Below are 56,911 nucleotides of genomic sequence, written 5' to 3'. Positions count from 1 at the left end.
GGGCCGAGGTCTTCATCGTCGGCATCACCGAACGCGTCGAACGCGCCGAGGCCCTGGTGGCCGAACGCGGCGCGGCGCTGATCCCGCCGTTCGACCACCCCGACGTGATCGCCGGCCAGGGCACCATCGGCCTGGAGATCCTCGCCGACCTGCCGGACGTCGAGGCGGTCGTCGTGCCGATGTCCGGCGGCGGACTGATCTCCGGCGTCGCCACGGCGATCAAGTCGCTGCGCCCGGACGTCCGCGTGCTCGGCGCGGAGCCCGAACTGGCCGCGGACATCGCGGAATCGCTCAGAACGGGCGAACTGGTGCGCTGGGATCCACTGACACGCGCTCGGACGGTCGCTGACGCTCTCCGGGACGAGCCCTCGGCTCTCACCTGGGCGCACATCAGCTCGTACGTGGACGACGTGATCACCGTGTCGGAGGACGAGATCCTCGCGGCGGTGACCGGCCTGGCCCGGCGGGCGCGGCTGATCGCCGAGCCGAGCGGGGCCGTCGCGGTGGCGGCGCAGGCCAAGCTCGGTGGGGCGGGGGTCGCGGTGGTTTCCGGCGGCAATGTGGACCCGGCGCTGCTGGCGCGCTTGCTGGCGGTCTGAGCGCTGCTGGCCCGCTTGGCTGGTGGCTCGCTTGCTGCCGGCCCGACCGCTACTGGCGCGCTCGCTGGCGGCCCGAACGCTACTGGCCCGCTTGATGACAGCCCGACCACTGCTGGCCTGCTTGCGGGCGGCCCGAACGCTACTGGCGCGCTCGCTGACAGCCCGACCACTGCTCGCCTGCTTGCTGGCGGCCTGAGCGTGCCTGGCGAGCTTGCTGCCGGCCCGACCACTGCTGGCGCGCTCGCTGCCGGCCCGACCGCTACTGGCGCGCTCGCTGTCAGCCCGACCACTGCTGGCCCGCTTGCTGGTGGCCTGAGCGCTACTGGTGCGACTTCTCGCCACCTGACCGGATGTGCGTCGGCGGGCCCTCCACGCCGCAGTGCAGGCACTCGCCGGGGTGCGGTGCGTCGTGCTGCTCAGGCGCCGCGTCGAGCACGCGGTTGTCCACGCCGATCGCGAGCACACCGCCGATGATCGCCGCGACCGCGCACAGCACGAGAGCCATCTCCCACCCGGCGGTCATGACTGCCGGGTTCGTGTAGTCGTCGCCCGTCAGGCCCACGGCCGCGGGTAGCACGGCCATCGCGAGCAGGCTGCCGGTGCGCGCCACGGCGTTGTTCACCCCGGACGCGACACCCGCGTGGTGATCAGGAGCGGAGGCGAGCACCGTGGCGGTCACCGGAGCCACCACGATCGCCAGGCCGATGCCGAACACCAGCACGCCGGGCAGCACGCCGAAGACATACGACGCGCCCGGTGTGGTGTTGCGCAGCAACAACATTCCGACGCCCACGAGGATCGGCCCCACGATCAGCTGGAGGCGCGGGCCGTGCCGCTGAGCGATCTTCCCGGACGTCGACGACGCCAGCAGCATGATGATCGTGATCGGCACGCTGGCCAGGCCCGACGCCGTCGGCGAGTAGCCGAGCGAGATCTGGAGTTGCAGCACGAGCAGCACCATCACGCCGCCCAGCGCCGCGTAGACGAGGAACGTCAGAACGTTGGAAAGTAGGAATGTTCGATTGTTGAACAATTCTACAGGGACGAGCGGGTCGCTGGACCGTTTCTGCAGCAGGCCGAATGCGATCATGGCGAGCAATCCGAGGATTGTCACAATGTAGGATTGTTCAACGATCCCACCAGTCAACAAAGCCAGCCCCAGGGCCCCGACCAGCGCGGACAGGTAGTTGGGGTGGCCGGCCGACTCGTCGCGGGACTCCGGCACGAACTTCAGCGCCAGGTACACGCAGAGCGCGGCCACCGGCAGGTTCACCAGGAACGCGAGCCGCCAAGACCAGGCCTGCACCAGCAACCCGCCGACGAGCGGCCCGACCGCCGTGGCCACACCGGACAGTCCGGACCACGCGCCGATGGCGCGCGAACGGTCCTCCCGGTTGAACGACGACTGCAGGATCGCCAGCGCGCCGGGCGTCAGCAACGCCGCACCCACACCCTGCAGCACACGTGCCGCCACCAGGACCGGCGCGCTCCACGCGGCGCCGCACAGCAACGACGCCACGCCGAACCAGATCACGCCGATCACGTAGACCCGCCGCCGGCCGAACCTGTCGCCGAGCGAACCGGCGATCAGGATCAGCGAGGCCAGCGCGAGCAGGTACCCGTTGAGGATCCACTGCAGGTCCGTCACCGACGCGGAGAACTCCGCGCCGATCCGGGGCAACGCCACGTTGACGATCGTCCCGTCGAGCATGGCCATGCCCGAGCCGAGGATCGTCGTCGTCAGCACCCAGCGGGCGCGTGGCGTGCCCCAGGCGATCAAGAGGGCCGGTTCAGCGTGGCGACGAACTTGTAGCGGTCACCTCGATAGACCGACCGGACCCACTCGATCGGATTGCCCTCCGTGTCGAACGAGTGCCGCGACAGCAGCAGCATCGGCAGGCCGATGTCGGCGCCGAGCAGCTCCGCCTCCTCCGGCGAGGCGAGCGCCGTCTCGATCGTCTCCTCGGCGTGTCCCATCTCGACACCGAACCGCTCGGACAGCACCTGGTACAGCGAGGCACCGGGCGCCAGGTACCGGCGCAGCCCGCGGAAGCGGCCCAGCGCGAGGTGCGTCGTCTCGATGGCCATCGGCTCGTTGTCGGCGAGCCGCAGCCGGTGCAGGCGCAGGACCTTGGCACCGGGACGCACGCCCAGGTACCGGGCGAGCTCGGCCTCCGCCGGCATCTCCGAAGCCTCGATCAGCTTCGACGACGGCACGCGGCCCTGGGCTCTCATGTCCTCTGTGTACGAAGACAGCTGCAACCTCTGGGCGACCTTCGGTTCCGCCGCGAAGGTGCCCTTGCCCTGCACTCGGAGCAGCCGGCCTTCGACCGTCAGCTCGGCGAGCGCCTGGCGGACGGTCGTCCTGGAGACGTCGAACTCCGCAGCCAGCGACCGTTCCGTGGGGATCGGCGAACCGGGCGGCAACGCCCTCAACAGGTCGAGCAGGTGCCGCTTGAGACCCCAGTACTTGGGTTCGCGTTGCGCCCGTGTCCTGGCGTCCACGCCTGATGCAGGCGTCGTCTCCAGCATGGCCTCCTCCTCGCACTCCATGTCACGCATCACAAGGATGCCTTGTCCGTGTCGATTCGTGCGTCCGAACCCCCTACATCCGCCTCGAAATTCGTCCGATGACTTCGCAACGTCTTGGCAACGCGCTTGACAGACGCGGTGACGCAGCACACGCTGTTCCGCATTGGTCTACACCACTTGGACGTTCCGGCCGAGTGCCGGGCTTGGTGAAAGGGCGCGAACTGTGAAGGGCTGGAGAGGACTCGCTGTCGGTGCCGCCGCGCTGGCAGTGGCCGTGTCAGGTTGTGGCACGAGCACGAGCGGTGGCGGCACGGAGACCAAAGAGATCACCGTGTGGCTCATGGACGGCTCAGCGGCGCCGACCCTGACCGACGCCTTGAACAAGGAGTTCGAGTCAGCGAACGGCATCAAGGTCAAGTACGAGGTCCAGAAGTGGACCGGCATTCAGGAGAAGCTGACCACGGCGCTGGCGAGCAGCACGCCGCCGGACGTCATCGAGCTCGGCAACACCCAGACGGCGAGCTTCGCCGACCAGGGCACGCTGGCCGACCTGACCGCTGACGCCGGTCAGTTCAACAGCGGTGAGTGGCTGGGTGGTCTCAAGGACTCGCTGACGCTCAACGGCAAGCAGTACGGCGTTCCGTTCTACGCCGCGAACCGCACCGTCATCTACCGCACCGACCTGCTCCAGGCGGCCGGCGTCACGACGCCGCCTGCCTCGCGGGCCGAGTGGATCGACGCGATCAACAAGCTCAAGGCCGCCAACGCGTCCAACCCGGACTTCCAGGCCCTGTACCTGCCGGGTCAGTCCTGGTACTTCCTGCTCTCGCTGATCTGGGACGAGGGCGGCGACATCGCCAAGCAGGACGCCGGCAAGTGGACCGGCGCGCTCGACACCCCGCAGGCGAAGGCGGGCTTCGAGGCCTACAAGGCGATCTACGAGGCGTCGGCCACCAAGAAGGTCCCGGCTGACATCGACGAGGCGAAGCCCCAGCAGATGGAGGTCTTCGGCACGGGCAACGTGGGCATGATGGTCGGCCTCCCGTGGGAGCTCGGCGGCGCCGTGAAGGCGAAGCCGGACCTGGCGGACAAGACCTCGGCGTTCCCGATCCCGTCCAAGAAGGCCGGCTCGTCCGCTCCCGTGTTCCTGGGCGGCTCGAACCTCGCCATCCCGGCGTCCAGCAAGAACACCGATGCGGCCAAGAAGTACCTGGCGCTGCTGTCGTCCAAGAAGTACCAGGACATGCTCGCCGAGGGCGGCGCGGTTCCCGGCACCTCGAAGGACACCGCCAAGCTGGCCACCAACGCGGTCGGCAAGGCTCTCGCGGCCTCCTCCCCCAACGGCAAGGTCACCCCGGTGACGCCGAAGTGGGCGGCCGTCGAGGCGGGCCAGAACCCGCTGAAGGACGCTCTCACCGCGTACCTGACCGGCGCCAAGACGCTGGACCAGGCAACGAAGGACGCGAGCGACGCCATCACCAAGGCCATGGCCTAGCCAAGCTGAGATGACGGCCGTCAAAACGACCGAAACGGCAGCGCCGGTGGGGAACATCCCCCCGGCGCTGCCGCCTGCCGTGACGGGTGGGGCGCGCAAGCGCCGCCGCCGGGGCGGCGCCTTCGACCGGGCGCTGCCCTACCTGCTGCTCGCTCCCGCTCTCATCGCGATCCTCTGGCTGATCGGCTGGCCGGTCGTCTCCGTCTTCGTGACGAGCTTCCAACAGCTGAACCTTGGCGAGCTCGTTCGCGGTGAGGTCGTGTGGACGGGCTTCGAGAACTACGTGACGGTGCTGAAGGACGAGCGCTTCTGGGAAGTCTCGCTGCGCACCGTCGTGTTCACCGTCTCCGTCGTCGTCGCCTCGGTGGGCATGGGCCTCGGGATCGCGTTGCTGATGCGCGTGCTCACGCCGTGGGTGCGAATCGCTCTGCAGATCGCGATGCTCTGCGCCTGGGCCATGCCGATCCTCGCGTCGACCACGGTCTACCAGTGGATGTTCGACCAGAACTACGGCATCTTGAACAAGACGCTGGTGCAGCTGGGCTTCGACTCGTTCGCCGGCTACTCGTGGTTCTCCTCCGGCACGTCGACGCTGTCCGTGGTCGGCCTGCTGATCATCTGGCAGGCGATCCCCTTCCTCGCCTTCTCGCTCTACGCGGGACTCGTCGGCATCCCCCGGGACCTCTACGAGGCAGCGGGCATCGACGGCGCGACGGGCTGGCAGACGTTCCGCGCGGTGACGTGGCCGGAGATCCGGTCGCTGCTGATGATGGTGACGTTCCTGTCGACGTTGTGGGACTTCAAGGTCTTCGCCCAGATCTGGGTGTTCCGCGGGGGCGGTCCCAACGGTGAGAGCACGACGCTGCCGGTGCTGCAGTACCTGGAAGGCATCGCGAAGAGCCACTTCGGCGTCGCGGCCGCGATCTCCGTGCTGATGATGGTCATCCTCGGCCTGATCACGTTCCAGTACCTGCGCAAGCTGCTGCAGACCGAGGAGGGCAAGCTCTGATGCTCAAGAAGTCCGCGGCGAACATCGCGGGTCTCGCGCTCGCGCTGTTCTTCCTCTTCCCGACGTACTGGATGATCACGACGGCGCTGAAGCCCAGGGGTTCGACGATCACGTCGGACTACGACCTGATCCCGTTCTCGGTGACGTTCACGAACTTCGTGACGGCATGGACGAAGCCGGGCTTCCTGTCCTCGCTCGGCAACAGCCTCATCGTGACGCTGACCGCGGTCGTCGCCGCGATCGTCATCGGCATCACCGCCGCGGTCGCCATGTCGCGCTTCGCGTTCCGCGGCCGCAAGAGCTTCGTGCTGCTGATGCTGGTCGCGCAGATGGCGCCGTTCGAGGCGTTGCTGATCCCGATGTTCCTGATGATGCGGGATCTTCAGCTCTACGAACACCTTTCGTCGCTGATCCTCGTGTACTTCGCGGTGACGCTGCCGTTCTGCGCGTGGACGTTGCGCGGGTTCGTCAACGGCATCCCGGTGGAGCTCGAGGAAGCCGCGATGGTCGACGGCTGCGGCCGTTGGAAGGCGTTCCAGAAAGTGACCCTGCCCCTGCTGGGACCGGGCCTCGTGGCCACCTCGGTGTTCGCGTTCATCACCGCGTGGAACGAGTTCCTGTTCGCCAAGGTGCTGATCCGCAGCCAGGACAAGGAAACTCTGCCGGTGTGGCTGTCCGGGTTCGAGACCGCGTTCGGCACGGACTGGGGTGGCGCGATGGCCGCGTCCGTCCTGTTCACCGTGCCCGCGCTGGTGTTCTTCCTGATCGTGCAACGCAAGATGGTCGCCGGCGTCACCGCCGGTGCAGTGAAGGGATGACGCGTGGATCAGTTGGCCGCTGCCGTTCTGCTTCCCGGCTTCACCGGAACGACCGCCCCCGACTGGTTGCTGCGGCGGGTCGCTGACGGTCTCGGCGGCGTTGTGCTCTTCGGGCGCAACGTCGTCGACGACGCCCAGGTGACCAGGTTGTGCACCGAACTGCGTTCGGTGCGCCCGGACGTGGTGATCGGCATCGACGAGGAGGGCGGCGACGTCACGCGTCTCGACGCGGGCCGCGGCTCCGAGGTACCGGGCAACCACGCCCTGGGCGCGGCGAACGACCTGGACCTCACGCGCTCGGTGGCCGCGTCCATCGGCGCGCGGCTGGCGAAGTGCGGGATCTCGCTGAACCTGGCGCCGTCCGCCGACCTGGTGCTGACGCTGGACGACCCGATCATCGGCGTCCGGGCGTTCGGCTCGGACCCGATGCTCGCCGCCCGGCACGTCGCCGCGTGGGTGGAGGGCCTGCAGACCGTGGGCGTTGCCGCCTGCGCCAAGCACTTCCCCGGCCACGGAGCGTCCACTGAGGACTCCCACGAGCAGCTCCCGGTGCTTCCCCGCACCGAGGAACAACTGCGCGCCGTGGAGCTCGTCCCGTTCCGGGCGGCCGTGAACGCGGGCGTCCGCTCGATCATGACCGGCCACCTCGTGATCCCCGAGTGGGGTCCGGCGCCGGTGACGCTGAACAAGCACGCCATCGACCTGCTGCGCACCGAGCTGGGCTTCACCGGCGCGGTGATCACCGACGGACTGGACATGAAGGCCGTGGGCGGCGACCTGGCCGTCGGCGCCGTCCGGGCCCTGGCCGCCGGGGTGGACTCGTTGTGCCTGGGCGGCATGGCCCTGGACGACGACGACCTGCAGTGGTTGATCGACTCGATCGTCGCGGCTGTGAAGTCCGGCGACCTGTCCGAGGAACGCCTGACCCAGGCAGCCGCCCGCTCCCTGGCGCTGGGCCTCCCGCCGTCCACCGTCGACGCCCACGACGCCGAGATCGGTCTCACAGCCGCTCGACGCGCTGTCTCCGCACGTGGCCGGGTTAGTGTCGGTACGGACCCGGTGGTCGTCGACCTGGTGGTGGACTCCTCGATCGCGGTCGGCGATGTCCCGTGGGGCCTGGGCCCGTACCTCAAGGAGGTACTTCCCGGCACCGAGGTGATCGCGGCACGCGACATCTCGGCCGGCGAAGTTGCGAAAGTCGCTGGTGACCGCACGATTGTGGTCGTCACGCGCGACGCCCACCGCCACTCCGCCGCTCGACAACTGGTAACAAACTTAACTAATCTGCAGCTGGACGTGGTGCACGTCGAAACCGGCGTGCCTGGTCCGGACCTGGGCAGCGTCGCCCGCGTCGACACCCACGGCGGTTCTCGGGTGAGCCTCCGAGCCGCGGCCGAGCTGATCCTGAAAGGCACGACATGACCACGCCCCAGCCAGGCCGGCACATGGCAGCGGAGATCGCCGCGCAGCCGTCGATCTTCTCCGACCTCTACGCCTCGCGGTCCGCGATCGCCGAGGTGGCCGCCGTGATCCGCGAACGCGCCCCGCGCTTCGTGCTCTTCGCGGCTCGCGGTTCCAGCGACCACGCCGCGATCTACGCGAAGTACCTGACCGAGATCCTGCTCCAGCTCCCCGCGGGCCTGGTCTCCGCGTCCACGACGACGCTGTACGGCGCGGAGCCCGACCTGCGCGACGTCCTGCTGGTCACGGTCTCCCAGTCCGGCGGCTCGCCCGACCTCCTGGAGGTCACCGCCTCCTACCGCAGGCGCGGCGCCCTGACCGTGGCCGTGACCAACACGGCGGACTCCCCGCTGAACGCGGCCGCCGAACTCTCGGTGGACGTCTCGGCGGGCGTCGAGCACGCGGTGGCCGCCACCAAGACCTACTCGGCCACGCTGCTGGCCCTCTACCTGCTGATCGACGCGGTTCGCGGCGGCAACGGCGAGGCGGCGGCGTCGCTGGGCGAGCTCGCCCAGGTGACCCTCGACCAGGCGGCGCCGACCGTCGACGAGGCCGTGCGCCGCTACCGGTTCGTGGACCGCGTCCTCACCACGGGCCGCGGTTACTCCTACGCCACGGCACTGGAGGCGTCCCTCAAGCTCGCGGAGACGTCGTACCTGGCGGCCCGCGCCTACAGCGGCGCCGACCTGCTGCACGGTCCGGTGGCCGCGGTGGACGGCGAGACCGCGGTCCTGGCCATCACGTCGCTGGGCAAGGGCGGCGACTCGCTGCGCGACGCCCTGGACGTGGTGCACCAGCGCGGTGCCGACGTCGTGGCCGTCGGCTCGGCCTCGGAGAAGATGGGGGCGACGCTCGCCATCGCCATCCCCGAGACCGCCGAGGAAGTGGCGCCGGTGCTGGAGATCCTCCCCGTGCAGCGCCTGGCCCACGGCCTGGCACTGGCACGCGGCGGCGACCCGGACAGCCCGCGCGGCCTGAACAAGGTCACGCGCACCCGGTAGTTCCGGCAAGGACGAGAGCCCGCCTGGTCCCCCCAGGCGGGCTCTTTCTTCGCCCGGTGAAAGGCCCGCTCGGCTGTCGCCGAGCGGGCCTTTGCTCACTGTCCTGCGGTGGCGTACCCGGCCACGACCGGTGCCACGGGCACCTCGGCGTCGAACACGACCCGCCCGTCGACCCAGACCTTCCTGGGCCGCAGGTCGTCGTCCCACCACACCAGGTCCGCGACGGCCCCCGGCGCGAGCCGGCCGAGACCGGACTCACCGATGACCTCGGCGGGCACGATCGTCGCCGACGCCAGCGCGTCGGCCACCGGAACACCCACGGACACGATGTTCCGCACCGCTCGGTCGAGCGTGAGCGCGGAACCCGCGATCGTGCCCTCCGGCGACCGGGGCACCCCTTCCTCGGTGAGCAGTACGTCCGCCCCTCCGAGGTGGTAGCGCCCAGGCGGCATCCCTGCGGCGGCAACGGCATCCGTCACCAGTGCGACTCGCGCCCCGGCGGCGTTGAACACAAGGCGGCACACGTCCGGGCCCACGTGGGCCAGGTCCGCGATGAGCCCGAGCGTGAAACGCTCGTCCACCAGCGCCACCCCGGGAACCCCAGGTTCGCGATGCCCCAGCGGACGCTGGGCGTTGAACAGATGCGTCACCATGCGGGCACCCGCGTCGGCGGCGGCGCGGGTCTGCTCACCCGTGGCGTCGGAGTGGCCCACCGCGACGAGCACGCCGGCCTCGACGAGACGGCGTACCGCCTCCAGGCCACCGGGCTGTTCGGGAGCCATCGTCACCATCCGCAGGGCGCGGCGGATCAGCTCGTCGTCGAGCAGGGCCGAGATCTGGTCAGGACCAGGCTCGACCATGAACGACGGGTCGTGCACCCCTGCCCTTTTGGGCGACAGGAAGGGGCCTTCGAGGTGCACGCCGAGGGGGCGGGCACCAACTCCGTCCGGCAGAGCGGCGGAGGCGGCCAGAACCGCCCGCGCCTGCCTCAGGACCACGTCGACCGGTGCGGTGATCAACGTGGGCAAGAACCGGGTCACACCGGTGGACGGCAGAGCTTCGGCCACGGCACGCATTCCGGCGGCGTCCACCTCGGCGAAGTCGACGCCGACGGCGCCGTTCACCTGCACGTCGACCAGGCCCGGTGTCAGCAGGCCGTCGGACAGGACCTCCGCGCCGGGTGGTGCTTCACCGGTGGTCACCTCGACGATGCGGCCGTCCCTGATCCGCACCGAGGCAGGACCGACGATCGTGCGACCGAGCAATGCGCGCGGTGCTGCGACAACGGCGTCCAAGATCCCTCCTTGAATGGTCCAGACCATTATGGCCACAACAGAGGTCCGCGTCACGCTTCGTTAAGAGATAACCATCTTACATAGCACCTGGTGAATCAGGCCCGAAAAGACCGGGATGCCACGAAGATGACCATCCGTGGCGCATACTGGCCCCCAGACATCCGAGGTCTACGACGAGTTGAGGGTGCCGTGGCAGTCACTGACGATGCGATCCTGCGCGTCAAGGAGATGATCGTTTCGGGCGAGCTCAAGCCCGGCGACCGCCTCCCGCGTGAGGCTGACCTGGCAGAACGTCTCGGCCTGTCGCGCAACTCGCTGCGCGAGGCCGTGAAGGCACTGTCACTCGTCCGGGTGTTGGACGTCCGCCAGGGCGACGGCACGTACGTCTCGTCACTTCGCGCGGACGACCTGCTCGGCGCGCTTTCCTTCGTGCTCGACCTGCACCGCGGCGAAGATTCGGTGCTGGAAGTTCTCCAGGTACGCCGGATTCTCGAGCCCGCTGCGGCCGCGATGGCCGCCCAGCGCGTCGACCCGGAGGAGATCATCAAGCTCCGCGCCCTCTGCGACGCGGCCGAAGGCGCGAAGTCCGTGGAGGAACTGGTCGAGCACGACCTCGACTTCCACCGCGCCATCGCCCAGTGCTCGGGCAACGCCTACCTGGCCCAGCTCCTCGACACGCTGGCCGGCCCGACCGTCCGCGTCCGCATCTGGCGCGGCATCACCCAGTCGAACGCCGTGGACCGCACGGTCGCCGAGCACCGCGCCATCGTCGACGCGCTGGCCGCACACCAGCCGGAACTCGCGCGCAGCTGGTCCACGGTGCACGTGGCCGGCGTCGAGCAGTGGCTGTCAGACCTGGCCTAGGTCTCCACGCTTGACCGCGTCCAGGAACGCATCCCAGCCGGGAACCGCGATGGTCGATGGCTTGTTCTTGGAGTCACGCACGAACGCTGTGGAGCTGCCGAGCGACACCTCGACGCAGTCGCCGTTGCCCCCGCTGTTGCTGCGACTGCTCTTGCGCCACACGACGGACACTTCGATCCCTACCTCTCGGCAGCCAGCCTCCCGATCAACGCGGCGGATTTTTCGGGGATCAACGCCAGCTTCGAGAGGTGCTTGAAAGTAAGGGTAGCCGACTTCACCCGAGCCGGATCCTCGATGTGGATCGACCCTTCGGTGTGCTCGACGTACAGCACGCGGGGGTCGCTGGGGTAAGGAAAGTCCAGCAGGGTGAACGAACCGTTGTACCCCTCGTGCAGACCCACGGAGTCCGGGATGACCTGCACTGTGACGGTGGGCAGCCCGGCCACCTCGTTGATGTACGACAGCTGTTCCCGGTCTGCGTGGCGAAGCGCGGATTCCATGATGATCGCGTGGTACCGGACCGGCTTGTCACTCTCAAGGCGCTGCCGTCGGCGTGTTCGAATCGCGATCTGGTCCTCGACCCACTTCTTCGACCGCGGCGACCGCACGCTGGCGAACAGCGCACGCATATACCTCTTCGTCTGCAGCAGGCCAGGGACGTAGCTCGCCTGGAAAGTCAGGATCACCGCGGCGTCGTGCTCAAGGCTGATGTAGCCCTGATCCTCCAGCCGGTACTGGTGCCACCAGGCCTTCTCTTCGGCAAGCTGCCACATCTCGACGTATGGCTCTTGATCGTCGGCGATGACGCCGTAGACGTCGAGCATCGTCTCGAACGCGCTGTAGTCCGGCACCTGGCCGTTCTCGATGCGACTGACCTTCGCGATGTTGTAGCGCAGCCGCTCGGCGATGTCCTTTTGGCTGAGACGTGCCCTCTCGCGCAGCAACTGAAGAGCCCTGCCTAGCCGTCTCTGCCGGAACGTGGGTTCGGACACGAATGAAACGGTATCGGCGTGATCTGGAATCTGAGATTCTCACTACGCCTAGACCTGCCGGAGCTGTTCCAAGACCACCCGAACGGCTGGCTGACCGTCCGCCCGGTTCCGCACCACGGCCGAGACCGTCCGGAAGATCTGCTGTTTCAACGGCCGCAACGCCACCCCGGGCCGCCGGGCCACGGACGGCACCAGTGCGACCCCCAGCCCGGCCTCGACCAGCCCGCACATCACCCCGAAGTCGTCGCAGTAGGCCTGCGCCCGGGGCACGAACCCGGCGGCACCGCACGCCCGCTGCGTCAGCTCGTGGCACGACGCGTCGGTGCGCGGCATGATCCACGGCCGGTCGGCCAGCACGGACAGGTCCACCAAATCCTGCTGTACCAAGGGATCGCTCAACGGCAGCGCCACGTTGACCGGTTCCACGAACAACTCGAACGACTCGCAGGACTCGGGCAGCGAGCGCGGCATGATGTTGTACGAGTGGATCACCGCGATGTCGATGTCCCCGCGCCGCAACGCGGGCAGTGACGCCTCGGGTTCCATCTCGTGCACGAACAGGTCCACATCGGACCCGTGCGCCGACCGCAGCACCTGGATCACGCGCGGCAGCAAGGCTGCGACCGACACGAACGCGCCGACGCGCACGGCGCCGGACACGGACGTGCGCAGCGACGCCAGGTCCGCCTCCGCCGCGGCCAGTTGGTCGAGAACCAGCTGGGTGTGTGCCGCCAGCACGTGCCCGGCGCGGGTGAGCACCAGCCGGCGCCCCTCCCGTTCGACCAGGGCCACGCCGGCCTCCCGTTCCAGCGCGGCCAGCTGCTGGGACACGGCCGGAGAGGTCACGTGCAGGGCCTCCGCGGCGGCGGTGACCGTGCCGTGGACCGACAGGGCGTGGAGCAATCGGAGCCTTCGCACATCCAACACAAAGCTCAGCTTAACGTTCCGGGCAGAACTTCTAACTGGAACTTTGCGAAGACTGGAGTCACGCTGGAGTCATGTTCGGACGAGTGCTGGTAGCGATGGTCACCCCGTTCACCCCCGACGGTGACCTGGACCTCAAGGGTGCGCAGGAGCTGGCGGCGCACCTCGTCGACAAGGGTGGCGCGGACGGGCTGGTCGTCAACGGCACGACCGGCGAGGCGCCCACCACCACGGACACCGAGAAGACGCAGATCATCAGGGCCGTCAAGGAGGCCGTCGGCGACCGCACACAGATCCTCGCGGGCGTCGGCACCAACTCCACGCGCCACACCATCGAGCTCGCCCGAAGCGCCGAGGAGAACGGCGCCGACGGCCTGCTCGTCGTCACGCCCTACTACAGCAAGCCCACGCAGGAAGGCGTCGAGAACCACTTCAGGCAGGTGGCGAACGCGTCCGGCCTCCCGGCGCTGCTCTACGACATCCCCGGCCGCACCGGCACCGCGATCGAGACCGAGACGCTGCTCCGGCTCGCCGAACACCCGCGGATCGTCGGCGTGAAGGACTGCAAGGTCGACCTGCTCGCGACCGCGCGCGTGATCGCCGAGACCGGCCTCGACTTCTACTCCGGCAACGACGAGCTGATCCTGCCGCTGTACTCGATCGGCGGCGTCGGCACGGTCAGCACCGTCGGCCACGTCGTCGGCAACGAGATCAGGGCGATGCTCGACGCCTACGACGAGGGCGACAACAAGGAAGCCCTGCGCCGCCACCAGGCGTTGCTGCCGGTGATCACTGCGATCATGACCCGCGAACCCGGTGCCGTCGCCGTCAAGGCCGCGCTCACCCTGCTCGGCCTGCCGGCGGGCCCGGTCCGCGAACCGCTCGCCGGAGCGACTCCCGAGCTGATCAACGAGCTGAAGGCGCTGTTCTAGAGCCCGTAGACCCGGCGAGCAGTGCTCGAGAAGATCGCGGCCTGCTCGTCGGGCGACAGCTCGGCGACCAGCTCCCGAGCCGCACCAAGCCATTCCTCGTAGGTGGCCGCCAGCAGGCACACGGGCCAGTCCGAGCCGAACATCAGCCGCTCAGGCCCGAACGCGTCCAGCACGACCTCGAAGTACGGCCGGAGCGTTGCCACGTCCCACGACTTCCAGTCGGCCTCGGTGACCAGGCCGGACAGCTTGCACGTCACGTTCTCGTGCGCCGCCAGCGACCGGATCAGCTCGGCCCACTCCCCCGGATCGGCACCGATCGCGGGCTTGGAACAGTGTTCCACCACGAACTCGACCTGCGGCAACGCCGCCACGGTCCGGCGCGCGGCCGGCATCTGGCGCGGCACCGTCAGCAGTTCGTAGACCAGCCCGGCAGCACCGACGGCCGCCAGTCCGTGCCAGACGTCCTTGCGGCACAACCACTCCGGGTCAGGCTCGCTCTGTACCTGGTGCCGGATCCCGCGCAGCCACGAACCATCGGGACTGTCCACCAACGCGGCCAACGAGTCGCCGACGGCAGCCGAGGTCAGGTCCGTCCAGCCCACCACCGCGCCGACGACGTCCGAAGACGCGGCGATGGCCAGAAACTCCGGCGTCTCCTCCGGCACGCACACCGTCTGCACCAGCACGGATGTGGAGACCGCGGGTGCGGCGGCGACGAAATCCGGCTCCAGGAACGACCGCCGGAGCACGCCCATCGGGGGATCGGTGATCCAGCCCTGGTCCCGGACGGACAGATCCCACAGGTGGTGGTGAGCGTCGACGATCACGGCGTCGGAACCTCCGTACCCAGCAGTCCCAACGACTTCAGCTCCTCCCACAGGCCGGCCGGGATCGAAGCCGAGAAGTAGGCGGCGTTCGAGGTCATCTGTGAGGCGTTGCGCGAGCCGATCACGACCGACACCACGGCGGGATGCCCGAGCGCGAACTGGATCGCTACCTCGGGCAACGTCACCCCGTGCCGCTCGCAGACCGACGCGATCGCCCGAGCCCGCGCCACCAGAGCGGCAGGAGCCTCTTCGTAGTCGTACTTGGCGTCGGCGGCCACGACGGGCTTCGACAGCAGGCCGGAGTTGAACACCCCGCAGGCCACCACCGAAACACCTCGCTCGACGCAGGCGGGCAGGAACGACGGCAGCGCAGGCTGTTCCAGCAACGTGTACCGCCCGGCCAGCATCACCACGTCGATGTCGGTCTCGCGGACGAACCGCTCCGGCATCTCCCACTGGTTCATCCCGACGCCGATCGCGCCCACGACGCCCTGCGACCGCAACTCCTCCAGCGCCGGATAGGCCTCGCCGAAAGCCGCATCCCAGTAGTCGTCCGGATCGTGGATATAAACGATCTCCACCCGGTCGGTTCCGAGACGCTCCAAAGAGGACTCGATGGATCGGCGAACACCATCTGCCGAGTAGTCCCGGATCCGCCGGAACGTCCGCGGCACCGCGAAGCCCTCGTCGTCGAGCCCGGTGCCGTCGAACGGCTCCAGCACCCGCCCGATCTTCGTCGAGATCACGTACTCGTCGCGCGGCTTGCCGGCCAGTGCCTCACCGAGCCGGCGCTCCGACAACCCGAGCCCGTAGTGCGGCGCCGTGTCGAAGTACCGGACGCCGGCAGCCCATGCCGCCTCCACCGCACCGAGGGCATCGGCATCGGGCGTCTCCCGGTACAGGTTCCCGATCGGCGCGGCACCGAAGCCAAGACGAGAAACAGCGACCTTCACGGCAGCTCCCACACGAGTCGCACAGCGGGTTCGGCGCCGGAGTAGTCGTCCTCGACCTCCAGCAGTTCGGCCATCCGAGCCTGCCATGGAACGTTGGCGGGGTGCTCGGCCAGATAGGCGCGCATCGCGCGGAAGTCATCGACCTCGACGAGGTGGAACAGCTCGCGCCCAGAACGCCAGATCCGCCACGACGACACCCCGGCCTCGCGCAGCGCCCCGTCCAGTTCCAAGGGAATCGTCGCGTGGATGCGGTCGTAGTCGGCCTCGCGTCCCTCGCGAAGCCGGGTGTGCAACGCAACGGTCTCCAACGCTCACTCCTGTTTCTGCCCGGTCGCGAACCGGGTCACGATCAGCGCGAGAATGATCACCGCGCCGTACGAGGCCTTGATGTAGAAGCCGGAAACACCCTGCAACCGCAGGATCTGTTCCACAAGCCCCAGCATCAGCACGCCGGACAACGCGCCGAACAGCGTGCCCTTGCCGCCCTGCAGCGAGATTCCGCCGATCACCGCGGCCGCGAAGACCTGGAAGATCATGCCCTCGCCCTGCGTGGCGGCAACGGAGCCGAGCCGTCCGGTCATCAGGATGCCCGCGATCACGGCCAGCACCGAACCGATGATCAGCACGGTCCACACCACGCGGTCGACCCGGATACCGGCGGCCCGCGCCGCCTCCGAGTTGCCGCCGATCGCGTACAGCGAACGGCCGGCGCGCAGGTACTTCAGCACGAAGATGCCCGCCGCGTAACAGACGACGCAGATCCACACCGCCGCCGGCAGCCCGAGCCACGTCGTGGAACCCAGGTACAGGAACGACTCCGGCACGTCGATCAGCGACTTGCCCTCGGTGATCGCGAGCTGCAGACCGCGCAGCAACGTCAGCATGCCCAGCGTCACCATGAACCCGGACAGCCCGACCTTGAGGATCAGGAACCCGTTCAGGCCACCGATCGCGACGCCGATCAGCAGGCACAGCGGCAACGCCAGCCACGCCGCGAACCCTACGTCCAGCCCACCGGCCGTCGACGGAATGATCAACGCGACCGCCAGCGCGGGCGCGAGACCGACCGTCGACTCCAGCGACAGGTCCATCTTGCCGACGATCAGGATCATCGCCTGGCCCAGCACCAGCAACGACAGCTCGCTCTGCTGGGTCAGCACGGCGATCAGGTTGTTCGGCGTGAGGAAGATCGGCGACAGGATCGCCCCGATGATCAGCAGGAGGATGATCACCGGGACCAGCGCGAGGTCCTGGTAGCGCGCCAACCGGAGCTTCTGCTTCTCAGGCGCGGGTGCCGCGACCGGCGTCATGGCCTTGGTCATTCTGAGCTCATTCCTTCAATCGCCGCAATGAGTTCCTGATCGCGCCAGCCGCGTGCGAACTCCCGCACGACCCGGCCGTGGAACAGCACCAGCACACGGTCGCAGACCCGCAGGTCGTCGAGCTCGTCGGAGACGACGATCGCGGCCTTGCCCCGGCGCGCCTGCGCGTCGACGACCCCGAGCAGCGACTCCTTGGACTTCACGTCGACACCCGCGGTCGGGTTGATCAGCACCAGCACGGACGGATCGCCGGCCAGCGCCCGCGCCATCACGACCTTCTGCTGGTTGCCGCCGGACAGGTCCGAGACCGGCTGGTCCGGACCGGCGGCCTTGACGTCGTACGACGCGATCGCCGTGCTGCCGGCCGATCGCTGTGCGGACGGCCACACGAACGCACCGGCGGTGCTCATCGTCGCGTTCTCCGCGATCGACAGGTCCAGCACGAGCCCCTGATGGTGCCGATCCCGTGGTACACAGCCGATTCCCGCCTTCAGAGCGGCCGGAACATCGCCTCCACGCACCACCGAACCGTTCACCGAGATCGTGCCAAGAGACGGCTTGCGCAGCCCGTAGACGGTCTCCGCGAACTCGTGCTTGCCGGACGACGCACTGCCCGCGAGCCCGATGACCTCGCCTTTCCGCGCGGACAGTGAGATGTCCGAGAAGTGGTCCCCGCTCAACGCCGACACGGTCAGCACTTCCTCGGCAGACGACGGCCTGTCGTCGCCGCTGGGCACGTTCAGCCCACCGGCCTCACCGGTCATCGCCTCGATCAGGTCGGGCTTCGACATCTCGGCCACTGGAGCGGTGACGATGTGCCGCGCGTCGCGGTAGACCGTCACCGTCTGGCAGACCTCGTAGACCTCCTGCAGGTGGTGGGAGATGAACAGGAACGTCACTCCCTTGTCCTGCAGCGACCTCATCCGGTCGAACAGCCGCTCGATCGCCGGGCCGTCGAGCTGCGCGGTCGGTTCGTCGAGGATCACGAAGCGCGAGCCGATCGACAACGCCCGCGCGATCTCGACGAGCTGCCGCTGCTCGACGGTCAGCGTGGACACCAACGACTCGGGGTTCACCGCCACGTCGTAGGTCTCCAGCAACGATGAGGCCTCAGCGCGAAGCTTCTTCCAGCTGATCAGGCCGCCGCCGAGGTCCTGCCGGTTGATGAACAGGTTCTCGGCGACCGAAAGCTCCGGCACGACCGTCGACTTCTGGTAGACGCAGGCGACGTGACGGCGCCAGGCCGAACTGTCGGCGACGGGCGGCGCGGGCTCGCCGAAGAAGCTGACCTCGCCCGCGTCCGGCGTCTGCATGCCGGTCAGGATCGAGACCAGCGTCGACTTGCCCGCGCCGTTGCGACCGACGAGCGCGTGCGACTCACCGGCCCGGATCTTGATGCCCACGTCGTCCAACGCGAGCGTGCGCCCGAACCGCTTCGTGACGCCCCGCGCGACAGCTGCGTACTCGTTCATCAGATCTGGTTGCCCCAGAACGCCTTGTCGTCGACGTTCTCCTTGGTGATCAGCGGAGCCGGGAGCTGGTCCTCCAGCCGGCCACCGCCGACATCGACGATGGTGGAGTCGTGGTCGGTCGGGCCGGGCTGGAATTTCTTGCCCTCGACGGCGGCCTTCGCGTAGAAGAGCGCCCACTGCGCGTAGAGGTCGGCCGGCTGCGACACGGTCGCGTCGATCTCGCCCTTGCGGATGGCTTCCAGCTCCGACGGGATGCCGTCGTTGGAGACGATGAAGACGTGCTTGGGGTCGCTCGGCGGGACCAGCAACCCCTTCTGCTTCAACACCTGCAGCGTCGGCGCGAGGAACACGCCACCGGCCTGCATGTAGATGCCGTTGATGTCCGGGTGCTGGTTCAGCCTGGTCTGCAGGGCCGCGGACGCCTTGGCGCCGTCCCAGTCGGTCGGCTCCTCGAACACCGTGATGCCGGGGTAGTTCTGCTTCATGCAGGCGGCGAACGCCTCGGAGCGGTCGCGGCCGTTGACCGACGACAGCGCGCCCTGGAACTCGACGACCTTGCCCTTGCCACCCAGCTTGTCGCCGAGGAACTTGCAGGCCTTCTCGCCGTACGCCTTGTTGTCCGCGCGCACGACCATGTAGGTCTTGCCCTTGTCCGGACGGGTGTCGACGGTGACGACCGGGATGCCGGCCTTGTCGAGCCGGTCCAAAGTGGACGCGATCGCGCCGGTGTCCTGCGGGGCCATCACGATCGCCTTGGCGCCCAGCGACTGCAACGACTGCGCGTTGGCGACCAGGTTCTCGACCTTGTTCTGCGAGTTGGTCGGGTTCAGCAGGTTGATCCCGAGTTCCTTGGCCTTGTCCGGGAAGTACTTGATGTAGGAGTTCCAGAAGTCGGAGTCGGCCCGCGGGTGGTCGGCGCCGATCGGGCCGACGCCACCGGCACCGGTGCCGGCGGCACCACCGCCGCACGCGGACAGTGTCAGTGCACCGGCGAGCGCGAGGCACACCGCGGCGGTGAGGTTGCGACGCTTCATCGTTGAATTGCCTTTCATGACTGCTTGGGACGCAAGCGCAGGCCGTACATGCCACCGTCGACCGCGAGGATCGTGCCGGCGGTGGAACCCGAAAGCGGGCTCGCCAGGTAGGCGATGGCTCCCGCGACCTCATCGGCGGAGACGAGCCGGCCGTGCGGCTGGCGTGCCTCCAGCGCCGCTCGTTCGGCGGCCGGGTCCGGCGCCGAGTCGAGCAGACGGCCCACCCACGGGGTGTCCGCCGTGCCGGGGGCGACCGCGTTGACGCGAATGCCTTCGCGCACGTGGTCGGCTGCCATCGCGAGCGTCAGCGAGTACACCGCGCCCTTGCTGGCCGAGTAGAGAGCACGCTGCGGGAGCCCGGCCCAGGCAGCGATGGAGCAGGTGTTGACGATCGCCGCGGACGGCGAGTTCCGCAGGTGCGGCAGCGCGGCCCGCGAGACGCGGACCATGCCCAGCACGTTCACGTCGAGCACCTTGGCCCACTGGGCGTCGTCGTTGGCCGTGACGTCGCCCTGCGCACCGATGCCGGCATTGTTCACCACGACGTCGAGCCGTCCGAACCGCTCGACGACCTCGTTGATGGCGGCCTTGACGCTCTCGTCGTCCGACACGTCCGCGCGAATGCCGACGAGCGGGTCCGCGACCTCCGGGATGAGGTCAAGCGCGACGACCGTGGCTCCCCTGCTGCTCAGCAGCTCGGCCGTGGCGAGGCCGATGCCGGACGCGCCGCCCGTGACGACGGCGACGAGTCCTTCGAAGTCAGTCATTCTCGGCCTCCAGTGCCGTCCACACAGGACCGTCGGGGTAGACGTAGTCGGCCAGCGTCTCGTCCTTGAGCTGCGCGGAGAACCCCGGCGCGGAGGGTGCCAGGTAGCGGCCGTTCTCCACGACGGCCGGGTCCAGGAAGTGCTCGTGCAGGTGGTCGACCCACTCGATCACGCGCTCGCCGACCTCACCGGAGATCGCGACGTAGTCGAAGAACGACAGGTGCCTGACCAGCTCGCACAGGCCGACACCACCGGCGTGCGGGCACACCGGGACGTCGAACTTCCTGGCCAGCAACAGGATCGCGATGTTCTCGTTGACGCCCGCGACCCGGCAGGCGTCGAGCTGCAGCACGTCGATCGCGCCGGCCTGCAGCAGCTGCTTGAAGATCACGCGGTTCTGCACGTGCTCGCCGGTGGCGATCCGGATCGGGGACAGCGCGTCCCCGATCGCGCGGTGCGCCAGCACGTCGTCCGGGGAGGTGGGCTCCTCGATCCAGTACGGGTGGTACGGCGCCAGTTCGCGCATCCAGCGCACGGCCGTGTCGACGTCCCAGCGCTGGTTCGCGTCGACCGCCACGCGGGTGTCCTCGCCGACGACCTCGCGGGCGAGCTTCATCCGGCGGACGTCGTCGTCGAGGCTGCCGCCGACCTTGAGCTTGATCATGTCGAACCCGTCGGCGAGGGCCTGGCGGGCAAGACCGGCGAGCTTCTCGTCGGAGTAGCCGAGCCAGCCCGGTGACGTCGTGTAGGCCGGATATCCCTCGCGGGCAATGGTTTCCACGCGCTCGGCCTTGCCCTGCTCGACCTTGCGCAGGATCTGCAGCGCCTCGTCGGGTGTCAGGGCGTCGCTCAGGTACCGGAAGTCGACGAGGCTGACGATCTCCTCGGGCGACATCTGGGCGAGGAACCGCCAGACGGGCAGCCCGGCGCGGCGCGCGGCGAGGTCCCAGGCCGCGTTGACGACGGCGCCGATCGCCATGTGCGCGACGCCCTTCTCGGGGCCGAGCCAGCGGATCTGCGAGTCGCCGATCAGCTCGAAGTACAGCTCGGCCAGCGCTTTCGCGTTCTCCGGCACGTCCTTGCCGACGATGTGCGGTGCGAGCGCCTTGATGCCGGCGGCCTGCACGTCGTTGCCACGGCCGATGGTGAACGCGAGCCCGTGCCCCTCGGGTCCCTCGTCGGTCCGCAGCACCACGTACGCGGCGCTGTAGTCCGGGTCCGGGTTCATCGCGTCGGAGCCGTCGAGCTCGCGGGACGTGGGGAACCTGATGTCCAGCACGTCCAACGCGGTGATCTTGGGCATCACGCCTGCCCGAGGATCTGACGCTGCCTGCCGAGACCCTCGATCTCCAGCTCGACCACGTCACCGGCGCGCAGGTACGGCTTCGGCTCCGGCTGGCCGAGCGCGACACCAGCGGGTGTACCCGTGTTGATGACGTCACCCGGACGAAGGACAAGGAACTGGCTGAGGTAGCGCACGATCTCCGCCACCGGGAAGATCATGTTTTTGGTGGACGAGTTCTGCTTGATCTCGCCGTTCACCCAGAGCCGCATGTCCAGGCTCTGCGGGTCGGCGATCTCGTCGGCGGGCACGAGGAAGGGGCCGAGCGGGTTGAACGTCTCGCAGTTCTTGCCCTTGTCCCACGTCCCGCCGCGCTCGATCTGGAACTCGCGCTCGGAGACGTCGTGCGAGAGCACGTACGCGCCGACGCACGCCAGAGCGTCCTCTTCGGACTCCAGGTAGCGGGCGGTGCGCCCGATGACGACGCCGAGCTCCACCTCCCAGTCGGTCTTCACGGACCGGCGCGGGACGAGCACCTCGTCGTACGGGCCCACGATCGTGTCGGGCGTCTTGAGGAACATCACCGGCTCGCCGGGGATGGCCGCGCCGGTCTCCTCCGCGTGGTCGCGGTAGTTGAGGCCGATGCAGATGACCTTGCCCGGATGCGCGAGCGGCGACCCGACGCGCACGCCCTCCGTGCTCAGGGCTTCGAGCTCACCACTTTCGAGAGCGGCGCGCACGCGGTTGACGCCGTCGTTCGCGAGGAACGCCCCGTCGATGTCCGGAGTGATCGGCAGGAGGTCGTATGTGGTCCCGTCGTCGGTCCTGACTGCAGGACGTTCGTCACCGACCGGCCCCAGGCGCAAGAACTGCACGGCCGTTCCTCCTCTGCTCACACCCTACGAAATACATCGGATGTATAGCCCCGCGATACCGCCTGCGTCTAGGGCTGAGCGCGAAGTCGTCCGATGAATAAGAGGAGTTGATCATGAATCTGGTGACCGCAGCACTCCTGACGGGCGCACTGCTCGCGCCGGTCGGCCCAGTCGACACTGTAACCGTTTTCGTCGAGCTGACCTCGACCGCAGCGGTCGAGTCACGCACCGTTGCGCAGGCGCGTTCAGCCCGGGACCGGACCTCGGAGCACGCGTCACGGGTCGTCTCCCGGTCCGGGGGCCGGGAAGTCGCCCGAACGACCAACGCGGTGCCCGGCGTCGTGCTGTCGGCGGACAGGTCGCGCCTGACGGCGCTGGCGCGCATGCCCGAGGTGCGGGCGATCCACCGGATGGTCCCCAAGAAGCTCTCGAACGCGCACGCCGTCCGCCTCACCCGGACGTCCGAGGTGTGGAAGTCGCTCGGCCGGCTCGGCGACGGCGTGCGGATCGGCGTGATCGACACCGGCATCGACTACCGGCACGCCGACTTCGGCGGCGGCACCTTCCCGAACGCCAAGGTCGTCGGCGGGTACGACTTCGCGGGCGACGCCTACACCGGCACGTCCGAGTCCCTGCCGGAGCCGGACGCCGACCCGGTGGACTGCGACGGCCACGGCACGCACGTCGCCGGCACCGCGGCCGGCTTCGGGGTCAACGCCGACGGCACGACCTACCGCGGTTCGTACTCCTCGATCGACCTGGACGCGATGAGGATCGGACCGGGCACGGCTCCGAAAGCGCAGCTCTACGCGTTGAAGGTGTTCGGCTGCAAGGGCGGCACGAACCTCACCGCGCAGGCGCTGGACTGGGCGCTCGACCCCAACGGCGACGGCGACTTCTCCGACAGGCTCAACGTGGTGAACCTGTCGCTGGGCAGCGACTTCGGTGCTCCGGACGACCCGGACGCGCTGTTCGTGCGCAAGCTCGTCGAGCACGGCGTCGTGGTGGTCGCGGCGGCCGGCAACGGCGGCGACTTCTACGACGTGTCCGGTTCGCCGGGCAACACCCCCGAGGCGATCTCCGTCGCGAACAGCCGCGACTCGTTCTCGATGCTGGACGGGCTGGAGGTCGCCGGGCAGCGGTGGGCAGGCCAGTACAGCCAGAACTTCAAGGAGTCCTTCGACCTCACCCTGCCCGTTGTGCGGCTTTCGTCCAATATGGATGGCTGTCAGCCGATCTCGGAGCCACTGGCCGGGAAGATCGTCTGGCTGGAGTGGGACGACAGCGACGCGACCCGCGCCTGCGGTTCGGGTGCCCGCACGGACAACGCCTGGAAGGCCGGGGCGGCCGGGGTGCTGCTGCCGACGACGTTGCCGGTGTTCGCGGCCGGAATCGCCGGAAATGCCCACATCCCCGCGTTCCAGCTGACGGCGGCGGCTTCGTCCGCACTGCGCCCGGCGCTGGAGGCCGGAACGCTGACCGCGCGCCTGACCTCGGCGTTGAAGGTCGCGGTGCCCTCCGTCGAGCCGTCGATCGCGGACACGATCACGCCGTCGTCGTCGCGCTCGCGTTCGTCGATCGCGGTGGCCGCGCCGGGTGACACGATCTTCTCCGCCGCCTCCGGGACAGCCTCGGACGGCGTGTCGCTGGGCGGCACGTCGATGGCGTCGCCGCACGTGGCGGGCATCGCCGCACTGCTGCGCGAGGTCCATCCGGAGTGGACGGTCGCCGAGGTCAAGGCGGCGCTGATGAACACCGCCTCCGGCGTGATCAGGGATTCGTCGGGTGTGCGCGAGGCGCCGATGCGGGTCGGCGCGGGCCGGGTGGACGGGCTCGCCGCCCTGTCGTCGGACGTGCTGGTGCTGGGCGACGCGTCGTTCGGCACGGTCGAGGTGGGCGGTCCGGTGCGGATGAGCCGCACTCTCGAGCTGGTCAACAAGGGCTCCCGGACCGTCCGGCTGCGCACCGGCTACGAGCCGATCACCAGCGTGCCCGGCGTGTCCTTCCACGTCACCGCGCCCTCCGTCGTGCTGCGGCCGGGCGGTTCGGCCTCGGTGGACGTGCAACTGCGGATCTCCAACACCCGCGCACTGCGCAAGACGCCCGACCCCACGGTCTCGCTCGACGAGGGCCGCCAGTTCCTCGCGGAGGCGTCCGGCCTGGTGACGTTCACCGGCGACCGATCGCTGCGGGTGCCGGTCTACGCGGCGCCGAAGCCGGTGTCGCGCCTGACCGTGGCCGGTGACCGCGTCACCGGGCGCGGCCTCGACCAGCCCGGCTACCAGTCGCGGATGACCGTGCTCCAACTCGGCGCGAGTTCTGACCGCCTGCCCGACTGCGGTCCCGGCGTGCAGGACGACTGCGCGGTGAACCGCACCGCGCGTGGCGGCGACCTGCGGTACGTGGGCGCGACGGCCACCGCCGACCTGCTGGCGTTCGGCGTCGCGACCTGGAGCACCTGGGCGAACATCGGCAGCAACACCAAGCCGGAGGTGCGGTTCTCGGTGGGCGGCAAGGACTTCGTGACCACCGCCGAGAAGCCGACGAACCCCGAAGGCGAAGTGACGGCCGACATCTGGCTCGCCCGGACGGTGGTGGCCGGCACCGAGGACGTGGTGGACGAGCAGCCGCTGAACGGCCTCGACGGCTCGTCCGACACGAACCTGTTCGACAGCGACGTCGTGGTCCTGCCGGTCGCGCGGTCGGCTCTGCCGTCCGGCCCGGTGACCTACACCGCCGGAGTGCGGAGCCGTTACACCGCGCCCGCCGACACCGACGACCTGGTCGACGTCGCCCCCGCGGCCACGTTCGACTACAGCCTGATCGTTCCCGCACTGTCCACAGTGGTACGTCCGGGTGATCGAGTTCCTGCTGGATCGTTGGTGTTCTTCCACCACAACGCAAGCGGTAACCGTGCTCTCGTCAGGTGACACCCGGTTGGGTGTGCCTCAGCTGCGCGTCTCTCGGCATACTCGATCGTTATGGATCTGGTCGTGGGACTCGACGCTGGCGGCACGTCCACCAGGGCCCTGGTGCTCGGACTCGACGGCGCCCGCCTGGGTCAGGGCCTCGCGGGCGGCGCGAACCCGAACTCGCACCCACCCGCCGTCGCCGCCGCCCACATCGGCGAGGCGCTGGCGGAGGCGCTGGACGGTCTCGACTCCCGCAAGGTCCGCTGCGGTGTCCTCGGCATGGCGGGCGCCTCCCGCATGACCGACCCCGCGGTCCTGGACCTCTTCCAGGGAGCCTGGGAACGCGCGGGCCTGCACTGCCCGATGCGCGTGGTCACCGACTGCGAGGCCGCCTTCGCCACCGGCACCTCGTCGGCGGACGGCACGGTTCTGGTGGCGGGCACCGGTTCCATCGCGGGCCGAATCTCGGGCCACCGCATGGTCGGCCAGTCCGGCGGCTACGGCTGGCTGATCGGCGACGACGGCTCGGCGTTCTGGCTGGGCCGCGAAGCCGTCCGCGCCACGGTGAAGCTGCTCGACCTGGACGCACCGCTGGAAGGCCTGGCCACCGCGGTCCTGACCGCGGCGGGCGCTCGCAACCGAGGCCAGCTGATCACCGCCGTCAACGCGGCGGCGCCCATCGCGCTCGCCCAGTTCGCGCCGTTGGTGAGTTCCGCCTACCACCACGGCGATCCCGAGGCGCTGACGATCGTGGCGTCCGCCGCCCGCCTGCTCGCCGACACGGCCACGGCGGTCCGCGAACCGTCCGACACCTCCCCGATCGTGCTGGTCGGCAGCCTGATCAAGACCCCGGTCGGCACGCACCTGAAGCAGGAACTGCTCACCCGCTGCAACGCTGCGGTGATCATGGCGACGGAGGGTGCGGCGGGAGCGGCCTGGCTGGCGGCGGTCGACGTGCTGGGGCCGGACGCGCCGAGGCCCAGCGGGTCATGACGCCAGCAGCCGGCCCGAGTGCGGCGTCCGCTCGTGGTACGCGCGCAGCAGACCGGCGTGCACGTCGTCCACGTGTTCGGCGGCGTCGGTGTTCCACACCAGCGTGATCCGCCGGTGCAGCGGGTTGCCGATGATCGGCTTGAGCAGCACGCCCGGCAGGTCGTGACCGGGGAAGAACCCCGCCACGGCACCGGTCGACCGCACCAGGTCGGCCGCGACGACCGGATCGACGCCGAAGTGCGCGCACCTCGGCGTGAACCCGACGGCCTCGCAGGCCAGGTCGAGGTTCAGCCGCCCGCCGTGGTTCTCGTCCGGCACGACCCACTCCTCGCCGGCGAGTTCGGACAGCAGCACCTCGCTGCGGCCGGACAGCCGATGGCCGGCCGGAACACCGATCAGCATGCGTTCCGTGACGACGCCGCGCAGGCCGACCTCTTCCGGGAACCGCAACGGGCTGCGCGGGAACTCCACCACCAGGGCCAGGTCGAGGTCGCCGGTGCGCACGAGTTCCAGCACGACGTCGCCGCCGCGTTCGATGTGCGTGGTCTGCGGCAGGCTCGGCAGCATCTCCCTGACCACCCCGACCAGCAGCGCGGTCGGCGAGCCCGCGACACCACCGAGCCGGATGCCGGAGTCGCCGCGTTCGGCCAGCTTGCGCGAGCTGACGAGCAGGTCGTCGAACCGTTCGACCAGGTCCTGGGCCCGCAGCACGACGTGGCGGCCCAGTTCGGTCAGCTCGACGCCGTCGGTGCGGCGCAGGAACAACGGCCCGCCGAGACTCGCCTCGATCCTGCGCACCTGAGCGGTCAGCCCGGCCTGGGCGATCTTCATCTGGGAGGCGGCCCGGCTGATGCTGCCCGCCCGCGCCACGGTCAGCACCACGTGCAGATGCCTCAGCTCCATTCGCACTGAGGAAGCCTAGGACAGTTGCGCACCAACGAACACGGCCACGCGGGTGGCACCGGATGACGCTCCGTCGCCGTTGCAAGGGCGGTTGCTCTGTCAGGCCGATAACTCGCGAATTATCGGCACCTCACACCTGCCGCTGCGTGCGCGGACTGCACCACGCTGCTGTTGACACCAAACGATCGCAGGGGGTGTGAGCGCCATGAGGAAAGCGTTGCGGCTGCGACGCCTTTCCCGTCCGCACGACGACAGGTACCTCTTCGTGCCGTTGGACCACAGCGTTTCGGACGGTCCAGTGGTGCCGCGGGACCGGTGGCAGGACCTGATCCACGCCGTCGTGCTGGGCGGCGCCGACGCCATCATCGTCCACAAAGGACGCGTGCGTACCATCGAACCCGCTGTGCTGGGCGGATGCGCGCTGATCGTCCATCTGAGCGCGGGCACCGCGCACATGGCGGACGTCAACGCCAAGGTGCTCGTCGGCGAGGTCGACGAGGCGTTGCGGCTCGGTGCCGACGCGGTGAGCGTGCATGTCAACATCGGCTCCGACACGGAGTCCCGCCAGCTCACCGACCTCGGCACAGTCGCGGCCGCGTGCGACTCGTGGAACGTCCCGCTGGTCGCGATGGCCTACGCCCGCGGCCCGCGCATCGGCGATCCCAGGGACCCCGCCCTGCTGGCGCACGTAGTCAACATCGCGGCGGACCTCGGCGCGGACATCGTCAAGACCACCCTCGCGCACCCGGCGCAGGACATGGCGGACGTGGTCGCCAGCTGCCCGATCCCCGTGGTCGTCGCGGGTGGTCCCGCCTCCGCGCACAGCCTCGCCGGACACGCCCGAGTGGCCATGGACGCGGGCTGCGCCGGCCTCGCCGTCGGACGGCGGGTGTTCACCTCGCCGACGCCGATGCACCTGGTCGCGGAGCTGGCGTCGATCGTGCACGCGCCCACCGACGCAAGTCTCATCCACGCCCTGACCGCCACCTTGGAGAACCGGTGAAGTTCGCCTGGATCGACCTCAGAACCGTCCCGGAAGCGCACTGGACCGCCGTGATCGACGCGGCCGTGCACAGCCGGATCGGAGTCGTCACGGACGACCCGTCCCTGCTCGACGACCTGCCGCCCACGGTCACCCGCGTGCTGCTCGTTGACGGCCCGGTCGACAGCCCCCATCTCGTCACCGTGGCGGTGCACGACCAGGACCAGCTCGACCGGCTGTCCTCGGGTTCCGCGTTCGTGACGGTCAGGGACGACCGCACCCTCAAACTCGCCTGTGCCGCAGCGGAACGGCTCGACCACACCGTCGTCGCGTTCACCGACCCGACGAAGATCCCGCTGGAGATCGTGATCGCGGCCGCCGACGGCGCACCCGGCAAGCTGGTCACCGTCGTCGCCGACCTCGTCGAGGCCGCGATCGTCCTGGAGGTCCTGGAACACGGCTCGGACGGCGTGCTGATGGCCCCGCGCGACGCGACCGACGTGTTCAAACTGGCGCGACTGCTGGAAGTGACGTCCCCGCCGCTGACCCTGACCACGCTCACCGTGGAAGCGTTGGCCCACAACGGCCTCGGCGATCGCGTCTGCGTCGACACCGCCTCGCACTTCCGGGAGGACGAGGGCATCCTCGTCGGCTCGTTCTCGTCGGGCTTCATCCTCTGCTGCAGCGAGACGCATCCGTTGCCGTACATGCCGACGCGGCCGTTCCGGGTCAACGCGGGCGCGCTGCACTCGTACGTGCTGGGCCCGGCGAACCGCACCAACTACCTGTCCGAACTGCGTTCCGGCAGCAAGGTCCTCGCCGTCGACGCCGACGGCCGCACCCGCGAGCTCACCGTAGGCAGGGCCAAGCTCGAGTCCCGCCCGATGCTCACCATCACCGCGCGCTCGCCGGAGAACGTCGTGGTCGACCTGATGGTCCAGGACGACTGGCACGTCCGAGTCCTCGCGCCCGGCGGCAAGGTCCGCAACGTGACCGAACTACAGCCCGGCGACGAACTGCTCGGCTACATCGCTTCCGAGCAACGGCACGTTGGCCTCCCCATCGGCGAGTTCTGCAAGGAGTCATGAAGTGCGTGCGTTCATCACCGAACTGTTGCACCGCCACGGCGACGAGGTGCCGATCTTCAGCCATCGCAACACAGTCACGCACGGCCTACTACGCGCCGACGTCACCGCTCACGCTCTTCGTTTCGCCGCCGTCGGAATCGGTGACGGCAGTACGGTAGCCGTCCAGGTACCGCCGAGCTTCAGCCAGCTGGAAGCCGTGCTGGCGTTGTGGAGCATCGGCGCACAGGTGATCTCGATCGACCACCGCCTGCGCCCGGCCGAGACCCACGTCCTGCACGAGCTGACGCGCCCCGAGTTCCTCGTCCACCCCGGTGGCACGCCTGCGCAGGGTTTCCAGGAGCGGTACGGACTCGTGGCCGAACGGGTCGACGGCCTCCCCGCTGCTTCTCCGCACCGACTCGTCCAGTTCAGCTCCGGCTCGACCGGCCGCCCGAAGGTGATCGGCCGCAGCACGTCGTCGCTCATCGACGAGGTGACCCGTTTCTCCGCCTCCGACGGCATGGTGCGACGCGGCGAACGCCTGCTGCTGCTCAACTCCCCCGCACACAGCTTCGGCCTGATCGGCGGCCTACTGCACTCTCTCGCGGCAGGCGTGCACCTCGTGTTCGCCGCAAGCCCGAACGCGGAAGACATTCTTTCCTGTGCACGAACTCATGAGGTCGACTTCGTCACCGGCCTGCCGTTCCACTTCGACCTGCTGGCCTCCTCACCCGACCGCGACGCGCTGCGCACGGTCCGCGGCGCGTTCGCCGGCGGCGAGATGATGCCGCAGGACGTGGCCGACAGGTTCCTTGCCACGTATGGCTTCCCGGTCGGCGAATGCTTCGGCACCACCGAAACCGGCGCACTGACCATCGCGGTTTCCGGCACGGTCCGCCCGTCCGTCGGCAGGCCGATGCAAGGCATCACCGCACGAGTGCGCAACGGCCTGGTGGAAGTCGCCTTGCCGGAAACGCCTTACCTGGCCGAGAACGACCCGGCACGCTTCTCCGGCGGCTGGTTCCGCACCGGCGACCGCGGCGAGTTCACCGCCGACGGCGAACTGCGCCTGCTCGGCCGCGCCGACTCGCTGGTCGTGGTGCGCGGCAACAAGGTCGACCTGACCGAGGTGGAACACGTCCTACGTGGACACCCACAGGTGACCGAGGTCGTCGCGGTGGGACGGACGGAAATCCGGGCCTACGTGGGCACTCGAAGCACCACGCTCACCGCACAGGCGCTGTCGCAGTGGTGCACGGAAAGGCTCGCGGAATTCAAGCTCCCAGCCCGAATCCACGTCATGGAAACCCTGCCCAGAACGTCGAGCGGCAAGATCATCCGAAACATGGAGCCGCTCCATGCGTCCTACCTTCAGGCGCATTTGGCCGGAAACAATGGAGAAGATTGACCTACCGGGCCTAGTTTTCCCGCATGCCCAAAAGATCGTCCAGCGTGGCCGGACGGGAGTTCGGCGGCCTCGTTCGCGCCATCATCGCCAGGACCGGCCTCACCCACCGCAGGCTCGCCGAACTGCTCGGCTGGCAGGAAGCCAAGATCTCGGACATGACGCTCGGCAAGGGCGGCGTGACCGAGTTGGACGTCATTCTGCTGCTCGGGTACTGCCAGGCCACGGTCGAGGAACGCGAGTACCTGCTGGAGCTGTTCCACGAGTCGGGCAACGCCTGGCTCCAGATGCCGAAGGACGGCGTACCGGACCAGGTGCGCACGCTGATCGAACACGAGCAGATCGCCGAGGAGATCATCACCTGGTCGATGATCCTGGTGCCCGGCCTGGTGCAAACGCCGGACTACGGCTACATCGTCACCGAACGTTCGCCCGTGATCGAGGCCGAGGACGTCCCGGCGGTCGCCGCCGCCAGGGCAGCTCGCGCGACCATCCTCGAACCTGGCCGGAAGTTCGTGTTCCTGGTGCACGAACAGGCACTCGAACTTCCGGTCGGCAGCATCGAGGTGTGGCGCGAACAACTGGCCCACCTCCTCCGGATGTCGGTGCGGAAGTACATCAGCATCCGGATCGTTCCCCGGTCAGCAGGCGTGCACGCGGGCACCTGCGGTGACTTCTGCCTGATGAAGTTCCCGAAGTACCCGCCGGTCGTCTACGCGGACAGCGTCAACTACTGCCTGTTCTTCGACGACCCGGAGACCATCAAGATCCACGAGGACATCCTGACGGCTCTCGCGGCCGTCGCTCTGTCTGAGGAAGAATCGAGGGCGGTGATCGACAACATCTTGGAGGGCCTCCAATGACTGCCTGGCGCAAGAGCAGCTACAGCGGCAGCAGCAACAACTGTGTCGAGGTCGGCCACGGCGTCGGCATCCGGGACAGCAAGGCGCCGAGCGCTCACATCCGCGTCTCGCCGGCCGCCTGGTCGGCGTTCTTGCGCTTGGCCCGTTTCCCCAGCACGGCGCAGTAACCCTCGGTAACGTCCCTCTCACGCACGTGCAAGGGGGACCCCATGACCGATCCGAACCAGCTCATCGAGGACTACGAGCAGCGCACCGCCGCCTTGCTCGAACGGGCAGCAGAAGCCAAGTCCCAGATCGCGAACCTGACCGGCGCCGCCACCAGCACAGACGGCGCCGTGACGGTGAGCGTCAGCGCAGGGGGAGCGCTGCTGAACCTGTCGTTCGGCACAAAGGCCGACGACATGCCCAAAGACCGCTTGGCCGCGCTCGTGATGTCCACGGCCAAACGCGCCCAGGCCCAGGCCGTGGGCCAGATCGCCACGATCATGGCGCCGCTCATCGGCGACAACAGCGAGGCCATGCAGTTCGTCCAATCCCAGATCCCACCGATCGAAGTCCCGGACGAGCCCGCGCCTGCGGCACCGCAACAGTTCGTGGTGAACGAGGAACAGCAGGACGCGGCCGCTGCCGAGCCGCCCGCACCTCGCCCGGTGCGCCGCCCTGCCGAGGACGACGACACCGACTACGACCAGCGCAGCCTCTTCAAGAAGGAAGGTGGCTGGTGATGTCGGGCTTCCAAGTCGATCTCGCAGCCCTGGAGGCCCACGAGCGAGAGCTCAAAGCCCTCCTGGCGAGCTTGCCCTCCGCGGCCGACGCGGGCGCTGATTACGTCGGCAACCCACAGGCCTGGGGCATCGTGGGCATGTTCTTCGCCCAGATCATGGAGCGGTGGACAAACGACGCGCGCGAGTACGTCGACACCGTCAAAGCCGCAGGTGACGACGTGGTCGAGAGGTTCGCCGGCATGCGCCAGACCTACGCCGAGCAGGACGAGGCGATAGCGCAGTCGTTCAAGAAGCTCCGCGAGGGCCTTGACGGGGTGCAGCCATGAGCGACCAGCCGCAGAACCCGCTCAACGCCACCGAAGCCTTCGACCCGGCGAGCATGGCACAGCCGTCCAACTTCGACAGCCCCACGCAATCCTGGGACGCGGCCGGAATCTTCAGCAGCTCCGCCAACCTCATCTACGACGGCATCAAGGGCGACTGGGGCGCCATGGCGGGCGACGCGGCGGCGTTCGGCATGGACCTGCTCGGTTTCGTGACGAACCCGATGGGCAGCCTGCTGTCTGCGGGAATCGGCTGGTTGATCGAGCACATCGGGTTTCTCAAGGAGGGTCTCGATTTCCTCGCGGGCGACCCTGATGCGGTGAACGCGATGGCGCTGACGTGGAGCAACATCGCCAAGCGCATGCAGGAGACCGCCGACAAGTACTCAGGCACCCTCGATGCTTTGAGCCAGTCCCAAGGCGCCGCGGTCGACGGCTACCGCAAGGCCGTCCAGGACTTCTCCAACGTCGTCTCGGGCGGCGCGAGCCATGCCACCTCGGCTGCTTCCGCGATGACGGTCGCGGCATCGGCTGTCGGTGTCGTGCGCGGCGCCGTCCGTGACGCCATCGCGAGCTTCGTCTCCAACGCGATCATCAAGTTCGCGGCAGCCAGTGCCCTGACACCGATCACCTTCGGTGCCTCGCAGGCCGCCTTCATCGCGGACACCGTCGTCCAGGGCACGATCACGGCGGGCAAGAACGCCAAGAAGATCAGCAAGGTCGTGAAGCAGCTGGAGAAAGTCGCGGACGACGCCAAGAAGTCCCGGGACATGATCAAGGGGACGACCCGCAACCTCGACGGCACCGTCAAGAAATACAACCAGGACGCCGTCAAGCACTCCCAGCAGGCGCTGCACATGGCAAAGAAAGCGCAGGCGGGCAAGCTCGACGCCGGCGACGCCGACCGGATCCGGGAACTCGGCGAGCAGGGAAGGAAGCTGCAGCACGACCACTCGTCGGTCAAGCGAGAGCTGGGCGAGAACGTCAACCACAACCTCCGCGACAGCCTGGGCCTGGGCGATCGTCGGTTGGACAAGCTGAACGACCTGTTGGACGTACAGGTCGTGCCGAGGTTCGGGAAGAACGACGACCTCGGGCTTCCTGGCAAGGAGTTCCCCGGCTTCTCCGTTCCGCTCGCCCCCAAAGTCCTCGGCAACGCCATGGCTCAGGAGTGGAGCGACCAGACCCATCGCGAAGCTGATGCCCAGGTGAAGCAGAACGAGCGAGACCAGGAGTGGCGCAAGTACTGGCAACAGCAGCGGATGGCAGGAGAGCTGTGATCGAACGGTTCCTCCGACGGACAGCAGCACTCGCGTTGATCGTGTTCGCCGCCGTCCTTGCGCTCGTCGTGGCCGCTCGGCTGGGAGAGTGGGAGAGCGCGCTCGCGAACCGGAGATCGGTCCAGCCGAAAAGCGTCGGTGAAATCGCCGAAGGGGCGGTGGCATTCTGGGGCATCACCATCGTTGGACTGATCTGGCACCGGCGACGGATGCCGATGTGGCGCGTGTGGGCTCGGTGGGCGGCCTTCCCCGGTGTGTTCACAGCGCTCTTCCAGAGCCTGCAGATCTTCGGTGATCACGACCAGCGGATCGCATTGGCCATCGGGGCAGGTCTCGTGGTGGTGTGCTGGGCGCTGGGCGAACTGGCTGTGCTGGTGGCCACTCGGCCCGTAACGCCTGCTCTGATCCGGTCGAAGCTGGAGATCCCGTTCCCCACCAGAGGACTCAAGGCCCGGCTGTGCGTCCGCGAGGACCGGTTGGTGCTGGACAGCCTGGTGTCACGCCGGAAGCGGTCGCGTGACGTGGTCGCGGTGCCGTGGACGGCGATGCGGTCGATCGAACTGGTCGAGGTCGAGCAGGAGATGACCTGCCAAGTGATCATCCACGCTGACGGCGACGTGGGCAGGCCGCGCACGTTCGATGTCACTCCTGGTCCTGCTCTCCACGTCATCGGCACAGCACGAGAACTGCTGATCCCGGTGACCGAAGACATCGGCAGGACAGCGTTGAAGGTCGTTCGAGCACGTTCAGAGGGCATCGAGGTGGTCGAGAGACGGATCTGGTCGAACCGTCGCATGAGGAAGCGCGACCTCCGGCCCGCGAACTGGGAGTACCGAACCGACAGCCGCCCGTACATCCTCCTGCTCGTCGGCGCGTTCCTGCTCATGCCGCTCTACATCCTGACGATGATGACGCTGTCGCTCGTCACGGGCTCACCGGAGTTGCAGAAGGACTGGGGCACGGTCGGCGGGCTGGACGAGCAGGAACAGGTGATCGTCGCCGGCCTCGGGCTCGTCACCGTGGCCTTCCTCTACCTCGCCTACCGGTTCTGCTACAAGGCTTTCCTGGAGTTCATGGAGGGTCAGGACTCGCTCGAAGCCTTCCCTGAGCCTCCGCCCCTGCCGCCCAAGACCGGGACGGTGCCCGGCTCCGGCAAGAAGCGGAAGAAGCGCTGACCTATCTCAGCAACGCCTCGCGAAGCTCTGGCTTCCGCAGGAGCGCGAGCAGATCCGGAGAGTCGCCGAACACGACATCAGCGCCCGGACTGAATGCCTGCCGCAACATGGACTGGCACACGTCCGCGAACGGCTGTTCTCGTACCGTGTGAACGTGTTCCAGCATCTCGCCTGAGCGGTTGCCCTCACACGCCTCGTTCCACGCGCGCAGTGCGAGCCCGACCACTCTGCGAGCCTGCATTCGACCCCTTGGCAGCCCGCGATCGTTGAGTCCGCACACCTCGATGGTCGCCTTGCCCTTCGGGGTCAAGGGGCTGTAGATGCCCAGAGACAGCGTCAGCAGCAGGTGGTCGAACGGGTCTTCGGACGTGGGGTCGACCAGCAGCGGGTTACCGTCCTCGTCGACCGGAAACCGGTCGCGCTTCTGGTGGCTGTTGCAGGTCGAGCAAGCCAGAAGGTGGTTGAGCCAGTCGAAGGCGCGCAACGGGTTACGGGCGATGGGATCGAAGTGATCGATGTCCGTGCCACGGCTCTCGCCGCAGTACATACACGTCTCAAGCCCTGCCGCCATGTCACCTAGCGCTGCTCTGATCGGCTTCCGAACCGTCGAACTGCGCCAGGACTCACGGGCTTTTGCACACCGCTCGTCGGATGGCGCCACGTTGATCGCTTGAGTCAACGTGTTCATGCGGGCCAGCGTGCTCGGCGAGAGATCAGATCGAACAATTCTGATCATGCGTCGTGCAATCGAGCCGCCACCTCATCGGCGCGCGCAGTCAACGAGCTTGTGAGCTTCTCCCTGAGTTCCTTGTACCGCTGGACTTCTTTCTCATCAGCCTTGCCGGCGATGACCTTGACTTCCAGCTCGACGAGCTGCTTGCGCAACTGTTCCGCCCGCGCCGAGTAGGCCGAGTCGAGGCCGAACAGTTCGGTGAGCACCGCGTCGTCGCCGCTGCCGTACACGACCCGCTCGTACAGATCCTGGTCGACCACGTGCGGAGGCAGTTGCTCCTCAGGCCCAGGCAACCGGATCAGTCCGCCAGGATCTGCGGCCTGGCAGATGTACGGACTGTGGGTTGTCACGATGAACTGGATGTTGGGGAAATGCGCCTTGAGCCAGCCACCGATGCGTTGTTGCCAGGAGACGTGCAGGTGGGCGTCGACTTCGTCGATGATCACGACGCCAGGCGCGATGACCGTGTTGCCCTCCACCTCAAGTTTCCCGTAAGCGTCGTGAATCTGCTTGAGCAGATCCACCACCAGGGCGGTCACAGTCCTGTACCCATCGCTGGTCTCACGCAACGGGAACCTGTTGCCGCCGCAGGTAACCCAAAGTCCGTCCGAGGTGACGTCCTCGACCTTGTGATCATCAGGGAGCAGACCATCGCTCAACAGGCGGAGTGCGGATTGCTTCAGGTCATCTGCACCCGATTCACCTTCGAGTGCTTTCAGATGTTGCTGGATCAGCCAGCTGACGCCCTCCGCGAGTGACGCGTCCTCGTTGAACAAGCTCAAGATGTTCGCAACACGGTAATGTGTCTTACGGACTGCACCCGTGAGTCGACGGAACGGGCCATACGCGGCATATAGCCACCCACCCGGCTGAGACTTGTCGAGGCCACTTGGCCTCAGCCCAGCGACCGACTGAGCGCCCCATGAAAGTGTGAGCTCGACCCGCTCCTGTTCAAAGAGGGTTATCTCTGGCTCGACAGGATCAAAATCTGGGTCCGAGTAGACACGTAGGATTGCCTCGGCTCCATCTTTTCCGTGAGTCAACCAATTCTCATAGTCCGGCATGACCGCGAAAACTGCGCGCGGACCGCCTAGCGTCAGAGCTATGGTCTGCAACAGGGTGGACTTGCCTGAACCATTCCGGCCCGCGATAACAGTCCATCCGGCATGAGAACCGTCTGGGCGCGTGAGCGTCAGATCCACCTCGCGCGCACCGTGGAACCCTTTGATGTTCCGCAGCTTCACCTGCGAGACGTACATGTCCACCCCGGTCGCCGAGCTACAAATGGTTCCGCGGGCGACTCTAGTCGGCCGCAGCACCTCCCCGCTGACCTCGACACCCGCACAGGTGGAAGACCTAGGAGGCGGACTCCGGCACCCGCGGATGCCGGAACCCGGGGTGGTCCGCAGGCAGCGCCCGCCGCAGCACCCACCCAGACACCAGGATGCAGACGATCTGCAACGGCCACGACAAGGCGAGCCGAAGAGTGGCCAGCCAGTAAATCTGCGCGTCCAGCCACAGTGGAGTGAACACGGCGACACGCAGCACGTACTGCCCAACCCAGGCCCACGACGCGACCGAGTAGGCGCGCAAAAGGGCAGGATCGCGACGCCACCGGGTCTTCTGCCCGAGGAGCGTCCCCACGACCACGCCGAGCAACGGCCAGCGCACCGCGATCGAGCCCGCCCACGCCAGGGCCGAGGCGACGTTGGACAGCAGCTGGATGAGGAAGAAGTCCTCGACGCGCCCGGTGTAGAGCGCCACCAACGCGGCCGCCACCACGAGCAGCACGGACAGGATCACCGCGCGGGGTTTCTCGCCGCGTACGAAGCGCACGATGCCGATCACCACGCCGCACAGCACGGCGGCGATCGCGCCCGCGCCGATCGAGTGCCCGAACAGCAGCCAGCCCGCGACGAACGCCAACGGCGGCAGGGAGGCGTCGAGGGCGCCGCCTCGGCCTCCCAGCAGTGATGCGAGCGACTCCTGGCGCACGTCGGTCATGGTTCCAGGGTGCCTTAGGCGAACCTAACTCAGGTAACGGACCTATATCGGGGATTGACCCCGGTGAACCAGGTCACTACCGTCTGGCGAAATCGTCTGGAAAGTTAACAGACAGGAGCGGACCTAATGCGTGCCGGAAGCCCACGACTGTTGCGGGAGATCAACGACCGCGCAGCCATCGAGGCTTTGCTGCGCAACGGGCCGCTGACCAGGTCGGAGTTGGAAGGTCTGATCGGCCTTTCCAAGCCGGCGACCGCACAGTTGCTCACGCGGCTGGAAGCCGGCGACTCCGTGGTCCGCAACGGACTGCGGGGCGGTGGCCGTGGGCCGCGTGCCCAGCTGTGGTCGGTCAACGGGGCGCTTGCGCACATCGCCGCTGTCGATCTCACCCCCGAGACGGTCGACATCGCGATCGCGGACATCTCCGGTGCCGTGCTCACCGAGCACAAGGCGCCGATGCCCGTGAAGCACGGCGTGCTGGAGGCGTTCGTGAGCGCGGTCGGCAAGGCCTGCGGACAGGCAGGTCTGAGCGCCGACCAGTTGCTGCACGTCGTGGTGGGCTGTCCGGGAGCGGTGAACCCCGCGAACGGTGAGCTCGCCTACGCACCACACCTGCCCGGCTGGAGCAGTTTCGACATGCCCGGCCGGTTGCGGGAGCAGCTCGCGACTTCGGTGAGCGTCGAGAACGACGTCAACCTCGTCGCGCTGGAGGAGATGGTCGCCGGACGGGCCACCAAGGTGAGCGACTTCGTCGTCATCTGGCCCGCGGATCTCGTCGGTGCCGCCGTCGTCGTCAACGGATCGCTGCTGCGCGGCGCTTCCGGTGGCGCGGGCGAGATCGACGGCCTGATGATCCCGGACCGTGCGGCGGCCGACACCGACACGGACCGCTCCGGCGGCACGTTCGGTGAACTGCTCAGCAGCACGTCGATCTGCAAGCTCGCACGCGCCCACGGGCTCGCCGCGCGCAACGGCCACAGTGCCGTGCGCAAGGCGCTGGCCGCGGGTCCGGCGGGCCGTGAGTTCATGGTCGATCTCGCCAGGCGCATCGCCACGGGCGTGGCTAGCGTCGTCGCGGTGCTCGACCCGGAACTCATCCTCCTGTCCGGCGACATCGCGCAGGCAGGCGGAACCACGCTGAACGACCTCGTTGCCGCGGAACTGCGGCAACTGGTGGTGCCGCGAACACCGATCCAGCTGGCCTTGGTGACCGGGAAACCAGTGCGCAGCGGCGCATTGCACTCGGCGCTGGCCGTGGCACGAGAACAGGTGTTCGGCCTCCCGGCAGCCACCACGGCTCCATTCCGCGGCCCAGTGGTCGCCGGGTCCCCACGTTGATCGAGAAGGAGTGCACATGCGCAAGCACACACGTGCTGCCTTGCTCTGTGTCGCCGCAGCGCTGACCCTCACCGCATGTGCGGCGGGCAAGGGTGGTGGCGCCAATTCCGACGCCGCAGCTGCTCCTGGCAAGGACGACAAGCTCACCCTCACGGTCTGGAGCAACTACTCCGACCGTGAGTACGAAGAAGTCACGAAGGCCCTCAAGACGTTCAACCAGAAGTTCCCGAACATCGAGATCAAGCACGAGGGCTCGCAGGACGACGACAAGATCACCGCGGGTATCCGTTCGGGCAACACGCCGGACGTCGCGCTGTCGTTCACCACGGACAACATCGGCCAGTTCTGCTCCTCCGGGGCGTTCCAGCCGCTGAAGGCCTACATCGACCGCGACAAGGTCGACCTGAACCAGCTCACCCCCGCGGTGCAGAAGTACACCGAGTACAAGGGCAACCGCTGTGCGATGCCCATGCTCACCGACGTCTACGCCATGTACTACAACAAGGACATGCTGTCGGCGGCCGGCATCACGACCCCGCCGAAGACGCTGGACGAGCTGTACGACGCGGCCGTGAAGGCGACCAAGAAGGCGCCGAACGGTGACATCGAGGTCGCGGGCTACCTGCCCACGATGGGCTTCTACGCCAACCGCCCGACCATCCTCGCGCCGACGTTCGGCGCGGAGTGGGAGAAGGACGGCAAGTCCGGTCTCGCCAGTTCCCCCGGCTTCACCGAGATGATGACGTTCCAGAAGAAGCTCGTCGACTTCTACGGCTACGACGCTCTCGAGCGGTTCCGCGCGGGTCTCGGCCAGGAGTACTCGGCCGACCACGCGTTCCACCAGGGCAAGATCGCGATGATGGTCGACGGTGAGTACCGCACCGCCTTCCTCAAGGCGCAGGCGCCGCAGATCAAGTTCGGCACGGCTCCGTTCCCGACCTGGAAGCCCGCCGACTACGGCACCGCGTTCACCACCGGCACGATCATGGGCATTCCCAAGGGCGCCAAGAACCCCGGCGCCGCGTGGGAGCTGATCAAGCACCTGACGTTCGACACCGACACGATCGTCGGCCTGTCCAACGCCATCAAGAACGTCCCGAGCACCAAGGCCGCCATGGAGAGCCCCAAGCTCGAGGTGGACGAGCAGTTCAAGACGTTCATCGACCTGGCCAAGAGCGACAAGCTCAAGGGCAACCCGGTCACCCCGATCGGTGACGCGCACATCAAGGCTGTCACCGACTTCTCGGTCTCCTACCAGTCCGGCAAGGTCCCGGACCTGGCGGCAGGCCTCAAGGAAGTCGACAAGAACATCGACGACCTCATCGCCAAGAGCGGCAAGTAGGGGATTCGCAAGATGACCGCCACGCTCGGCGCCAAGCCCGCCCCCGGCAGGGGGCGGGCAAGGTCCCGCCACCGTCTCGCCGTGCTCGGGTTCATGGCCCCGGCAATCATCGGCTTCGTCCTGTTCTTCGGTTATCCGCTGGTCACCACGGTCGTGCTCTCGTTCACGAAGTACGACCTGATCAACCCGCCGGAGTTCAACGGACTCGACAACTACACGTTCATGTTCAAGGATCCCCTGCTCATCAAGGCGATCACGAACACGCTGTGGTTCGTCGTGGTGCTCACGATCGCGCGGACCGTGTTCGCGCTGGGCGTGGCATCGGTCATCGCTCGCCTGAAGTCGGGCGTCGGATTGATCCGCACGCTCTGCTACCTGCCTTCACTGGCACCGCCGGTGGCCGCGACACTCGTGTTCTTCATGGTGATGCGTCCCAATGGCGGTCCGCTGGACAGCGTGCTCGGCTGGTTCGGTGTCGACGCACCGCTGTTCTTCTCGGACCCGGCATGGGCCAAGCCCGGCATCACCGCGATCATGCTGTGGATCTCCGGCGACCTGATGATCATCATCCTCGCCGCGATCCTCGACGTGCCGCAGGAACAGTACGAGGCCGCCGAACTCGACGGCGCAGGCCCGATCCGGCGCTGGTGGCACGTCACGCTTCCGACGATCTCACCGGTGCTGCTCTTCGGCATCGTGAACTCGGTGATCCTCGCGTTGCAGCTCTTCACACAGGCGGTCGTCGCGGGGTCGGCCGGCTCGGGAGCGGCGGACGCGACGGGATCGACCAAATATCTCGGTTTCCCGGACAACTCCACGCTGACGTTCCCGGTTTACCTGTACACACAAGGCTTCCGCTACTTCGACATGGGCTACGCGGCCGCCATGGCCACGGTCCTGTTCATCATCTCGTTCGCCGTGACCATCGTTCTGGTGCAGCGGATGCGCAAGAACTCCACCGCTGAGGAAGGGGGTCCGGGAGCATGACCGCCACGCTGACCAAACCACCGGTCGACGTCCCCGCGGAACCGGAGCAGCCGCGCCGCAAGCGCGACGTCGCAGGCATCCTGAACTGGGTGGCGACGCATGCGATCGGCCTCGCGCTCGGCCTGATGTTCGCCACACCCGTCGTGTTCGTCTTCCTCACCGCGGTGATGTCGGACGACCAGGCGTTCACCTCGAACCTCTGGCCGCGCGAATGGCACTGGGGCAACTTCGTCGAGGTCTTCGACAAGGCCCCGCTGTTCCAGTACCTGATCAACAGCCTCACGTACTCGCTGCTCGCGACCCTGGGCATGCTGATCTCGTCGATCCCCGCGGCCTACGCGCTCGCGAAGCTCAAGTGGCGCGGCCGGAACGTGGCGTTCCTCCTCGTCATCGGCGCGATGATGCTGCCACCGCAGGTCGTCGCCGTGCCGCTGTACGACACCTGGTCCTCGCTGGGCCTGACGGGCACGCTGGTGCCGTTGATCGCGCCGTACTTCCTGTTCGACGCGTTCAGCATCTTCCTGCTGCGCCAGTTCATGCTCACCATCCCGCAGTCCTATGTGGATGCGGCACGGGTGGACGGGTGCTCGGAGTTCCAGGCGCTGGTCCGGATCATCATCCCGATGGCGAAGCCCGGCATCGCGGCGACCGCGCTGTTCTGCTTCCTCTTCACCTGGAACGACTACTTCGGCCCGTTGCTCTACACCGGTGAGGTCAAGGACCAGTGGACGTTGTCGCTGGCACTGGCGACGTTCAAGGGCATGCACATCGTCCAGTGGAACTCCTCGATGGCCGTCACGTTCCTGACGATGATCCCGGCCGTCGTCCTCTTCGTCTTCGCCCAGAAGTCGTTCGTCAAGGGAATCACGTTCACGGGAGTCAAAGGATGAAACTCACCGTCGTCGGTGGCGGGTCCACCTACACACCTGAGCTGATCGACGGCATCGCCGGCCGTCGCACCAGCCTGGCGGTGGACGAGATCGTCCTCGTCGACCCGGACGAGCACCGCCTCGCACTGATCGGCCCGTTCAGCCAGCGCCTGCTGGAGCACGCGGGTCACTCGGCGACGGTGCGCACCACCACGTCGCTCGAAGAAGGCATCGAGGGCGCGTCCGCGGTTCTGCTGCAGCTGCGTGTGGGCGGGCAGAAGGCGCGTGCCTCGGACGAGACGTTCCCGCTCACCTGCGGGTGCGTCGGCCAGGAGACCACCGGCGCGGGAGGCCTCGCCAAGGCCCTGCGGACCGTGCCGGTGGTCCTGGACATCGCGGACAAGGTGCGCCGGCTCGCCGGTCCCGACACGTGGATCGTGAACTTCACGAACCCGGTCGGCATCGTGACGCGCGCGCTGCTGCAGGAGGGTCACAAGGCGATCGGCCTGTGCAACGTGGCGATCACGTTCCAGCGCTGGACGTCCGCACTGCTCGGCGTGGATCCGTCCACTGTGGAGCTGGAGCACGTCGGCCTGAACCACCTCACGTGGGAACGCGGCGTGTACGTCGACGGCGTCGACCGCCTGCCGGAACTCCTCGCCGACCACGTCGACGGTCTCGCCGAGCACATCGGCATCGACGGCTCGCTGATGCGGCGCCTGAACATGGTGCCGTCGTACTACCTGAACTACTTCTACAACCACGACGCCGTGGTGAAGAAGCAGCTCACCTCACCGCCGCGCGCCGAAATCGTCGCGGCGGTCGAGAAGGAACTGCTCGACATCTACGGCGACCCGTCGGTCGTGACGAAGCCGGAGCAGCTGTCGCAACGCGGCGGCGCGTACTACTCCGAGGCGGCCGTGCAGCTGGTGCACGCGCTGACCGGTGGTGAGGGCGCGGAGAAGCACGTGGTGAACGTGCAGAACAACGGCTCGCTGCCCTTCCTGCCCGACGACGCCGTGATCGAGGTTTCGTCCACTGTGGACGCGAACGGCGGCAGGGCGCTGCCGGTGCGTCCGGTGGAACCGTCCATCTCCGGCCTGATCTCGCACGTCACCGCGTACGAGTACCTGGCGCTGGAAGCCGCAAAGCACGGCGGCCGGGACCGAGTGGCGAACGCACTGCTCGCGCACCCGCTGATCGGCCAGCACGCGATCGCGGATCAGCTGGCCGACGAGCTGATCGCGCAGAACCGCGACCTGCTGCCGTGGGTGAAGGGAAACTGACAACGATGACGGACCGGGTGCTCGCCATCGACGGTGGGAACAGCAAGACCGCTGTGCTGCTGGTCGACGCGGACGGCAAAGTGCTCGCGCAGGTGCGCGGCCCTGGTGCCCCGCCTCAGACCGTGGGCATGAAGCGCGGACTCGACGTGTTCGAGGGACTGGCACGCGAGGCCGCAGCTCAGGCGGGACTGTCCCCCGACGAGCCGATCGCCACGCACACGTCCGCCTACCTCGCGGGTGCGGATCTGCCCCGCGAGGAGGAGGACCTGACGCGGGCGATCACCGAGCGGGGCTGGTCGACAACGACGTTCGTCGGCAACGACACCTTCGCGCTGCTGCGGGCGGGCACCGCTGCCGCCGGCGGCGTGGCGGTCGTCTGCGGCGCGGGCATCAACGCGGTGGGCGTGGCCAGGGACGGCCGGACCCACCGCTTCCCCGCACTGGGCGCCATCTCCGGCGACTGGGGAGGCGGTGGCCAGCTCGGCAACGACGCGCTCTGGCACGCGGTGCGGGCGGAGGACGGCCGGGGCAGGCCGACCCTGCTGCTGGACGCGCTCCTCGCGCACTACGGCGAGAAGTCGATCGCCAAGGTGGTCGAGAAGATCCACTTCGAGGAGATCGGACTGGACCCGCACGCCCTCTGCCCGTTGGTGTTCGAGGTGGCCGAGCAGGGCGATTCCGTTGCACTGGAACAGATCGACCGCCTGATCGAGGAGATCGTGCTGCTCGCCACGGTGTCCATGCGCAAGCTCGAACTGATGAACGAGCCCGTGGACGTGGTGCTGGGCGGCGGAGTCCTGACGCATACCGGCGACACGGTCGTCGGCCCGGTTCGCCGGCAGATCGTGGAAGCCGCCCCACTCGCCCAGGTCCGCCTGGTCGACGTGCCACCCGTGGTGGGTGCGGCTCTTCTCGGCCTCGACCACATCGGGGCCTCGCCGGGCGCAGAGCTGAGGCTGCGCTCGGCCTACAACGACCACGTCCCGGCGGCCACACTGGACGTGGCGGCGAGCGGCTAGGCCAACCAGACCCCGTCTCAGGGGGCGAATCGGCGGCGGTGCCCCCTGAGACGGTCCCAGCCCCACTGCTCGGGGCAGATCGGCGGCGGCGTCCCGAGCAGTGGTCCTCACCCCTTTCCGGGGGGCAAGTCCCGGCGGCGGCGCTCCTCGGAAAGGCCCAACGACCCCCGCGACGACCTCACGCGCCGAGGTCGTCGCGGGGGTTTTCGGCGTTCAGCGCACGAGGAGGCATCACCGTCGTCCCGACCACGCTTTCCCTGGGCGGCACGACCTCCGGGGTGACCACGGGGTTGGAATGCGGAGGTGGCGTGACCACGAGGTGACCGCCGGCTCCGGGCGACGCCGGCCCGCTCAGGGCGACCCAGGCCAGCACCAGGGCTGTGACAAGCGCGACACCGACGGAAAGGAACGGAAGCGGCAAATCAGAACGCACCCGGCAGAAGTTAGCGACAGGTCAGGACGAATCCCCCGGATCACCCTCCAGCTTCCCTCGATCGAGTGGTAAAAGAATCGTCACCCATAGCGACAAAACCTACGATGCCGTAACCGACGGTGGCGTAACCAAGGGTTCGTTGTGCAAGCTGACAGGTCGCCTCGGGTCGGGAGCCCGAAGGCGAATGGCAGGACGGGCGAGGTCGTACGAGCAAGGGGGATGTTGTGCTGCTGCGATGGAACAGTCTCGTGTCCCTGGGGGACAGCTTCACCGAGGGCATGGACGACCCGGGGCCCGGCGACACCTACCTGGGCTGGGCAGACCGGCTGGCGGGCATGATCGCCCAGCGGGCGCCTGAGTTCAGGTACGCCAACCTCGCGGTCAGAGGCAAGATGCTGCAGGAGATCATCGACGACCAGGTACCGCTCGCGATCTCGCTCAAGCCGGACCTGGTGACGTTCTGCGGCGGCGGCAACGACATCATGCTGCCCAACAGCGACCCGGACGCGCTGGCCGAGGTCTACGAGGTGGCCGTGGCCGACCTCAGGTCCGCCGGCTGCGACGTCGTGATCTTCACCGGGTTCGACACGCGCTCCACGCCGCTGCTCAGGAGCATCCGCGGCAAGGTCGCCATCTACAACACGCACCTGTGGTCGATCGCCGAGCGCTACCACTGCCGGATGGTCGACCTGTGGGCCATGCACCCGTTGCACGACCGTCGCGCGTGGAGTGAGGACCGGCTGCACCTCTCGCCGGAGGGGCACCAGCGCGTCGCGCTCAAGGCCGCCGAGGTGCTCGGGCTGATCGACGACCAGTCCTGGAACGAGCCGTGGCCCGCGTTGCAGCAGACCGACTGGGTCACCCAGCGCAAGGCGGACCTCAAGTGGGCGCGCGAGCACGTGGTGCCGTGGATCGGCCGCACGATCAGGGGTGAGTCGATGGGCGACGGCCTGGCGCCCAAGCGGCCCGAACTGCTGCCCATGGCGCGCTGCAGCGACGAAAGCCACGTCGTCAACTGACCAAAGAGGAGGGCCCGACCGGCACTCTCCCCCGAATGCCGGTCAGGCCCTCCAGTTGCAGGCGCCTTACCCCCTCGGTAATCCCCCACTCGGCGGCCTGCTGCTCCAACATCCCATGCTTTGGGACCAGACGACTAAACGTCCGCTAAACCTCGGACGAGAGCGAGTCCAGCAGCGTTCGGACCTCGACCGCACGGGCCGAATTGACCTGCGCGTAAAGGCGCAGCGCCTCCGTCAGTTCCGCCGCCGCGGCAGCCCATTCCGCCCGCCGCAGCAACACGCCGCCGAGCACGTGCCGGCCGAAGCCCTCGAGGTACGTCACCTCGGCGACGGCGGCCTGGTCGACGACCTGGCGGGCCAGCAGCTCGGACTGGTCCAGCGCGCCGGCTTCCAGGTGCAGCTCGGCCAGGTTGGCGAGACCGCGGATCAGCGCGACGGTGTCGCCCGAGCGCCGGTACACCTCGACGGCGTGAGCCTGGTGCTGCAGAGCGATTTCCACGTGTCCGCGGGCCTGTTCCACCTGTGCCACGTTGTTCAGGCCGTGCGCTTCGCCGACGACGTCCCCGGACTGCTGGGCGAGCTGCACGGACTCCCAGAAATGCAGCAGCGCCTCGTCGTGCTGCTCCAGCCGGAACAGGACGTCGGCGAGCTGGGCGAGCGTCAGCACGAGGTACTGGCGCTCGCCCAGTTCCGTCGCGATCCGGTGCGCGCGGCGAGCGTCCGGCAGCAGGACGGACCGTCCCAGCCGGGCGTTCGTCGTGTAGGTCGTGTCCAGCATGAGGACCTGGCCGAGGCGGCTCCCCGTCACCTCGGCCGCGGCCAGGCCGAACCCGACCAGCGCCACCCACTCCCCGGTGAGCGCGCGCACGGTCGCGTAGTGGTGCAGCAGCCGGACCAGCTGCCACACCTGGTCGTGCAGGCCCCGCTCGGCGGACGCGTGCACGACCGCCACGATGTTGGGCCACTCCTGGTCGAACCAGTCGACCGGGTCACCGAACGCCGGTAGGGCCGTGGAACCGTTGTCCGCCAAGGCGAAGTCCAGGCCGTCACGGGCGGGGCGGATGGCCCGGCGCACGTGGTCGCACGCCACGAGGTAGTAGTTCACCAGGCGCCGCAACGAGTCCAGGTCGGCATGGCCGGCTCCCCGCACGTACAGGCGCACCAGTTCGTGCATCGTGAAGCCGTCCGGCCACGGTTCGACCAGCAGGTTCACCCCGACGAGCTGAACCAGCCGGGACCGGGCCGACTCGACCTGGACGCGGGTCAGCGCGGCGACGGCGTGCGGCGACATCCACCGGCCGGGCGCCAGGCCGACGGACTGGAAGACCTCGCCCAGTTCGGAGGGAAGATCACGGGTCGAGAGGTCCAGCGCCCGCGACACCCCCATCCCCGCCTGCGGCAGGTCGAGGCCGCGCATCCGGTGCCCGTCGTCGGCCAGTTCCCCCACCAGCTCGTCGACCGTCCACTCCGGACTGATCACGAGCTTCGCGGCGGCCACCCGCAGCGCGAGCGGCAACCCTCCGCACAGTTCAGCCAGCTTCTGCGAAGCCACCGGGTCTTCCCTCGACAACGGCCTGCCCAGCACGTCGTCCACCAGCGCACGCGCCGAAGGGTCGTCCAACGGGCCGAGCTTGCGCACGCGGGCGCTGTTGGTGACGACGAGTCGTTCCAGCTGCGACCGCGACGTCACCAGCACCACCGAACCCGAACCGGGCGGCAGCAACGGCTGGACCTGGTCGAACGCCGTCGCGTCGTCCAGCACCACCAGCACGCGGCGGCGGTTGAGCAGCGAGCGGTACAACCCGACGCGGTCCTCGACGCCGACCGGCACGCCGTCCGCCGGCACGCCCATCGCCACCAGGAACCGGGTCAGCACCTCGCCCGGCTCGGTGTCCCCCAGCGACGCGAACAGCACGCCGTGCGGGAACAGCTCGGAGTTCTCGTGCCCCCACGTGATCGCGAGAGCGCTCTTGCCGACACCGGGCGCACCGGTCAGCACGGCGACCGACGTCGCCAGCAGGTTCCGCGCCCCCACCACGGTGTCGAGCCACAACCTGTCGTCGTCCCGGCCGAACAACCGCGACGCCGAAGCGGGCAGCAACGCCGGTGCCACGATCCCCGCGCGCGGCGCGACGGGACGCGACTCGACCGGACCGACCACGCTCAACGACGGGTCGTCGCGCAGCACCTGCTCGTGCAACGCGCGCAGCTGCGGGCCGGGGTCGATGCCCAGCTCGTCGACGGCACGGCGCTGGAACCGCTGGTAGGCCTCCAGCGCGTCGGCACGCTGCCCGGCCCGGTACAGCGCGCGCATGCTGTGCGCGACCAGGCGTTCCCGGAACGGGTACTCGGTGCACAACCCGCGCAGCTCGCCCACCAGCTCCAGGTGGCGGCCGAGTTCGAGCTCGGCGTCGATGCGTTCCTCCAACGCGGACAGCCGCAGCTCTTCCAGGTCGAACGTCATCGGGTCGCCCGGCACGTCCGCGAGCACCGGCCCGCGCCACAGACCCAGCGCCTCGCGCAGCAAGCCCGCCCTGATGGCGGCGGGCTTGCCGCGAGAAGACGCCACGAGCTGCTTGGCGCGATGCAGGTCGAGGCGCCAGGGATCCACGGTCAGCTGGTAGCCCGTCGGCGTGGTGCGGATCGTCGCGGACCCCGCGGGATCGGACTCCTCCAACACCTTCCGCAACCGCGAGACGTACCCGTGCACGATCGTCCGCGCGGTGGCCGGAGGCGTGTCCGTCCACAGCGCGTCGACGATCTGGTCGATCGAGACGGGTCGGTTCGCCTCGACGACCAGCATGGCCAGCAACCCGCGCATGCCACGACGGCCCAGCTGGACGAGCCGTCCGTCCGCGAGCACCTGGAGTGGACCGAGCACGCCGAACTCGAGTCCGGTTTTGCTCCGCATGCCCCTCCTCAGGTGCGCTGACCTCGTCACTTCAACAGGTGCGCAAGCCCGAGTCTCAGATACAAGTACGGCCCAAGTTCGCGGGACGCTACTGTTCACGCGTGCCGCGAGACAGGAATTCCGTGGTTGACCGCGGCGCCGGGTGCCTTCTCGGCGGCGCTCTCGGTGATGCGCTCGGTGCGCCCGTGCAGTACCTCGGCCTGGCCGACATCCAGCGCGAGCACGGTCCCGAGGGCGTTCTGGGGCCACCCAAGCCCGCGCTGTTCACCGACGACACCCAGCTGACGTTGTTCACCGCCGACGGCTACCTGCGCGCCTTCGTGCGCGGGAAGCGCACCGGCGAGTGGGAACCGTCCCAGATGGTCTGGCACAGCTATCGACGCTGGCTGATCACCCAGCAGCAACCGGCCCCCGAACGCGGGGCGACCGGCCTGCTCGCCGACGAACGGCTGTACGAGAGCCGCTCGCCGGGCCTCACGTGCCTGCGCGCGCTGGCCGCCGAGACACCGTCCACTCCGGAGAACCCGCACAACGAGTCGTCCGGCTGCAACGGCGTCACCCGCACCGCACCGGCGGGCTTCGCCCCGTCCGCGGCGATCGCGTACGACCTCGGCTGCCGGTTCGCGGCCCTGACGCACGGCGGCACGGGCGGCTGGGTGTCCGGCGGCGCACTGGCGTTGCTCGTCCACCTGCTCGCCGTGAAGGCGAGGCCGTTGCGCGAGGCCATCGACCAGGTAATCGGCCGCGTGCTGCGCGACGACACGTACACGGCGACCGTGCTGACGCGCGCCGTAGTCCTGGCCGACGAGCACGACGGTTCGTCGTCCGTGCGCGTCGACCGGCTCGGCAGCGGCTGGACCGGCCCCGAGGCGCTGGCGATCGCGGTCTACACCGTGCTGACGCACCCGAAGCCGTCGCAGTTCGTGGACGCCATGCGCGCCTCCGCGAACCACTCCGGCGGCAGCGACGCCACGGCGGCGTTGACGGGCAACGTGCTCGGCGCGTTGCACGGCACCGACGCGCTGCCCCGCGACTGGCTGATGGGGCTGGAGATGGTGGACGTGCTGGACGCGATGGGCCGCGACCTGGGCATGTCCGCCGTGAACCTGGACTTCAACGAGGACCGCTACGCGTAAGTCCTGGCCCAAGCAGCCAAGCGCGCGCTTTTGCGAGTTCGCGCTGGTCGTCCGTTCGCCTCTTCGTCTCGATTCGGCGAAGCCCAATCGGGGCGAAGCGGCGGGCGGACGACCAGCTTCCCGGCGAACGAGCCGGAGTCTGCGAAGCAGCGACCAATAAACACAGAAAGAGCCTGCTGCAGTGCGCTCCCGAATTCGCGCTGCAGCAGGCTCTTCCGCACGAGTAGTTGGTCGACAGCAGGCCGGGTCTTGCCCCGAGCGCGAGCTCCGATCCAGCTCTTGATCAACGAAATCATGCCCCGGAGTCAAGGCTCCGTTGGGCGAGCATGTTAACAGATGTGTACGGGAAGTCCAGGACTCGAGTACACGCGACGATCTTCGTCGACGACAAAAACCTCGCAGCCCTCCTGCCCGGCAGCCCACTCGATCCCATCCCTGCCCAGCGCAAACGCTGCTGTGGCAGTGGTATCCGCGATCGCGAGGTCATCGGAGAAAACCGTGACCGAAACTATCCCGGAGACCGGCTGACCGGTACGGCCGTCCAGGATGTGCTGCCCACGTTCGTACAACGCTGACGTGGCAACGGCTCCGTCCCGCACGCCGAGCACGACGCTGAGCTGGTCGGCGAGGTCGGGGTGCCGAACGCCGACGCGCCAAGGCTTTCCGGGTTCGGGCTCGCCGGCCGTCACGACGTCGCCGCCGGCGTTGACGCAGAACGACGTGGCTCCGCCCTGGCGCAGCATGTCCGCCGCCCGTTGCACGGCCCAGCCCTTCACGACCGCGCACGGGTCGAGCCCGCGGCCCGGCGCCCGTGCCGTGAACGCGCCGCCCGTGGACTGCTCGTACCAGTCGCACAGCGAGAGCACCTCGACGAGATCCGGGGTGAGCTCTTCCCTGGTGAGCTCACCCCGGTCGAGCCGGGACACCTCGCTGCCGGGCTTGAACGGCGAGAACTGGGCGTCTGCCTCGCGCAGCCAGGCGAACGCCCGCTCGGCCAGCGCGGCGTCGCCGTCACGCAGGTCCACCGAGATCGGCAGCCCCATGATGTGCTCGACGCGCCGCACCGCCACTACTGCGCCCCGTCGATCGCGGCCTGCAGCGACTGCTTGTAGCCCTCGGAGGTCGCGGTCGCGCCGGACACCGTGTCGATGTCCGCGCTCTGCGCCTTCAGGGCCGACTCGCGCAGCAGCGGCAGCGCCATCCTGGTCGGGTTGCTGTTGGGCGCCCGCAACGCCTTCACGTCGACGATCTTGGTCCCCTGCAACGTCACCTGCACCTGCACGGTGCCCTCGGAGGTGTTCACCGCGGGCCCGGACACGGTGCGGTTCTGGGCCTGCTGCTGGGTCGTCTTCGGCGCGGCGCCGGTGGTCTGCGGTGCAGTCGTCTGTGGTGCCGCCTGCTGCTGCGTCTGTTCCTGGGCCAGCGGCGCGGCGACCTCGCTGAGCTCGCCTTCGTGCGCGGCGCCCGGCGAGTAGATCCAGACCGGAACCAGGCCGGCCACGCTCAGCGCCAGAACGGGAATTGCCCTTTTCACGTCGTCGGACCCCTTCAGTTGGCCAGCGCGAAGCGCTCGGCGTGGATCTGGTTGCTGGGCACTCCCAGTTCGTCGAGGCTGGTGATCACCGCGTCGGTCATGCCGCCGGGGCCGCAGATGAACACGTCGCGGTCCTGCACGTCCGGCACGAGCGCGACGATGTTCTCCGGGCCGAGCAACGGACCGTTGGCGGTGATGGCCTTCGAGGAACCGGTGACCAGCCGCAGCACGGCGCCCTTGGCCCGTGCGAGACCTTCGAGCTCACGCAACAGCACGGCTTCGCGCGGGTCGCTGACCCGGTAGAGCACCACGACGTGGCCCTTGATCTCCTCCAGCAGCGCGCGAACCGGCGTGACGCCGACACCGCCCGCGACGAGCAGCGCGTTGGGCTTGGTCTGGTGCATGGTCGTGAAGGCGCCGTACGGGCCCTCGGCGAACACGCGGGTGCCGACCTTGATGTTGCGGATGTCCGCACTGCCGGTGCCCAGGGCCTTCGCGGTGAGGCGCAGGTACTTGCCGTTCGGCGCCGCGGACAGCGAGAACGGGTTGGCCTGCCACCAGCGGTCCCTGGTCAGGAAGCGCCAGAGGAAGAACTGGCCGGCCTTGGCGCCGAGCCGGTCGAGGTCCTTGCCCTCGATGTAGACCGAGACGACGTTGGGCGCCTCGGGCACCACGGCGGCGACGCGGAACTGGTGCTTCCAGTTGCGGTAGGCCGGGAGCACCACGCGTCCGATCAGGACGGACCCGAGTGCGAACGCCCAGAGGCCCCACCAGTAGCCGGTCGCGAGTGCGGACTTGCGGAACGTGCTGCCCACCGCGACCTGGTGCGAGAAAGCCAGGAAGATCGCGACGTAGGTGTAGAGGTGGATGAAGTGCCAGGTCTCGTAGGCCAGCCGGCGCCGCGCGAAGCGGGCCGAGACGATGCCGACGACCATGATGATCGCCCACGCCACCAGCGCGCGGAGGATGCCCTCCAGCTCGGTCGCCTGCCGGACGATCTCGGCGACCGGACCGTCGGCGCCCGCGTTGCCCAGCGCGATGAAGACCAGGTGGCCGACCAGCGTGAAGAAGATCGTGAAGCCGACCCAGCGGTGCCACGAGGTGAGCTTGTCCATGCCCAGGCGCCGGTCGAGCCACGGCAGCCGCGCCACCAGGAGCAGCTGGAACGCCATGGCGAGCGCGCCGTACAGGCCCGCGAGCCGGCCGAAGTTGACCAGCTTGTTCGAGCCGACGCCCGCCGCGTTGAACAGGTACGTCACGAAGGCCGCGTTGGCGAGGAGGAACACGTAGAGGCCGGCTTTGGCCAGCACCTTGTGCGGCGTCGCCCGGCCGGCCGGGGCCGGTCGCACGGGGGGCTGCAGGGTGGTCGTCACGGCGGGCTCCTCGGTCAGGGCGGTCTCTGGCGGTCGGTCTCGATCCTTTGCGTTCGAGCTGTGGCTCCGCTTTGCCTCCGCTGTCGACTTCCTGTCGATCGAGCGGGAGAGCCATCAGGTGACGCACCATGAGCACGTGGACAAGGGGAACTCGGTTCGATTGCTCGTCGTAGATGACGAGCCGCACATCGCTGACCTGGTCGCGACGGTCGCCCGTTACGAGGGCTGGCAGGCCGCGACCGCGCTCAGCGGCGAAGAGGCCCTCAGAGAGGCCGCCGAGTTCCAACCCGACATCGTCGTGCTCGACCTCATGCTGCCTGACCTGGACGGATTCACCGTTCTTGATCGAATGCGGGCGGCCGGCGCGATGGTGCCGGTGGTCTTCCTGACGGCCCGCGACGGCACCGCGGACCGGGTGGCGGGGCTCACCCGAGGCGGCGACGACTACCTCGTGAAACCTTTTTCGGTCGAAGAACTGATGGCACGGCTTCGGGCCGTGCTGCGCCGCTCGACGGGTCCGTCGTGGAAGCGTTCGGTCCTGAAGGTCTCCGATCTGCTGATGGACGAGGACACCCGCGAGGTCCGTCGCGGCGGCAAGCTCGTGACGCTGACGCCGACCGAGTACGAGCTGCTGCGGTACCTGATGCGGCGCTCGCCGGCCGTGCTGACGAAGGCGCAGATCCTCGACCACGTGTGGGAGTACGACTTCGGCGGCCGTTCGAACGTGGTCGAGCTCGTCATCTCCCACCTGCGCCGCAAGCTCGACGACGGCCGCGAGCCGTTGATCCACACCGTGCGCGGTGTGGGGTACGTGCTCCGCCGAGCAGCGCAATGAAGCCTCTCGGCCAGTGGCGGCTGGGCACCCGGCTCGCGCTGGCCCTCGGCGCGCTGGCGCTGACGGTGTTCGTCATCGTCGGCTGGGTCATGGTCACGTCGATGCAGGACTTCCTGGACCGCCGCCTCGACGACCAGATGGCGATCAGCCAGACGGGCGCGGCGAAGGAGGTCGAGCGCTACGGGAAGGTCAGCAAGCTTCCCCCGGACTGGTTCGCCGTCGTCTACAAGATGCAGGACGGCGAGCTGCGACCCCAGCCGGGCGAACAGCAGCCGGCCGATCGGGAGGAGTTCGACGCCATCGCGAAGAAGGCGTTGAACGGCGACCTGTTCGCGACCGACTACCTGCGTGGCGACGGCAAGTTCCGGCTGCGTGCCTGCGAGATCGTCGACAACGAGATCGTGCTGGTCAGCGCCGCCCCGCTGGACGACAGGGACGGCACGATCTCGCAGTTGATCACGGTCAGCGTGATCGCGTTCCTGGCTGCCCTGGTCGCGCTGGTGGTGGGCGGTCAGGCGCTGATCCGCAGGGGCATGCAGCCGCTGTCGGACATGGCCGACACCGCGCACGACATCTCGTCGCACGACCTGACCGACTCGGGTGACCTCGCCGTGCGGGTGGACAAACGGGGCGGCGGCGTCGAGGTCGAGGAGCTGCGCGAGGCGTTCAACAAGATGCTCGCGCACATCGACACTTCTTTGGTCGCGCGCACGGCCGCAGAGCAACGCCTGCGCCGGTTCATCGCAGACGCCTCGCACGAACTGAGGACGCCTCTCACCTCGTTGCGCGGTTACGCGGACCTCTTCAAGTACGCGGCGGCGAACGAGCCGGGCGAACGCGAGAAGCACCTGGAGAAGCTGCGGTCGGAGGCGTCACGCATGAGCGTGCTGCTCGACGACCTGTTGTTGCTGGCACGCCTGGACTCCGCGGCGACCGAGCCACCGCTGCGTCCGGAGGAGCTGGACCTGTCGGTGATCGCGGAGGCGGCGGCGGACGCGTTCCGCGCGGGCAGGCCGTCGCACGTGCTGGACGTCGACGCCGACACGGTGACGATGACCGCGGACCCGACGCGCTTGCGGCAGGTGCTCGACAACCTGCTGGCCAACGCGGCCGTGCACACACCCGCGGGCACGTCGGTGGCGTTGCAGGTGACGGCCGAGAACGGCTGGGCGGTGATCAGGGTGAGCGACAGCGGGCCCGGCATCCCCGCGGCCGACCAAGCGCGCATCTTCGACCGGTTCTACCGGGTGGACGACTCGCGGACCCGCCAGCGCGGCGGCAGCGGTCTGGGCCTCGCCGTGGTCCAGTCGCTGGTGGAGGCACACGACGGCAGGATCGAGCTGTCCAGCCGGCCGGGGTCGACGGTCTTCACGATCCGCCTCCCCCGGCACTCGGACTAGTCCGCCTGGGACGACGTGGCCCACAGGTCGATGCCCGACTCGACGGCGTGCTTGTCGATCTCGGCGAGCTCGTCGTCGGTCAGCGGCGGCGCCTGCAGGGCCGCGAGGTTCTGCTCCAGCTGCCCCACCGAGGACGCGCCGATCAACGCCGACGTGACGCGCGGGTCGCGGATCGTCCAGGTCAGCGCGAGCTGCGCGAGCGACTGGCCGCGCGACCGGGCGATCTCGTTGAGCGACCGGATGCGGGCGAGGTTCTCGTCGGTGAGCAGGCCCGTCGACAGCGACTTGCCCTGCGAGGCGCGCGATCCCTCGGGAACGCCGTCGAGGTAGCGGTCGGTCAGCATGCCCTGCGCGAGCGGCGAGAACGCGATGCAGCCCGCGCCGACCTCCTCCAGCGTGTCCAGCAGCTCCGGCTCGATCCAGCGGTTGAGCATCGAGTACGACGGCTGGTGGATCAGCAGCGGCACACCGGCGGACCGGAGCAGTTCGGCGGCCTCGCGGGTCTTGGCCGGCGAGTACGACGAGATGCCGGCGTAGAGCGCCTTGCCCTGCTGGACCGCGGAGACAAGCGCGCCCATGGTCTCCTCCAGCGGCGTCTCCGGGTCGAACCGGTGGGAGTAGAAGATGTCGACGTAGTCGAGGCCCATCCGGGTCAGCGACTGGTCGAGCGAGCTGAGCAGGTACTTGCGGCTGCCCCACTCCCCGTACGGCCCGGCCCACATGTCGTAGCCGGCTTTCGTGGAAATGACGAGCTCGTCGCGGTACGGCCTGAGATCATCCTTCAGGATCTGCCCGAACGTGATCTCCGCCGAGCCGTACGGCGGACCGTAGTTGTTGGCGAGGTCGAAGTGCGTGACACCGAGGTCGAACGCCCTCCGCGCGATTCCGCGGCCCAGCTCGTAGGGCCGGTCACCGCCGAAGTTGTGCCAAAGACCGAGCGAGATGGCGGGCAGCTTGAGGCCGCTGCGTCCCGTCCGCCGGTAGGTCATCTGGTCGTAGCGCGCGCTATCCGCGAGATAGGACATGGGTCCCACAATGTCACGTCCTAACGAGACAGAGCAGCACATGATCCGGGCCGCCGAGTCCGGTGAGGTGCTCGACCTCTCACGCCGTGGGAACAACGTGGTGCGCGCCACGGCAATCCGCGATCTGCTCCGTTCGGGCATCGTCGACCCGCGGGGTCTCCGAGTGGTCGGCGCCCGCGTCACCGGCGAACTCAACCTCGACTTCATCAGCACCTCAACGGCGTTGCAGCTGGACGACTGCCTCTTCGAGGAGCCGCTCTCACTCCACGACACCGATCTGCCCGCGCTGTCGCTTGACGGGTCCACGATGCCGGAGCTGAACGCGGAGAACCTGCGCACCCGCTATCTCACGATGGACGACGCCCGCTGCGCCGGAGTGGTCGATCTCGAGAACGCACACGTCGACGGCACTTTCCTGTTCGGGGACACCAGCGTCGGGCTGATGTACGCGAAGGGCCTGCGCGTCGCCCGGAACGTGAAGGCCGCCGGGCTCCACGCCAGAGAGGTCCGGTTCGACGGCTGCGACATCGGCGGCGACCTGCATCTGCAGGGGGCGGTGATCGTCAACGGTTCGGAGACTGCCCT

The 56,911-nt window shown here is 68.4% G+C and carries 55 protein-coding genes (2 of these 55 cut by a window edge); 30 read left to right on the top strand and 25 right to left on the bottom strand.

Annotated elements, in window-relative coordinates:
• Nucleotides 1-599: the 3' portion of a threonine ammonia-lyase gene (locus tag BLR21_RS22025; protein ID WP_090007725.1), read on the top strand. It extends 310 nt beyond the left edge of the window; only the last 599 of its 909 coding nucleotides appear in the window; the start codon falls outside the window, past its left edge; it ends in the stop codon at nt 597-599.
• A gap of 319 nt (nt 600-918) precedes the next feature.
• On the opposite strand, the gene BLR21_RS22020 is transcribed toward BLR21_RS22025, so the two are convergent.
• Together BLR21_RS22020 and BLR21_RS22015 are read right to left on the bottom strand one after the other, a co-directional pair.
• Nucleotides 919-2,379 carry an MFS transporter gene (locus tag BLR21_RS22020; RefSeq protein ID WP_256334853.1) on the bottom strand — a complete coding sequence of 487 codons (1,461 nt, stop codon included), beginning with the start codon at nt 2,377-2,379 and terminating at the stop codon, nt 919-921.
• On the bottom strand, nt 2,376-3,131 hold the full coding sequence (locus tag BLR21_RS22015; protein ID WP_030480591.1) for a GntR family transcriptional regulator: 756 nt from the start codon (nt 3,129-3,131) through the stop codon (nt 2,376-2,378). Before BLR21_RS22015 ends, BLR21_RS22020 begins: the two co-directional genes overlap by 4 nt.
• A 223-nt stretch (nt 3,132-3,354) precedes the next feature.
• On the opposite strand from BLR21_RS22015, the gene BLR21_RS22010 reads away from it, so the two are divergent.
• From BLR21_RS22010 to BLR21_RS21990, 5 genes are read left to right on the top strand one after another with little or no spacing between them, the layout of a single operon-like run.
• Nucleotides 3,355-4,626, top strand: a complete 1,272-nt coding sequence (locus BLR21_RS22010; RefSeq protein ID WP_090007723.1) for an extracellular solute-binding protein — start codon at nt 3,355-3,357, stop codon at nt 4,624-4,626.
• Nucleotides 4,627-4,636: 10 nt separating this feature from the next.
• Nucleotides 4,637-5,635, top strand: a complete 999-nt coding sequence (locus tag BLR21_RS22005) for a carbohydrate ABC transporter permease (protein WP_090007721.1) — start codon at nt 4,637-4,639, stop codon at nt 5,633-5,635.
• Nucleotides 5,635-6,453 (top strand): carbohydrate ABC transporter permease, encoded by an 819-nt coding sequence (locus tag BLR21_RS22000; protein ID WP_090007719.1) that lies wholly within the window; start codon nt 5,635-5,637, stop codon nt 6,451-6,453. The genes BLR21_RS22005 and BLR21_RS22000 overlap by 1 nt, the downstream gene beginning before the upstream one ends.
• A gap of 3 nt (nt 6,454-6,456) precedes the next feature.
• On the top strand, nt 6,457-7,875 hold the full coding sequence (locus tag BLR21_RS21995) for a glycoside hydrolase family 3 protein (protein WP_090007717.1): 1,419 nt from the start codon (nt 6,457-6,459) through the stop codon (nt 7,873-7,875).
• Nucleotides 7,872-8,915: an SIS domain-containing protein gene (locus BLR21_RS21990; protein WP_090007715.1), complete on the top strand. Its 1,044-nt coding sequence runs from the start codon at nt 7,872-7,874 to the stop codon at nt 8,913-8,915. The genes BLR21_RS21995 and BLR21_RS21990 overlap by 4 nt, the downstream gene beginning before the upstream one ends.
• Nucleotides 8,916-9,010: 95 nt before the next feature.
• Here BLR21_RS21990 and nagA read toward each other — a convergent pair whose 3' ends face one another.
• A complete protein-coding gene (gene nagA / locus BLR21_RS21985) occupies nt 9,011-10,210 on the bottom strand; it encodes an N-acetylglucosamine-6-phosphate deacetylase (protein ID WP_090007713.1) in 1,200 nt (399 codons plus the stop codon).
• A gap of 189 nt (nt 10,211-10,399) precedes the next feature.
• Between nagA and BLR21_RS21980 the strand changes: the two genes are divergently transcribed.
• Nucleotides 10,400-11,074 carry a FadR/GntR family transcriptional regulator gene (locus BLR21_RS21980; protein ID WP_030480584.1) on the top strand — a complete coding sequence of 225 codons (675 nt, stop codon included), beginning with the start codon at nt 10,400-10,402 and terminating at the stop codon, nt 11,072-11,074.
• Here the strand turns inward: BLR21_RS21980 and BLR21_RS21975 are convergent.
• From BLR21_RS21975 to BLR21_RS21965, 3 genes are read right to left on the bottom strand one after another with little or no spacing between them, the layout of a single operon-like run.
• Nucleotides 11,060-11,245 carry a DUF397 domain-containing protein gene (locus BLR21_RS21975; RefSeq protein WP_256334852.1) on the bottom strand — a complete coding sequence of 62 codons (186 nt, stop codon included), beginning with the start codon at nt 11,243-11,245 and terminating at the stop codon, nt 11,060-11,062. The two genes, BLR21_RS21980 and BLR21_RS21975, sit on opposite strands and share 15 nt — an antisense overlap.
• An 8-nt stretch (nt 11,246-11,253) precedes the next feature.
• Nucleotides 11,254-12,066 (bottom strand): helix-turn-helix domain-containing protein, encoded by an 813-nt coding sequence (locus tag BLR21_RS21970; protein ID WP_176929735.1) that lies wholly within the window; start codon nt 12,064-12,066, stop codon nt 11,254-11,256.
• Nucleotides 12,067-12,114: 48 nt separating this feature from the next.
• Entirely contained in the window at nt 12,115-12,984 is an 870-nt protein-coding gene (locus tag BLR21_RS21965; RefSeq protein ID WP_218130925.1) for a LysR family transcriptional regulator, read from the bottom strand.
• Between the two features lie 80 nt (nt 12,985-13,064).
• On the opposite strand from BLR21_RS21965, the gene dapA reads away from it, so the two are divergent.
• Nucleotides 13,065-13,922 carry a 4-hydroxy-tetrahydrodipicolinate synthase gene (gene dapA, locus BLR21_RS21960; protein ID WP_090007705.1) on the top strand — a complete coding sequence of 286 codons (858 nt, stop codon included), beginning with the start codon at nt 13,065-13,067 and terminating at the stop codon, nt 13,920-13,922.
• On the opposite strand, the gene BLR21_RS21955 is transcribed toward dapA, so the two are convergent.
• Genes BLR21_RS21955 through BLR21_RS21915 form a run of 9 tightly spaced genes read right to left on the bottom strand, consistent with a single transcriptional unit; the run spans nt 13,919 to nt 22,454 of the window.
• Nucleotides 13,919-14,749, bottom strand: coding sequence for an amidohydrolase family protein (locus tag BLR21_RS21955; RefSeq protein WP_090007703.1), 831 nt, complete (start codon nt 14,747-14,749; stop codon nt 13,919-13,921). The genes dapA and BLR21_RS21955 overlap by 4 nt on opposite strands.
• Nucleotides 14,746-15,702 carry an aldo/keto reductase gene (locus BLR21_RS21950; RefSeq protein ID WP_256334851.1) on the bottom strand — a complete coding sequence of 319 codons (957 nt, stop codon included), beginning with the start codon at nt 15,700-15,702 and terminating at the stop codon, nt 14,746-14,748. The genes BLR21_RS21955 and BLR21_RS21950 overlap by 4 nt, the downstream gene beginning before the upstream one ends.
• Nucleotides 15,699-16,010 carry an L-rhamnose mutarotase gene (locus BLR21_RS21945; protein WP_090007699.1) on the bottom strand — a complete coding sequence of 104 codons (312 nt, stop codon included), beginning with the start codon at nt 16,008-16,010 and terminating at the stop codon, nt 15,699-15,701. Before BLR21_RS21945 ends, BLR21_RS21950 begins: the two co-directional genes overlap by 4 nt.
• 3 nt (nt 16,011-16,013) lie before the next feature.
• Nucleotides 16,014-17,024 carry an ABC transporter permease gene (locus BLR21_RS21940; protein WP_090007697.1) on the bottom strand — a complete coding sequence of 337 codons (1,011 nt, stop codon included), beginning with the start codon at nt 17,022-17,024 and terminating at the stop codon, nt 16,014-16,016.
• Nucleotides 17,021-18,496 (bottom strand): sugar ABC transporter ATP-binding protein, encoded by a 1,476-nt coding sequence (locus BLR21_RS21935; protein ID WP_090007695.1) that lies wholly within the window; start codon nt 18,494-18,496, stop codon nt 17,021-17,023. Before BLR21_RS21935 ends, BLR21_RS21940 begins: the two co-directional genes overlap by 4 nt.
• On the bottom strand, nt 18,496-19,530 hold the full coding sequence (locus BLR21_RS21930) for a sugar ABC transporter substrate-binding protein (RefSeq protein ID WP_090007693.1): 1,035 nt from the start codon (nt 19,528-19,530) through the stop codon (nt 18,496-18,498). The genes BLR21_RS21935 and BLR21_RS21930 overlap by 1 nt, the downstream gene beginning before the upstream one ends.
• 14 nt (nt 19,531-19,544) lie before the next feature.
• Nucleotides 19,545-20,297 carry an SDR family NAD(P)-dependent oxidoreductase gene (locus BLR21_RS21925; protein ID WP_090007691.1) on the bottom strand — a complete coding sequence of 251 codons (753 nt, stop codon included), beginning with the start codon at nt 20,295-20,297 and terminating at the stop codon, nt 19,545-19,547.
• On the bottom strand, nt 20,290-21,600 hold the full coding sequence (locus tag BLR21_RS21920; RefSeq protein WP_090007829.1) for an enolase C-terminal domain-like protein: 1,311 nt from the start codon (nt 21,598-21,600) through the stop codon (nt 20,290-20,292). The genes BLR21_RS21925 and BLR21_RS21920 overlap by 8 nt, the downstream gene beginning before the upstream one ends.
• The gene (locus BLR21_RS21915; RefSeq protein ID WP_090007689.1) at nt 21,600-22,454 is read right to left on the bottom strand and encodes a fumarylacetoacetate hydrolase family protein; all 855 of its coding nucleotides are present in this window, start codon (nt 22,452-22,454) and stop codon (nt 21,600-21,602) included. Before BLR21_RS21915 ends, BLR21_RS21920 begins: the two co-directional genes overlap by 1 nt.
• 113 nt (nt 22,455-22,567) lie before the next feature.
• Between BLR21_RS21915 and BLR21_RS21910 the strand changes: the two genes are divergently transcribed.
• Both BLR21_RS21910 and BLR21_RS21905 read left to right on the top strand, forming a co-directional pair.
• Complete coding sequence (locus BLR21_RS21910) at nt 22,568-25,384, top strand: S8 family peptidase (protein WP_090007687.1); 2,817 nt, start codon at nt 22,568-22,570, stop codon at nt 25,382-25,384.
• A 63-nt stretch (nt 25,385-25,447) separates the two neighbouring features.
• Nucleotides 25,448-26,359 carry an N-acetylglucosamine kinase gene (locus tag BLR21_RS21905; protein WP_338061060.1) on the top strand — a complete coding sequence of 304 codons (912 nt, stop codon included), beginning with the start codon at nt 25,448-25,450 and terminating at the stop codon, nt 26,357-26,359.
• On the opposite strand, the gene BLR21_RS21900 is transcribed toward BLR21_RS21905, so the two are convergent.
• Nucleotides 26,354-27,262 (bottom strand): LysR family transcriptional regulator, encoded by a 909-nt coding sequence (locus tag BLR21_RS21900; protein ID WP_090007683.1) that lies wholly within the window; start codon nt 27,260-27,262, stop codon nt 26,354-26,356. The genes BLR21_RS21905 and BLR21_RS21900 overlap by 6 nt on opposite strands.
• Before the next feature lie 205 nt (nt 27,263-27,467).
• On the opposite strand from BLR21_RS21900, the gene BLR21_RS21895 reads away from it, so the two are divergent.
• From BLR21_RS21895 to BLR21_RS21855, 9 genes are read left to right on the top strand one after another with little or no spacing between them, the layout of a single operon-like run.
• The gene (locus BLR21_RS21895; protein ID WP_090007681.1) at nt 27,468-28,265 is read left to right on the top strand and encodes a 2-amino-3,7-dideoxy-D-threo-hept-6-ulosonate synthase; all 798 of its coding nucleotides are present in this window, start codon (nt 27,468-27,470) and stop codon (nt 28,263-28,265) included.
• Nucleotides 28,262-29,332 carry a 3-dehydroquinate synthase II family protein gene (locus BLR21_RS21890; protein ID WP_090007679.1) on the top strand — a complete coding sequence of 357 codons (1,071 nt, stop codon included), beginning with the start codon at nt 28,262-28,264 and terminating at the stop codon, nt 29,330-29,332. The genes BLR21_RS21895 and BLR21_RS21890 overlap by 4 nt, the downstream gene beginning before the upstream one ends.
• A gap of 1 nt (nt 29,333) precedes the next feature.
• The gene (locus tag BLR21_RS21885; protein ID WP_218130924.1) at nt 29,334-30,719 is read left to right on the top strand and encodes a class I adenylate-forming enzyme family protein; all 1,386 of its coding nucleotides are present in this window, start codon (nt 29,334-29,336) and stop codon (nt 30,717-30,719) included.
• A 23-nt stretch (nt 30,720-30,742) separates the two neighbouring features.
• Nucleotides 30,743-31,579 (top strand): helix-turn-helix domain-containing protein, encoded by an 837-nt coding sequence (locus BLR21_RS21880; protein ID WP_143027818.1) that lies wholly within the window; start codon nt 30,743-30,745, stop codon nt 31,577-31,579.
• Nucleotides 31,576-31,746, top strand: a complete 171-nt coding sequence (locus BLR21_RS21875) for a DUF397 domain-containing protein (protein WP_090007672.1) — start codon at nt 31,576-31,578, stop codon at nt 31,744-31,746. Before BLR21_RS21880 ends, BLR21_RS21875 begins: the two co-directional genes overlap by 4 nt.
• A gap of 42 nt (nt 31,747-31,788) precedes the next feature.
• Nucleotides 31,789-32,304: a YbaB/EbfC family nucleoid-associated protein gene (locus BLR21_RS21870; protein WP_090007670.1), complete on the top strand. Its 516-nt coding sequence runs from the start codon at nt 31,789-31,791 to the stop codon at nt 32,302-32,304.
• Nucleotides 32,304-32,630 carry a hypothetical protein gene (locus BLR21_RS21865; RefSeq protein ID WP_143027817.1) on the top strand — a complete coding sequence of 109 codons (327 nt, stop codon included), beginning with the start codon at nt 32,304-32,306 and terminating at the stop codon, nt 32,628-32,630. The genes BLR21_RS21870 and BLR21_RS21865 overlap by 1 nt, the downstream gene beginning before the upstream one ends.
• Nucleotides 32,627-33,907 (top strand): hypothetical protein, encoded by a 1,281-nt coding sequence (locus tag BLR21_RS21860; protein ID WP_090007666.1) that lies wholly within the window; start codon nt 32,627-32,629, stop codon nt 33,905-33,907. The genes BLR21_RS21865 and BLR21_RS21860 overlap by 4 nt, the downstream gene beginning before the upstream one ends.
• Nucleotides 33,904-35,082 carry a hypothetical protein gene (locus tag BLR21_RS21855; protein WP_090007665.1) on the top strand — a complete coding sequence of 393 codons (1,179 nt, stop codon included), beginning with the start codon at nt 33,904-33,906 and terminating at the stop codon, nt 35,080-35,082. Before BLR21_RS21860 ends, BLR21_RS21855 begins: the two co-directional genes overlap by 4 nt.
• 1 nt (nt 35,083) lies before the next feature.
• Here the strand turns inward: BLR21_RS21855 and BLR21_RS21850 are convergent, their stop codons facing one another.
• The 3 genes from BLR21_RS21850 to BLR21_RS21840 form a co-directional block, all read right to left on the bottom strand.
• Nucleotides 35,084-35,770 (bottom strand): HNH endonuclease, encoded by a 687-nt coding sequence (locus BLR21_RS21850; protein ID WP_176929734.1) that lies wholly within the window; start codon nt 35,768-35,770, stop codon nt 35,084-35,086.
• Between the two features lie 44 nt (nt 35,771-35,814).
• Complete coding sequence (locus BLR21_RS21845) at nt 35,815-37,074, bottom strand: AAA family ATPase (protein ID WP_090007663.1); 1,260 nt, start codon at nt 37,072-37,074, stop codon at nt 35,815-35,817.
• Nucleotides 37,075-37,171: 97 nt separating this feature from the next.
• Nucleotides 37,172-37,819 carry a DUF3159 domain-containing protein gene (locus tag BLR21_RS21840; protein WP_090007662.1) on the bottom strand — a complete coding sequence of 216 codons (648 nt, stop codon included), beginning with the start codon at nt 37,817-37,819 and terminating at the stop codon, nt 37,172-37,174.
• 126 nt (nt 37,820-37,945) lie between these two features.
• On the opposite strand from BLR21_RS21840, the gene BLR21_RS21835 reads away from it, so the two are divergent.
• Genes BLR21_RS21835 through BLR21_RS21810 form a run of 6 tightly spaced genes read left to right on the top strand, consistent with a single transcriptional unit; the run spans nt 37,946 to nt 44,660 of the window.
• Nucleotides 37,946-39,157: an ROK family protein gene (locus tag BLR21_RS21835; protein WP_090007660.1), complete on the top strand. Its 1,212-nt coding sequence runs from the start codon at nt 37,946-37,948 to the stop codon at nt 39,155-39,157.
• A 16-nt stretch (nt 39,158-39,173) separates the two neighbouring features.
• Nucleotides 39,174-40,499, top strand: a complete 1,326-nt coding sequence (locus BLR21_RS21830; protein WP_090007658.1) for an ABC transporter substrate-binding protein — start codon at nt 39,174-39,176, stop codon at nt 40,497-40,499.
• 12 nt (nt 40,500-40,511) lie between these two features.
• Entirely contained in the window at nt 40,512-41,486 is a 975-nt protein-coding gene (locus BLR21_RS21825) for a carbohydrate ABC transporter permease (RefSeq protein WP_090007656.1), read from the top strand.
• Complete coding sequence (locus BLR21_RS21820; RefSeq protein WP_090007654.1) at nt 41,483-42,376, top strand: carbohydrate ABC transporter permease; 894 nt, start codon at nt 41,483-41,485, stop codon at nt 42,374-42,376. Before BLR21_RS21825 ends, BLR21_RS21820 begins: the two co-directional genes overlap by 4 nt.
• Nucleotides 42,373-43,641: a 6-phospho-beta-glucosidase gene (locus BLR21_RS21815; RefSeq protein WP_090007652.1), complete on the top strand. Its 1,269-nt coding sequence runs from the start codon at nt 42,373-42,375 to the stop codon at nt 43,639-43,641. The genes BLR21_RS21820 and BLR21_RS21815 overlap by 4 nt, the downstream gene beginning before the upstream one ends.
• Nucleotides 43,642-43,646: 5 nt before the next feature.
• Nucleotides 43,647-44,660, top strand: a complete 1,014-nt coding sequence (locus BLR21_RS21810) for an N-acetylglucosamine kinase (protein ID WP_090007650.1) — start codon at nt 43,647-43,649, stop codon at nt 44,658-44,660.
• A 178-nt stretch (nt 44,661-44,838) separates the two neighbouring features.
• Here the strand turns inward: BLR21_RS21810 and BLR21_RS21805 are convergent, their stop codons facing one another.
• On the bottom strand, nt 44,839-45,093 hold the full coding sequence (locus BLR21_RS21805) for a hypothetical protein (protein WP_143027816.1): 255 nt from the start codon (nt 45,091-45,093) through the stop codon (nt 44,839-44,841).
• A 224-nt stretch (nt 45,094-45,317) separates the two neighbouring features.
• Between BLR21_RS21805 and BLR21_RS21800 the strand changes: the two genes are divergently transcribed.
• Entirely contained in the window at nt 45,318-46,112 is a 795-nt protein-coding gene (locus BLR21_RS21800; RefSeq protein ID WP_338061059.1) for an SGNH/GDSL hydrolase family protein, read from the top strand.
• 145 nt (nt 46,113-46,257) lie between these two features.
• Here BLR21_RS21800 and BLR21_RS21795 read toward each other — a convergent pair whose 3' ends face one another.
• The gene (locus tag BLR21_RS21795) at nt 46,258-49,023 is read right to left on the bottom strand and encodes an AfsR/SARP family transcriptional regulator (RefSeq protein ID WP_090007646.1); all 2,766 of its coding nucleotides are present in this window, start codon (nt 49,021-49,023) and stop codon (nt 46,258-46,260) included.
• Between the two features lie 122 nt (nt 49,024-49,145).
• Between BLR21_RS21795 and BLR21_RS21790 the strand changes: the two genes are divergently transcribed.
• The gene (locus tag BLR21_RS21790) at nt 49,146-50,159 is read left to right on the top strand and encodes an ADP-ribosylglycohydrolase family protein (RefSeq protein WP_256334850.1); all 1,014 of its coding nucleotides are present in this window, start codon (nt 49,146-49,148) and stop codon (nt 50,157-50,159) included.
• A gap of 329 nt (nt 50,160-50,488) precedes the next feature.
• Here the strand turns inward: BLR21_RS21790 and BLR21_RS21785 are convergent, their stop codons facing one another.
• From BLR21_RS21785 to BLR21_RS21775, 3 genes are read right to left on the bottom strand one after another with little or no spacing between them, the layout of a single operon-like run.
• Complete coding sequence (locus tag BLR21_RS21785) at nt 50,489-51,229, bottom strand: FAD:protein FMN transferase (protein ID WP_256334849.1); 741 nt, start codon at nt 51,227-51,229, stop codon at nt 50,489-50,491.
• The gene (locus tag BLR21_RS21780) at nt 51,229-51,693 is read right to left on the bottom strand and encodes an FMN-binding protein (RefSeq protein WP_090007644.1); all 465 of its coding nucleotides are present in this window, start codon (nt 51,691-51,693) and stop codon (nt 51,229-51,231) included. The genes BLR21_RS21785 and BLR21_RS21780 overlap by 1 nt, the downstream gene beginning before the upstream one ends.
• 14 nt (nt 51,694-51,707) lie before the next feature.
• Nucleotides 51,708-53,066: a ferredoxin reductase family protein gene (locus BLR21_RS21775; RefSeq protein ID WP_090007643.1), complete on the bottom strand. Its 1,359-nt coding sequence runs from the start codon at nt 53,064-53,066 to the stop codon at nt 51,708-51,710.
• A gap of 136 nt (nt 53,067-53,202) precedes the next feature.
• On the opposite strand from BLR21_RS21775, the gene BLR21_RS21770 reads away from it, so the two are divergent.
• Entirely contained in the window at nt 53,203-53,901 is a 699-nt protein-coding gene (locus tag BLR21_RS21770; protein ID WP_218130923.1) for a response regulator transcription factor, read from the top strand.
• The gene (locus tag BLR21_RS21765; protein WP_090007642.1) at nt 53,898-55,301 is read left to right on the top strand and encodes a sensor histidine kinase; all 1,404 of its coding nucleotides are present in this window, start codon (nt 53,898-53,900) and stop codon (nt 55,299-55,301) included. The genes BLR21_RS21770 and BLR21_RS21765 overlap by 4 nt, the downstream gene beginning before the upstream one ends.
• Here BLR21_RS21765 and mgrA read toward each other — a convergent pair.
• Nucleotides 55,298-56,326, bottom strand: a complete 1,029-nt coding sequence (gene mgrA, locus BLR21_RS21760) for an L-glyceraldehyde 3-phosphate reductase (protein WP_090007641.1) — start codon at nt 56,324-56,326, stop codon at nt 55,298-55,300. The genes BLR21_RS21765 and mgrA overlap by 4 nt on opposite strands.
• Nucleotides 56,327-56,336: 10 nt before the next feature.
• Here mgrA and BLR21_RS21755 point away from each other — a divergent pair, with 10 nt between their 5' ends.
• Nucleotides 56,337-56,911 carry the 5' portion of a hypothetical protein gene (locus BLR21_RS21755; protein ID WP_143027815.1) on the top strand. It continues 1,126 nt past the right edge of the window, so the window shows 575 of its 1,701 coding nt (coding positions 1-575); the start codon lies at nt 56,337-56,339; the stop codon falls past the right edge of the window.

Source organism: Lentzea albidocapillata subsp. violacea (assembly GCF_900100275.1).
GTDB lineage: Bacteria > Actinomycetota > Actinomycetes > Mycobacteriales > Pseudonocardiaceae > Lentzea > Lentzea violacea.
The sequence above is the reverse complement of the archived record's forward strand: the minus strand, read 5'-3'. Positions and strand labels throughout refer to the sequence as shown.

Excerpts from the sequence above, each read along its gene's own strand:
- BLR21_RS22015 (WP_030480591.1), bottom strand. The coding sequence starts at position 3,131 with ATGCTGGAGACGACGCCTGCATCAGGCGTGGACGCCAGGACACGGGCG.
- BLR21_RS22005 (WP_090007721.1), top strand. The coding sequence starts at position 4,637 with ATGACGGCCGTCAAAACGACCGAAACGGCAGCGCCGGTGGGGAACATC.
- BLR21_RS22000 (WP_090007719.1), top strand. The coding sequence starts at position 5,635 with ATGCTCAAGAAGTCCGCGGCGAACATCGCGGGTCTCGCGCTCGCGCTG.
- BLR21_RS21990 (WP_090007715.1), top strand. The coding sequence starts at position 7,872 with ATGACCACGCCCCAGCCAGGCCGGCACATGGCAGCGGAGATCGCCGCG.
- dapA (WP_090007705.1), top strand. The coding sequence starts at position 13,065 with ATGTTCGGACGAGTGCTGGTAGCGATGGTCACCCCGTTCACCCCCGAC.
- BLR21_RS21940 (WP_090007697.1), bottom strand. The coding sequence starts at position 17,024 with ATGACCAAGGCCATGACGCCGGTCGCGGCACCCGCGCCTGAGAAGCAG.
- BLR21_RS21935 (WP_090007695.1), bottom strand. The coding sequence starts at position 18,496 with ATGAACGAGTACGCAGCTGTCGCGCGGGGCGTCACGAAGCGGTTCGGG.
- BLR21_RS21930 (WP_090007693.1), bottom strand. The coding sequence starts at position 19,530 with ATGAAGCGTCGCAACCTCACCGCCGCGGTGTGCCTCGCGCTCGCCGGT.
- BLR21_RS21925 (WP_090007691.1), bottom strand. The coding sequence starts at position 20,297 with ATGACTGACTTCGAAGGACTCGTCGCCGTCGTCACGGGCGGCGCGTCC.
- BLR21_RS21920 (WP_090007829.1), bottom strand. The coding sequence starts at position 21,600 with ATGCCCAAGATCACCGCGTTGGACGTGCTGGACATCAGGTTCCCCACG.
- BLR21_RS21910 (WP_090007687.1), top strand. The coding sequence starts at position 22,568 with ATGAATCTGGTGACCGCAGCACTCCTGACGGGCGCACTGCTCGCGCCG.
- BLR21_RS21900 (WP_090007683.1), bottom strand. The coding sequence starts at position 27,262 with ATGGAGCTGAGGCATCTGCACGTGGTGCTGACCGTGGCGCGGGCGGGC.
- BLR21_RS21895 (WP_090007681.1), top strand. The coding sequence starts at position 27,468 with ATGAGGAAAGCGTTGCGGCTGCGACGCCTTTCCCGTCCGCACGACGAC.
- BLR21_RS21880 (WP_143027818.1), top strand. The coding sequence starts at position 30,743 with ATGCCCAAAAGATCGTCCAGCGTGGCCGGACGGGAGTTCGGCGGCCTC.
- BLR21_RS21875 (WP_090007672.1), top strand. The coding sequence starts at position 31,576 with ATGACTGCCTGGCGCAAGAGCAGCTACAGCGGCAGCAGCAACAACTGT.
- BLR21_RS21870 (WP_090007670.1), top strand. The coding sequence starts at position 31,789 with ATGACCGATCCGAACCAGCTCATCGAGGACTACGAGCAGCGCACCGCC.
- BLR21_RS21865 (WP_143027817.1), top strand. The coding sequence starts at position 32,304 with ATGTCGGGCTTCCAAGTCGATCTCGCAGCCCTGGAGGCCCACGAGCGA.
- BLR21_RS21860 (WP_090007666.1), top strand. The coding sequence starts at position 32,627 with ATGAGCGACCAGCCGCAGAACCCGCTCAACGCCACCGAAGCCTTCGAC.
- BLR21_RS21850 (WP_176929734.1), bottom strand. The coding sequence starts at position 35,770 with ATGAACACGTTGACTCAAGCGATCAACGTGGCGCCATCCGACGAGCGG.
- BLR21_RS21845 (WP_090007663.1), bottom strand. The coding sequence starts at position 37,074 with ATGTACGTCTCGCAGGTGAAGCTGCGGAACATCAAAGGGTTCCACGGT.
- BLR21_RS21840 (WP_090007662.1), bottom strand. The coding sequence starts at position 37,819 with ATGACCGACGTGCGCCAGGAGTCGCTCGCATCACTGCTGGGAGGCCGA.
- BLR21_RS21835 (WP_090007660.1), top strand. The coding sequence starts at position 37,946 with ATGCGTGCCGGAAGCCCACGACTGTTGCGGGAGATCAACGACCGCGCA.
- BLR21_RS21830 (WP_090007658.1), top strand. The coding sequence starts at position 39,174 with ATGCGCAAGCACACACGTGCTGCCTTGCTCTGTGTCGCCGCAGCGCTG.
- BLR21_RS21825 (WP_090007656.1), top strand. The coding sequence starts at position 40,512 with ATGACCGCCACGCTCGGCGCCAAGCCCGCCCCCGGCAGGGGGCGGGCA.
- BLR21_RS21820 (WP_090007654.1), top strand. The coding sequence starts at position 41,483 with ATGACCGCCACGCTGACCAAACCACCGGTCGACGTCCCCGCGGAACCG.
- BLR21_RS21815 (WP_090007652.1), top strand. The coding sequence starts at position 42,373 with ATGAAACTCACCGTCGTCGGTGGCGGGTCCACCTACACACCTGAGCTG.
- BLR21_RS21810 (WP_090007650.1), top strand. The coding sequence starts at position 43,647 with ATGACGGACCGGGTGCTCGCCATCGACGGTGGGAACAGCAAGACCGCT.
- BLR21_RS21795 (WP_090007646.1), bottom strand. The coding sequence starts at position 49,023 with ATGCGGAGCAAAACCGGACTCGAGTTCGGCGTGCTCGGTCCACTCCAG.
- BLR21_RS21765 (WP_090007642.1), top strand. The coding sequence starts at position 53,898 with ATGAAGCCTCTCGGCCAGTGGCGGCTGGGCACCCGGCTCGCGCTGGCC.
- mgrA (WP_090007641.1), bottom strand. The coding sequence starts at position 56,326 with ATGTCCTATCTCGCGGATAGCGCGCGCTACGACCAGATGACCTACCGG.